The organism is Halalkalibacter sp. HAAS-P013 (genome assembly GCF_056619925.1).
In genome coordinates, this window is record NZ_JBWQTU010000002.1 from 346,030 (window position 1) to 403,700 (window position 57,671).

The following is a 57,671-nucleotide window of genomic DNA, read 5'->3' on the forward strand; positions in this document are numbered from 1 at the left end:
CAACTTTATGTGATTGACTCACCTTTAAGTCCATTACATGCTTTTAGAACTCCACAAACCGAAGAAGAAAAAGAAAGCAAACGAATATTAGATTATATCTTGAAGCAACAACAAGACTATGACTGGGATGCATTATTTGAATATTACAATCTTCCAAAAGATCGATATTTACGGATTCCTCTTACTGACTTAGTTCTGTACGAAGATGAGCCTATCCCAGGATTAACCAAAGAAAAAACCGCACAATTTCTCGGCGGCCTTTGGGAAGGGTTATACAAAAACTATGTGCTAGGCATTACGAAGCAAGATGGGTCAACGGTTAGCCCCATCGGAAGTACAGTTCCTGTAATTCTTGTTCCTGATACAGCTGATCATTTCTTCGTCCTTTTTCGAACGGCAGATGGTGAACCCGTTCAACTTTTACAAACAATCACTAACTAAGCAACCCTTTTTTCAAGTTCTTAATTAAAGAATACTGACTTCTCCCGTTGCTCTTGATACTGAAAAAGGTTCTACCAACCTTTCTCAGTACTCAGCTTAACCTTTCTAGCAAATCGAGGTAAGTATCGTCTGGATAAATCTCCACTGCTCGATTAAGTGCAGCACGTGCTTCCTCGATCTCGCCTAGTTCTAAATAAATAAGAGACAAATTGTAATGGGCTTCATGAAACTCTTCTCTTTTTTCTATCGTAACTAGAAGAAGCTCTTTTGCCACTTCGTAATTTTCAAACATCGCTTCTGCATAAGCTAGCAAAAAGTACGCTTCTGGCATCTCTGCCCCTTCTTCTACAGCTCTTTTTAAAAATGGGTACGCAGACTCTATATCCTCTTTTTGCAAATATTCTTGACCAATTTGCAACTCCAAAATAGGAGAGCGAGCTTTTTCTTCATTATTCATCCCAAACCAAAACAGTCCAACTAAAAAAAAGGACGTGACAACGAAAAAGCGAATCTGTCTAAATGACTTTTTATGCTTTGGTAAATGTACAATTGCAGAAGCAAGAAACCCTCCAATCAACCCTCCAATATGAGCACCGTTATCTACCATGGGAACAGCAAAACCAAAAACTAAATTAATCGCTAAAATTGTTAATAGACTTTTCCCCATCGTTCTAAAAAATAATTTTCTATAAATAGTTCCAAAATAAAGCAACGCACCAAAACATCCAAATATAGCACCTGAAGCTCCAGCTGCTACTTGTTCGTTAAAAGCAAAACTTGCAATAGAGCCCGTTAAACCTGCTATAAAGTAAATAAAAAGAAAACGCCCCGTTCCATACATTCTCTCAACTGCACTACCAAGATAAAATAAAGCTAACGAGTTCATAAATAGGTGAACAAAACCTATATGTAAAAACATAGCAGACAATAGGCGCCACCATTCACCTTCCAATATGAGCGGATTGTACTTTGCTCCGTATTCAATTAACGTCAAAATAGAAGTACTACTTCCCTCTTGTTCTAACAAATAAAACATAAACGCAATGCTCCCTAAAAGGGCAATCGTTGCAAGAGGTCTCCCTTGAAAAAACAACGACTTTTCTTTATGTTCCCGCTCCTTTGTTGCTTGCCGGATTTGTTGTTGAAGATGCAAGATTGTTATCTCAACATCTTCAACCGTTTCTAAATGAGGAACATCTGGCAGTTGTGTCCAATCAATGTTTATTTTATCAATAATTGAAGAATAAACAGTCGTTCGCTTCTTTTCACTCTCAAAATAAGGTTTTTTTACATCTTCCCAATCATCAACAGGTGGATATAAACTTATATAGATGTTTTCCCCTATCATTTTACGCAGTCGTAAATGACGTCTAACTCGCTCAAACTGCTTTACGGAGTTAGTCACATCCCTTTTTAGCCAACTTGCAAAATCTAGATCCACTCTCACGATCCGAAGAATACGCTTTGGTTTTGAATCTTCATCTTCTAACCAAAATTCCTTCGAATTTTTATCAAGAACTCTAAAACCTTTTTCAAAAATATAAAAATGAACTAACCTCCAGAAAAAATAATCTTGTTGTAAACGATCCATACGTTCCTCCTTTCACCATTATTCTTATTAAATAGTATAGCAACAATTTCCTTTAATAGAAGGGAACAAGCGAAAAAACAAATAAACAGATAAAGGGTCTGTCCTTAGATATGAAATCTCTAAAAGACAGACCCTTTATCACTTAAAAATTTTCTTGTGGTCGGTTTGATTGAAAAACCGAACCGAGTACTTTATCGCGGATAAATGGAATTTGCATAGCAAACATAACGGCTACCTTTCTAAGCATTCGACGACTCAAAAAGGCATTGATCACACGATAACGATACTTATAAGCAAAATACATTGAAAAAACTAAAGATAGAATTGAAATGAGACGTTGAAACATAATCATCCCTCCTCTACCTTAATGTGGCTGTGAAACGAATCTTTTATCCACGATTAAATAAAAAGTATCCATTAAAGCTCTATACAATATCATGGACTGGCTTCATCGCTTCTTTTAAAACAGAAGCAGAATGATGTAATTTCTTTTGTTCCTCTTCACTTAAATTTAGTTCTAACACTTCGCGAATTCCTTGACGATTAACGATAGCTGGAACACCAATGTAAACGTCATCAAGACCATACTGTCCTCGGAGAAGAGTCGAGATTGTTAAGACGGAATTTTCATTTCTTAAGATTGCCTTAGTAAGGCGAACAAGCCCCATCGCTATCCCATAGTACGTTGCTCCTTTTCTGTCGATAATATGATAGGCAGCATCACGAACATTAGTAAAAATCGTATCAAGTTCATTCATGTTGACATGATTATCCTCGTCCACATACGTTAAAATAGGCTTCCCCCCAATATCAGCATGACTCCATACTGGTAGCTCGGTATCTCCATGCTCTCCCATGATATAGGCATGTACATTTCTAGAGTCTACATCAAAATATTGGCCTAGCAAAAAGCGAAAACGAGCTGTATCCAAAATTGTCCCAGAACCAATGACCTTTTCCATTGGCAATCCAGAAAATTTCCACGTAGCATAAGAGAGGATATCTACAGGATTAGTGGCAACAAGAAAAATACCATTAAACCCGCTATCCATGACAGATCCAACAATGGTTTTAAAGATCTTTGCATTCTTTTCTATAAGATCAAGTCTTGTTTCTCCAGGACCTTGATTAGCTCCTGCAGTAATAACAACAAGGTCAGCTTCAGAACAATCTTGATATGTTCCCGCCCAAATTCTCATTGGTGAACCAAACGGCATACCATGATTTAAATCCATCGCATCCCCTTCAGCCTTCTCTTTATTTAAGTCCACCAAGACCATTTCATCTATGACACCCTGATTAAGTAATGCATAAGCATAACTAGAACCAACAAAACCCGTCCCTATAATAACTACTCTCGTTCCTTTGCCTTTTGCCTCCATCAAAACAGCACCTTTCCAAGAGAATACACTTCCTTACGTAAACCACAAAACTTCTTTTAAAAGCCTTACCCTCCAATATATTTACTATACAGAGTTTTTGCTCTTGAAATGTCTTCCGTTCCTTGTACTAACACTCGTCCATCTGGAAACAAAACAAGCCTTTCGCCCTCTTGAAGCTGAACCCGAAGTAAAAAAGGAGTTTTTTTAATTTCGGCAACCGATTCAAGTTTTTTTACCCATACTTCTAAATTGATTGGCTCATTACGCTGAATTTGCACCGTTTCTCGCCCGCAAAGTGTTGTAACATGGTCCTCTTCTTCAAATAATGAAGGATACTCTTTTTTTTGACAGGTAGGGCATTCCTTTTTTGAGTTCTCCATTTTTAAGTCAAATTGGTGATTTTTCCATAAATCAAAGCTTCGCAGTGTTCCTCTGAGTGACTGTTCATCATTTACTAAGTACTTTAATACTTCTACTACTTGATAGGAAGCTACGATATCCACAACTGGACTAATAACTCCTATTGTGTCACAAGTTTGTCCTGTTCCTTCTCCAGGATTGATAAAACAACGCAGACAAGGCGTTTTTCCTGGAATAAATAAAGCTGACATTCCTCTAGCACTTACTGCTCCGCCATAAGCAAATGGCAATCCTAATTTAAAACACATATCATTTAAAAGAAACCTAGTTCGAAAGTTGTCAGTTCCATCTAAAACGAGGTCAATACCTTCTAACAATTGTGGTAAATTTTCAGATGTCACATCAGTAACAATTCCCTCAATCTTCACACTAGAATTAATTGCTTTTAGTTTATTCTCGGCAGCAACTGCCTTTGGCAAACTCTCATTTACATCTGTTTCATCAAATAGCATTTGCCTTTGTAAATTACTCATTTCAACATAATCTCGATCGACTAGTCTTACTAGACCTACACCTGCGCGAACAAGGTGATTGGCTAAAACAGTACCTAAAGCACCAACACCCACAATTAATACAGACTTGTTCGTAAGTTCTTTCTGACCAACCTCACCAATAGGTGAAAAGCGAATTTGCCTTGAATAGCGTTCCAACGAATTACGTTCCATCTTTTTCCTCCTTATAACAACAACCAACCTGATAGCAAACCTATGGCTGCTCCAAAACCGGTACAACCTAAATTAACAAAATCATTGTTCAGCCATTTTTTACCCTTTATACGTACAGTCTTCATACTACAATGATTTTCCCGTTCCGTTTCAATTGAACAAACAGAACAACGGTAAACAACTTGCCAAACCCCACCTATCACTGTATCTAATAAATTACCGAGGAAACCAGCTAAAGTCAAAACAAATAATAAGATAAGACTATCATAAGATGGCCCCCACCAAAAAATAATAGAGAAGATAACAATTAAGAAACTCCCTGCAAAGGCGGCGGCTGAGCCGAGTAACGTGATTGCTCCAGATGTTCCAGGTCTAACACGTTTTCTCTCAAAAAGATGGAACGGCTTTTTTTTGCTGTGAGAACCTAGTTCCGATGCCCATGTATCGGAAGTGGCAGCGGCAAGACTTGCAACGAATCCAAAAATGAGAATTTGTGAAGGATAAACAAAATAAATAAGCGCAAGTATGGCAGAGACTCCTCCATTTGCCAATACTTGAATTGCATCTCTTTGCTGCCCTTTTTGAACAATGTCAAGCTCTTTTTCATTAGGATGAAAAGAACCAATCAATACAGAACTACAAAAGAAAATACCTAATAAAAGTAATCCATACATCCCCAGCCCTAGAGAAATTGAGCCACCAACAATGGCAGCAGCAATTGCTCCACCATAGGTTAATTTATTTTTTTGATAAGCAAAGAACGCAATTAAAAGAACCGCTGTAAAGAGAAGAATGATCATGATATAAATCCAGCAGGACTAATAATATGATCGATAAGACAATCATGGGGCTCGGTTGGGACAAATGGAATCACTTGACATGGAAAAGCTAACGCAATCGTCTGCGCTTTGATTCGAGGCAGGAACCGATCATAGAATCCTCCTCCGAATCCTAGTCTAGAACCGTTTTTATCAAAAGCAATTCCGGGAACAATAACTAAGTCAATCTTCTGTGGATCAATAGAAGAACATCTCTCGGCATTGGGTTCTTTCAATTTATATGGACCTTCTTCTAATTGATTAAAACTAGTAATTTCAAAAAATGACATCCCTTTTTGTTTGAAATCCGCACGAGGAACGACGGCTTTTTTTCCTTGTTTCCATGCAGTTTCTATTAAACAATATGTATCTACTTCTTTGCCACGAGAAATGGTAAGTGCAATAACTTCTGCTTCTTTCCAAAGACTAGAAGAAACAAGGTGTTCTGCAATTTCTTTGGACCAACTCTTCCATTTTTTATCGGAAATTGAATCTAGTTTTCTGCTCACTTCATTTCTAATGACCATTTTTGTAGCCATAGCTTTCACTCACTCTCACTCAATTTATGAATGCGTCATCAAAAACCCCTTTTAAATAGAAAAAAGCAGCGGATAATCCAGCTGCTTACTTTGTTTCACGGTGTAACGTATGACGCTTTAATCTTGGGCTGTATTTTTTGAATTCAATACGCTCAGGATTTGTACGTTTATTTTTTGTTGTAATGTAGTTACGATCTCCTGTTTCAGTGCAAGCAAGAGTTACTTGTACACGCATTTGCTATCCCTCCAAACTGTGCTTACTTCATACTTGAATATGATAGCAAATCTTTTCACTTCAATCAAGTGGTTTTTCTTTACAGGATTTGTTTTGTTACTTGTTTAAGGTGATCAGAACGAATTTGTTTATCATGTTTCATAAATACTTCCTCTTCTGATATACCGTTGATTTCCCAAATCCGACCGTAAGTCTCTTGCCATGGAGCTAATTGGAGGCTAGTCACCATCATGCTTTCATGACCACTTTGACATAATGGTGAGACAGCCAAATTTCCACTTTTTTCTGACCAAATTTTCTCTCTTTTCCCAACAGCTAATTGGATTTCTTTCCCTTGGAAGAAATTTAAAGCTAATAGAGTTATAATTGGACTTCCGTAATGCATAATCGTTTGTCTCGAAGGAGAAATAAACGCTACCTTTGAAGAAACCGTCCCAAATCTTTGTTGATGAACGACAAACTTAATATTAAGATTTTCTTCTGATTGATTTTTAAAGATAAATGTATAAACGAAACTATTTTCCTCTTTTTTATACTCTTGTAAAATAGTTAGTTGAATATCCCATTGCTTATGGAAAGCGACAACTATGGATAGGTCTGACCAACGTTCTTGTTTAGAAGACATTTCCCATTCACTACTATTTAACCAAGAACATTTTCCATCTAACCAGACAGCAAATTTCTTCAAGAAGTGGTAATTTTTTTTTTGAAAAGTGAACATACTAGGATGTTTGCTGTTTAATATAATTAATTTGTTCAATGTATTCACCTGCCAGTTGTTTTGCATGTGCTCCATCTGTCGATTGAGCATATACAGTAAATGTTCCTCGTTCTTGGTCTGGAACAATAAATGTCCAACTTTCCTCTGTATGCTTGACTTTCATCCCATCAATTAGTTCTACATTCTTTCCTTTTAACGATTCCAATAACTTTCGCATAACAATACCTTTTTGTTGTGTTTTACACTTTACTTCTTGTTTATAGATAGATTGTACAGGGAGATCACTTAAAACTTCTGAAAGAGTTTGCTTATTTCCGACAACATGGTCTAATAGTTGAACGATCGCATATGGACCATCATAAGACATCATTTGGACTGTTCCCTCTGATTCCATCATTGCACGAGCAGATGTCTTTGTCCTAATAAGTGTTTTATCGTAACTTGCTGCTACCTCTTCAAGAGCGCTTCCACCATATAACGGAACGGCTAGCTCTTGTCGTAAACCTTTTTCAAGTTGCATATAGATAAACAGCATTAATTGTTCTTCTTCTAAGACCAAATGTCCTTGTTCTGTCATTAAACTGATGAACTCTCCACTTTCACCAACCATTATTCCAAAATCAGCATTAAACTCAAGTAAAGTTTCTCTCATCGTCTCTACATCTACTTGATCAGACATACTATGAATCGAGCATCCCAGTTGTTCAAGTATAGTTTGGAATAATGGAAGGTTACTTGATGATTCTTCATGAAGAACCACTTTAATACTTCTTGCTTTTATCGCTTCAACATTAATATGTTCCATCAAATTAGCTATGTAAATTTCTTCTAATTGATGGTTTGTTTCAAATTGACCAACATATTCAAATGCTACCCTACGGTAAGATTGAAACGTTATCACTTGTTCCAACTCACGTTGTTCAGAAGAACTTATCGGCAATCCATCTTCGTTAAAGAACTCAATGATTAACTGCTTTTCATGATTTTTATCTAACAATCTAATATAAATACCGCCTTTAGCATCACTCTGTTCAACACTAAATCTTAAAACTGGCAACATTGTTTGTCCGAGTTCAACAACATCTACACCCGATGCTTGTAAACTCTGAATGAGCGATAATTTCATAATCTGTGAAAAAGAATTACTATCGCTAGCCACTAATATTCGTGCACCTTGATTGAGCAAGCTTCCATAAGCAGCACCAAATTTAGAGGCTTCCTCTGTAGTCATTTCACTATTTGCAACACCGGTAGCGCGATGTCCTCTTAATAATGATTTTGCTCCAACTTCATTCCATACAAAGGACTGTGGAACAGTTGTGGCTTCCTCCACTCTTTTATATGGCCAAACTTTAACCTCTGGTTGGATTCTAGCCTCTTCTCCAATGACCGTATTATGACCAATGACAGCACCTTCGAATATTGATGCTTTGGTGCCAACGGTCACACCTTGGCATAAAGTAGCCCCTCTTAGTTCACTATCATCACCGATATATGAGCCATCCCAAAGAACAGAACGCTTAATTGAAGCCTTATTCGATACAGTTGACCCTGAGCCAATAACTGCGTGTTCTCCTAAGTGAGCCCCAGACCGAATAACTGAATTTGAACCTATTGAAACAGGCCCTTCAATTTTGACTCCTTCTTCAATAATGACATTTTCCCCAACCCATACACTCGGTTGAATCTCAGTTCCTTGAATAAGAGCATCAAGATCACCGCTTAAAATATCACTTTGAGCTTGGCGATATTGCTTTAGGTTACCTATATCTGACCAATAACCTTCAGCAGAATATCCATACAAAGGTGATTGATCAGCTAATAGCTTTGGAAAAACGTCCTTACTAAAATCTACTACTGCATCTTCTTTAATATATGAAAAGATTTCTGGATTCATAATATAAATACCAGTATTGACGGTATCACTAAATACCTCACTCCAGCTTGGCTTTTCTAGAAAACGAACAATTTTATCTTGTTCATCCGTCATAATCACACCAAATTCTAATGGGCATTCAACTTGTTTCATAAAAATAGTAACTAGACTTTCATTTTTTTCATGAAAATCAATTCCTGATTGAAGGTTAAAATCTGTTAAAGCATCACCACTTACAACGACAAAAGGTTCATCTAGAAATTCTTCCGCTTGCTTCACACTCCCAGCTGTCCCTAAAGGAGTCGTTTCCTCAAAATAATGCAATTTCACTCCAAATTCAGACCCATCTCCAAAATAATCTTGAATAACATCTGATAAATATTGAACCGTCACAGCAATTTCAGTAATTCCGTATTTCTTTAATAGTTCAATGCTATATTGCATAACTGGCTTTTGAATTAATGGAACCATTGGTTTTGGTACATTACAAGTTAATGGACGTAATCTCGTACCCTTTCCTCCTGCCATGATGACACCCTTCATATTTGATAGCCTCCCTTAAATTTAAATAGTTAGTTCTAACTCTCCAACTAGACATTTTTCTATTTCTTCTTCTGTTTGCTTCGCAATGGTCTCCCAGTTAAACTGCGATTTAACATCGCGTAGTCCTTGAGTAGCTAATGCTTCTCTTGAAATTGGATGATTATAAAGATAGAGAACTTGCGTAGCCAAACTTTGTACATCACCTGGAATCATTTTCAATCCATTCTCTTCATGTCTAATAATCCCAGCTAATCCCCCTGTATCGGATACAATGGTTGCTTTCCCAGCAGCGAGGCCTTCTAAAGCAACGATTCCAAAAGGTTCGTAATAACTTGGGAAGATCGTTGCATCACAACGAGAAAACCACTCGTTTCTCTCTTCATCACTGACAAAACCGAGGAATGTGACATGTGAATCTAATTGCCTTTCTGCAACTTGTTGCTGATAAGCTTGGAGCATTGGACCCTTTCCTGCTATAACAAAACGAATCTTCTCATTTCTTTCTTTTAACATCGCTGCTGCATCAATAACCGTTTGATACCCTTTTTCCTTAACCATTCTACCGACTGAAAATACAGTGAACTCATTATTGTGTTCGATTGTATTTGATCCTGTATACGGGCGAAGCAGATCGATATCTACACCATTTGGTATGACAGCAAGCTTTTCTTCTGGCATTGAAAAGATTGTTAATAATTCTTCTTTCATATAGTCACTGCAAACGATAACCCGATCAGCTTCATAAGTAAGTTCCCACTCTTTTTGATTTATTTCATATTGCAATTCACTATGGATCCCATTATTTCGGCCATGTTCCGTTGCGTGAATAGTAGCAAGTAGCGGAAGTTGAAGAGCTCTTTTAATTGCAGTAGCCGTTACGCCAACTAGCCAATCATGAGCGTGAATAATATCAAATTGTTTTTTTCTTGCTAGCTTTTCGATATAGCGAGTCATTTCAATATTTAAACTCCCAACCCAATCAAAGAAGTTAGCAGCTTCAGGCTGCAATCCTTTAATACGGTGAACATGTACACCTTGGTTGATTTCATAATCTGGATAACCAGCTACATGTGATGTAACAACATGAACCTCATGCCCCTCATTTACCATTGCCCTTGAAAGGTCAAATACATGTCGAGATAACCCGCCGACCATCATCGGTGGAAATTCCCAACTAAGCATTAAGATGGAGCGTTTCTGCTCTTGATCAACCTCTTCTTTCGTTTGAATGTACGCATCATGGGGGGAGAAAAAGACCTGTTCATCAATTTCCGGTAAAAATGGATAACTCTGTTCCATTCTCAGTATCCATTCATCCTGTACCGATCCATTTAGTAATTTCTCCTTTGTTACATCAAATCGACTAAGGTGTGTTGCAAATCGTTCATGAGCATATTGAACAGCACTTTGTCCATCCATAATAAATGCCCAATCACTGCTTACTGCCAACATCCATTCGCGAACCATTTGTTTTAAATAACGTTTTTCTAAGTCCGTTGAATTTGAGAAGAGTGCAACAACTGTTGCTAGATCTGTCTCCATTCGGTGGTGATGACGGTAGAGGTATTGGTTTTTTTCATTTATCCAGACATCACCGTAGCCTTCACGCCCCCAGGTCGAGAAAGAAATATGAGATGTATCGAAATCTTGATAGTGTCTGTCAATATATGATTCAGGAGTCACAAAATGGATTCGATTCTGCCCTTTCTTGATTACTTGTCCAATCCACTCAGGCCCTTCAAACCACCAATGCCCAAAAAGTTCTGCATCAAAAGGAGTAACCATTAAATATGGAGGATAACACTGGTCTCCGTGCTCGTTTATCTCATTTTCAATGGAATATAGGAAGTGATCAGCGTGGGCTTGTATTTTCCCTTCAGCCCATTTACGAACGTATATTGCTTTTTCTTCACCTTCACCTGTTATTCTCTTGTGTTTAATTCCAGTATCTATTCTTATTCCGTCTTCATGAACATATGGTTTTATATAATCCCATTCTCGTTCATAGGCTATATCTCGATAAAACTCGCGGTAATCAACATCACCAGGGTAACCTTGAGTTGAACTCCACACTTTGCTTGACAAGGTTGTGTGCCTTGGAAACAAGATTAATCCATGTGGTGAATAAACTGGTGCTCCACTACCTTTAGATGGTATTGGTTCTGCGTTTAATACTGCATGTTCATCAACAAAAGTATAGGTAATGCCTTCTTCGACTAAAATGCGATCAATACCTGGTGCAATAGCACACTCTGGCAACCAAAAACCTCGAGGCTTCTTCCCAAAATGTTGTTCAAAACAACGAATGGCCTCGACAACTTGAGAACGAATGGCTGATTTGGTTTTTACAAAAGGTAAAAATGCATGAGTTGCTGCACTTGTTATACATGTAATAACTCTTTTTTCGAATAATTCGCGGTAAGCATATAGTATGTTTTTATTATAATTAATAAATGTATTTTTAATTTTCTGATAACGATTGATGTAAAATAATACGAGATCTTTCTCCTCTTTTGTTTCTGCTAATTTCTCTTCTTTGCCTAATAGTTCCTCGGTCTTAATGATGTAATCTAAATATCGTTCCTGAATCGTTGGATCGGCCAACATTTCTAATACCGGTGGAGAAAAAGAAATTGTCAGTACATCTTTTGATTCTACTTCATTTAACTCCCATAGTAATGGTATGTATGATTCTGTAATCGCTTCAAATAACCAACGTTCTTCAAGCCGTCCCTCTTCCTTGTGACGAACATAGGGAAGGTGAGCATGTAGAATTAAAGAATAATACCCTTCCTTCAAAAAAAACCCCTCCTATTTTACTGTTTCATAATACGAATAAGTACTGAAGTGTTCGAGCCATTTAGGTTCATGTTGGTTGCCAGTTTTCCATTGATTCACAGCCTCAACATGTAAACCTTGTGTTGCTTTTTCGGTCCGAGGTGTATCAATTGCATTCGACCTTAATAAAGATAAAAATGAACCTTGTCTTGTTTGAATGCCTAAATCTATGATAAATGTACGGTTAGGCTCTAAATCCCTTATCATCCAATTATTCGTCATCTCAGGAATATGAATATCAAAGTAACGATGAGCATTATGCCCATTAAATTCAATCATTGTACAATCATAGACTCTTAATTTCTTAGTTAACTCATTCCATTGAAGGCGTGTTTGGTGTTCAACTGCTTTTCTTAAAGATGAGCTAATTTCCCAAAAGGAATATATAGAAGTTGGACTTTGCGGAAGCAAAGTGATTTCATCTCGTTCATAATTCGAGGGTACAATTGGAGTAAAATTCATATCGTCATTCTCCTTATTCTCTTCTTGTTGTTGGCGGTGCTTTTGATACCGGTATTGAACTTTTCCAACTGTAGTATCTAATTCAATTGCAATTTTTCGAAAGGAATATCCTTTTTCTCTCAAAGCAAGTATTTCCTCAATCAATACTTTCACCTCCAAATAAAACTTAATTTTTTTAAGAACAAATAGTTACTTTATGTAAGTAAGTTACAAAGTATGACTATTTTTTTGTTATATTAATCATACAATTCAATTTTTCAGCAAACAAGAAGCCCATTTTGTCTTATTTTGTCAGGTCAAGGCTAGTTAGGCATTTGATTCACAAAAAAAATTATTCGCCTTTTTTCGCCATCTATTTTTGTCAAATCTTCGGGTCGTTTTTTGGCGAAAGTACTAAAAAGTCCGAAAATGTAAGCGCGTTCTTTGCTGAATGTCGAATTAAGTAAAAAACTCTTTGGAATTTAACTTCAGTTTATTTCTTGCTATACTGATACTATTCATATTTTTAAAAATGAAAGTAGGTTGTTTTTAGTGGAACTATCTATTATTGTCTTGTTATCTTTTGCTGTTCTCCTTTTTATTTTATCGTTCTTTCGTAAAGACCGAATAAAACAAGTGGAAAAACAACTTGACCACATGTCCATTACATATATGCAAGAAATTTACCAATTAAAAAGGAAAATTCAAGTACTAGAAGAAGAATTGTTAGTAAGCAGTGATAAGCAAAATCATCATGTACAACATAAAAACTACATAAATGATATTAATCAAAAGCGATAAATTTTTTCGGTACATTGTTAATCAAAAAGATATTGAAAAGAAAAGATTTAGAGGAAGATATTATTATTAAATAAACATAGACTTCTACATGACGCTGTTGCTACGAGATATTATCTTACATAATAAATATGAATAAAATAAAAAGATGTGTTTCATAAAGGTTAATTCCACCTTTGAAACACATCTTTTTTATTCATCGGGCTGTTCAAGAATTGGACGTTCTGCTCTTTCAGGTCCATTTCTCAGATCTTTCATATCAAAATAGGCATCTAAAGCTTGACTGGCAATTTCTTGAGCCATTCCTTGTCTTCCACCATTTCTTTCTAACTTCACATTCGGTACGACAACCGCAAATGCAATTTCGGGGTTATTAAAAGGCGCGTAGCCAACAAGGGTCTGAGTATTCCCATCAACGAACCGACGGTCATTTCCTGTCCCCACAGCTACTCGGACCTGAGCCGTACCCGTTTTTCCAGCTGGCTGATAAGGTTTATTCGCAAAACGACTACTAGCAGTACCTCGCGTCATTACACCGCGCAAACCTTGTTGAACACGAGAAAGATATTGTTCATTCATATCAATTCGATTTAGAACTTTTGGTTCAAATTTTTGAACAACCGCACCTTGCTCATCTGTATTTGAGACAGGTTCACGAATTTCCGTGACTAACCTAGGTTGCATTCTAAGTCCATCATTAGCTATGGTAGAAATATATTGCGCAAGCTGTAGCGTTGTATACGTATCATACTGACCAATCATTAAATCTAGTAGGTTTCCATAGATAGTTGATCCACCCGTTAAACCTGTTGAGCTTGACGGTAAATCTATACCTGTCTCAGACCCTAAACCAAATTGGCTAAAATTATACCTAATTTCATTGTAAGCCTCTGCTACTGAATTATTTGTCCAATTACAATTATTAGGGTACTTACAATTAGCCATTAGCATCGCCATTTCAAACATATAAACATTGGATGAGACTTCGAGAGCTCGCACATCATTCACCCAACCAAAATTCCGTACCGATTTCTTCTCAGGAGTTGATGGTAACCTAATTGGTCGATCATTAAAACTTTTACCAGGGTGAGCAACTCCAACTTCAAACCCAGTTAATACAGAAGCTGCTTTAATTGATGAACCCATTTCAAATGCTTTCGTCACATTTCCTATATGATCAGCTTTTGTTTCTCTCGTTTTATTAGCCGGGTCGTTAAACCCTGCCATTGCCAAAATATCCCCAGTACGAGGATCCATCAAAACAGCATAAGCCGATCGATCTAGAATAAAGGAATTGCCGGCCTTTTTCATTTCTTCAGATATAATTCTTTCTAAGCTTTGCTGCAATTCCATATCAACACTTAGTACTAAATCATTTCCCCGTTGGCCAAGTCGTTCATTGACTGTATGATCTACTGAGCCGCCACTTGAATGTGTAATGCTTTCTACAACAGCTTTTTGACCTCGTAACACATCTTCATATTGTAATTCGAGAAAACTTGTCCCTACGATATCAGAGCGTTCATAACCCCTCGCCAAATAGTAGTCGATTTTTTCTCTTGGTATCGTTCCAGTTGATCCAAAGACACTACGTAATGATTCTCCATACACATAATTTCTACGTGAATCTCTTAATATATCAACTCCTGGCAATCGATATAAATTTTCGCTTAATTTATGAGCTTCCTCTTCTGTAATTCCACGTTTTATTCGCTGTGGAGAATTGGCATAACCACGGGACATTTCACGATAAATAGCAAGGACACGCAAATCTGTTTCCGATAAAATTTCGGTTTTATCGCTTGAAATACGTTCAACCTCTAATTGGTATTCTTCAGATACACTTTCCAATTCATTTCGTTCTTCTCGACTAACAAGGTCAAATCGTTCCTCTTGAGTCATTTGCATTAAAATATAATCTTGTTTGTCGCGCTCTGTAATTCGATCTGTTTCAATATCAATTAATTGTTCTAATTCTCGGGCAATACCAAGCATAGTATCTGCACTTGTTGATCTAGACGGATTCGTATACGTTACTGATAACTCTAGTTCATTATCAACAACTACATTGCCAAACCGATCATACATCAACCCTCTAGGTGCATCAATTCTTGCTGTCGTATTACTTGTTCCCTCAAGTTCTTTTACAAACTCTTGTCCTTCTACAATCTGAACAACCCCCAAACGCAGGATTAAAATAGAAAATAATACGAACACAGCAAAGAAAAGGACATTTAATCGAGTTGGAACATGATGTTTCTTCTTACGCTTTGATGCTCTTTCCACCTTGGATGGTCCTCCTAAAAATTTCTATTTACATTAGAATAGGCACCTTTAGTAAGGTGCCTACTTTGATTGCGAAAGTCGTAACCCGCGTATGCCGTTGCTTCAGTTGTTTCATGAACCTACTCTCGTAGGTGGGTGTTCGCAGAATCACATTCAACGTCCAGAACAAGCTGGCTTGTTGGCAGTGTTTCAATATAGAACTCCCTTTAATAAATCAAGGTTCGAAACAAGGAGAAGCTGACTAACACGGCAGGCAACGTTTTTATTGATTTTATTATAGCATACCCAATCCTTTTGTCAAAAGGGAAAGGAAACCAACTACATACTCGTTCCACTTCCACCTGAAGGATCGCCATCTCCTCCTTTTTGTCTAGCAAAGCTATAGCTTTCTCCCCCTTTGTTTTCTTTGAAATGAACATGTCTAACAAAAAAGTAAATGACCGTATGGCCAGCACCAAGTACAAGTAAAAGAATTGGAATACCTCTTTCCTCAGAGAAAAATGTCACAGTAGCTAAAAAAGCTAGTACTGACACAATACGACCTGAGTTTACAAATAGCTCTCGTACAACAATATACTCTACTCTCATCTCCGCTGCCTTCCAACCTTTCCCAATCACATCAAACGTGAGAGAGACATAAGGGACAAGTAACATTGGATATGCTATTGAAACAACAACACCATATGTTATAAGCTTCGCAAATGTTAATTCGCCTAGTACAATGATGAAAATCGCCCCATATAAGATTAAACCACCGATCAATATTAATCTTTTTCTAAACGTTGGTTTAATTACTCGAGTAATTACATAATACGCAACAAATTGTGTGGCAGAAGCCACTAACCCATACGTACCGATTGCTAACTCGCTACCTGTTGCAATGTACACCCAAACAACAATTACAAAAACGAAAGTCCCTTCTCGTAAGCCTTGGAAAAAATGAGCCCTCGTAATTTGCCGCCAATTTGGATTGTGTTTTCGTTCTTTTAATATTCTCCTAAAACAAAACTGTCCCTCAGCGGCACGACGTTTTAACATGAAGCTTGTTAAGACCGCTGCCAAAAAGAGAGCTAAGGAAATTGTAAAAATAATTGTATAACCTGTAAATTGCTCCATCCTTGTAATAATAAATCCTGATAAGATTGGCCCGATCATCCCTGCAAAGGAGGTTAATAAACCTAAAAAACCATTAAAAAAATCTCTTGTTTCAGGTTCTGTTATTTCAAACGTTAATACATTAAATCCAAGCCAATAGAAACCAAAACCCGTCCCGATTAATACACCTAAAAGAACTAAATATTCATTTGCATTCTTTCCTAAAAAAAGTACGGTTGAGAAAAAAATAGCCAGCGCGATGACACCTGCCCTTAGAACAATGACCCGGTCAATCTTCTTAGCTACTTTCCCTGCAAAAATAAATGCAATTGGCTGCATAACAACGGATCCCAAGTTATATAGAGCAATATCTACAAATTCACCTGATTGTTTCCACAAATAAACATTGACGAAAGTATTAGACAAGGCAATACTTAGCGCATACAACCCACCAATTATGAGCAATAGCTTTAAGTCCCTTGTCACTTCTATATCACCAATTACTTTCTTTACCAATACCTTATTCACCGACTCCACCACCCTCACAAGTAGTGTGTCACTTGAAAAACCGGTTATACAAAAAGGCCCTAAGGTTTTTCCTTAGGGCCTTTTGTATTCTTTATTTAGCTTCGTTATAACGTTTTGCAACTTCATCCCAGTTAACAACATTCCAGAATGCATTAATGTAATCAGGACGACGGTTTTGGTAGTTTAAGTAATATGCATGCTCCCAAACATCAAGACCTAAAATTGGAGTCTTGCCTTCCATTAATGGAGTGTCTTGATTTGGAGTGCTTGTTACAGCAAGCTTACCACCATCAACAACTAGCCAAGCCCAACCAGAACCAAAACGGTTAGCACCAGCGTTTGCAAATTCTTCTTTGAATGCATCAAAGCTGCCAAATGTTGAAGTAATCGCATCAGCAAGTTCACCTGTAGGGTTGCCACCTCCATTTGGACTAAGGATTTCCCAGAACAAAGTGTGGTTAGCATGTCCACCACCGTTGTTACGAACAGCACCACGGATATTTTCTGGTACTGCATCTAGATTAGAAACTAACTCTTCGATGCTTTTACTAGCAAGATCATCATGACCTTCAAGTGCTGCATTTAACTTTGTAATGTAAGTATTGTGGTGCTTACCATGATGAATATTCATTGTTGCCTCATCAATATGAGGTTCTAGTGCGTTTGCTGCGTAAGGTAATTGCGGTAACTCATATGCCATGTTAAATTCCTCCTCAAATGTGAATCTGATTATTGGCGGAGTATGTACTCCAAAAATGTGGACTTTTGCAACATTTTTGTTTCATAAGTCTTCCAATTCATACATTACCAAAATTTGAACATTCTTGCAATGATTATGCTCAGGTAATTTTAAATAATGTAACCACATTTACTCTACCCTTACTCTAGATGAATTAAACTCAATTTCGTCATAACAAAAATCCCCAGACATAAACATGTACAAACCCTTTTTCAATTACTAATGGAGGAACAGTATGAATTGGTGGCAAGCATTAATTATAGGTTTTATTCAAGGAATATCCGAATTTTTGCCAATCTCAAGTACAGCGCTTATGCTAATAGTCCAAAGGCTACTTGATATACCTATTGGAGAAAATTTCAAACTGGCATTTGAAACCTTTTTACATTTCGCTTCTGTTTTAGCTGTTATTGTTTATTTTCGTCGCGATTTATGTAAGATCCTGCAAGATTTTATAACCTATATTCAAACGAAAAATATTAAAGCACAAGCAAACTACAGATTCGTACTTTTATTGATTATATCAACAATTGTAACTATTTCAGCTGGGAAAATGATCGAGTCGGTTCTCGGAAAACAATTAACTAATTCTGCAACTATTGGAGTTTCTCTCATTATTACTGGATTATCGCTAATATTAATAGAACATGGATTAAATGGAGGGATAAGACGACTATCAATGTTAAACTGGAAGGATGGAATAATTATCGGAATAGGGCAAGCTCTCTCATTAATCCCAGGTATATCAAGAACAGGGAGTACATTATTCACCGCTCTTTGCTTAGGCTTGTGTAAAGATACTGCACTTCGCTACTCATTTCTTCTGTCTATTCCCGTCTTCCTCGGTATGACCATATTAAAATTACCAGATTTAATAAAAAGCCATACACAGATCAGTCTCTTTTCCTTATTCGTTGCCTTTATATCTTCATTTATTTTTGCATTAATAGGGATTAAATGGTTTATTTCGATGTTAAAAAACACTAAGTTAACATATTTCGCTTTTTTCTGTATTGGACTTGGGATTTTCACATGGAGGTTTATTTAATACAAAAAAGGACCTCTAAGCACGAGATCCTTGAATATGTAATATATATGGCGGAGGAAGAGGGATTCGAACCCCCGCGCGGTTTAACCCGCCTGTCGGTTTTCAAGACCGATCCCTTCAGCCGGACTTGGGTATTCCTCCGAATTAACTTTGTAAAAATCATGGTGGACCCTGTAGGACTCGAACCTACGACCGATCGGTTATGAGCCGACTGCTCTGACCAACTGAGCTAAGGGTCCTCTATGGGGCGACTGATGGGAATCGAACCCACGAATGTCGGAACCACAATCCGATGCGTTAACCACTTCGCCACAATCGCCTTAAAACATTTAATTAAAGTAGCGGCGGAGGGAATCGAACCCACGACCTCACGGGTATGAACCGTACGCTCTAGCCAGCTGAGCTACGCCGCCATAATGGCTCCACAGGTAGGACTCGAACCTACGACCGATCGGTTAACAGCCGATAGCTCTACCACTGAGCTACTGTGGAATATCAATTAAGAGACAAGAATTATCTTAACATGCTCTTCAAATTACGTCAACACTTTTCCGGAAATTAAATAGAAAATATTTCATAACATTAATCCTGCTATAACTTACCATACTTCAAATAATTAAACAAGCCTACTTTTAGAGAAAAATCAAGGTACCCCTATACTTAAGGGCACCTTGATTACTTAAATTAGTGGTCTTCACCAATTACGGCTTCAGCAATATTAACAGAATGATCGCCGATCCGTTCTAAATTACTAACAATATCGACAAAAACAATTCCAGCTGAACCAGAACATTTCCCATCATTCACTCGTTGAATATGCTGCTTTCTAAGCTTTCTTTCCATTTTGTCTATTTTTTCTTCTTTCTCCAAAACATAATAACCCCAATCGCTTGCTTGAGAGTCATAAAACCTGCATTAACAAGACCGATGGTTAAGACGGTGGTCCCCGTACTTGTTTGAAGAAGTACCGTTACAAATAGTCCTGCAAATACCCCCATAACAGGATTTGTCGTAAACTTATCTAGAACATCTCGCAATCCATCACCAGCAACCTTTTGTAACCCATCCCCCTTGTATTTAATACCAAAAAGGAAAATACCAAGTTCACCAAAAAACATGAACACCCTGTCTGTTATTAAGCATTCATCAAGGGTTTGTAAACTATAAATTATTAAAAATCATCTTTATTTCAATAATTCATGATTTTCTTCAAAAAGCCCTCTGTAATTGAAATTCAATGATAGCATTTTTAACCGCAATTCGTTAAAATAACGGAGTATGAAAGAGGTGAACAAATGAGTTACTGGGAATGGTTTATTAAAAGCTTCTACAATAGAAAAGTGATTGCATATTCTCGCTTTCGACCAATAACGACAACAATTGGATTTGTCTTAATGATTATATTTATTGCGAGTATCCCTTATTTTATCTCTTTAAATATTACTATTGTTTCAAGCGTACAACAGCTTGATCGTATTTTAGAAAATGATTTACCTGACTTTCATCTAGTTGAAGGTACATTATTTTTGGAAGAGGAAGAGGTCTACATTACCGATGAAGTGAGTGATGGCTTTTTCCTAATTGACCCTGCTAATTCGTTATCAGAAAGAGAATTATTGGAGCTAGACGAGGGTATTGCATTACAGCAAAGGGAATTTCTTTTTATCTCGCATGGACAAATTCAATCGATCTCTTATTCACTCCTCGGCTTACAGGAGCTTTCTAAAGAAGATCTCTCACTTCGTATTAGTCAACTTTTAAATTTCTTGCCGATCTTATTAACGATCATAACAAGTTTATTATTTGTAGGACTTGCTGGTCTAGGCTTTTTAAGTATTACCATTCTAGCTTTTCTAGCTCTTTTTATTAAAGGAAAAAGAAAGTTAGAATATCGCCATACGTGGATTATCACCGCACACGCACTCACACTGCCGGTCATCTTACTATATTGGATAGATATTCTTATCTTCCCTATACCGTTTACTGCGTTTGCATTATCAACCTTTATAATTGTTCTTGTAGCGATTAGGTCTATCCCTATTCCTAAGCGCAGCACATCCTAGCTAAAAAGACGAGGACCTTACAACAACTTAAATAAAGGGTTATCCCCAAAGTGGGATAACCCCTCCTAACATACCTTTCACTACATTGATACTCCTAGATACTCCTACTCTTGCTTTTCTTCTTCCTCTAATGGTTTAATTAAAATTCTTGTACCATCTACCGACATGACAATGATATCCTGATTTGCTTCAATCCAACTTCCACCACTTGTTGCACTATATTGCTCTCCTTCAATCTCGACCGTACCAGTTGGCCTGAATGAACTGATTGTTCTTCCTCTTTTTCCGACAAGTTGATGGTATTTTTCATTAATGGAATTGTAGCCCAACTCATTAGTTAGTTTATCTTTCAACGTCATTTTTGCCCATAAATTCCGTGATGGAAAGACCTTTAAAAACAATGCTGAACTAAACCCTCCAATGATAAACCCCATTGAAACTAATACACCATATATGAAAGATGGGGCTGGGACTGCTAAGCCAATGATCATTAATACGACCCCTAATAATGCTACAGTTCCATCAGTAATCACTTTTCCATCTATTACGATTAATGCTAGACCTACGATATATAAAATCACAACCCATAAGCCTACATCACCTGTAATGTGGTAAGAGAAATACATTGCCATTATTGCAATTCCTAGAATAGCAAATAGTCCTTTAACTCTTACTAATAACTCTCCAATTAAAAATAATGTTCCTAAAAATACGACGATAAACCCTATACTAGGTGAATCTAGCCATTCCATTCCCCTGCCTCCTTTCAATGTTATGTACGGTCATGTCAGTACATTCGTTTCATTAAATTTTCAATCAAAAAAAGAGAGGTTCTCCCTCTCTCATTATGAACTAAATAAACCACGAAGGGAATCAATTAGCCGATTAATTAAATCAAGAAAATTCTTAATAAACCCTTGCGTATCTTCCCGATTTAAAAATTCTCCCAAATTATCTCGCACCCTTGAAATTTGATCTTGAACTTGATTCCAGTCAATGTTAAGGTCTTTCATTCTCATAAAGAGGGAAACCAATCCGTTCAATTCTTCATCAGTTAACGTAATACCGAGTTCAGCAGCAACGCGACGAATTAGCTCTCTAAGGTCCTCTTCTGTTTCAACAGGGTTATTGGCAATTTCTTCTTTAATTCGATTCATCAGTTCTGTCGCTTCTTCCATTCCGATCGAATCACTTAATTCACCAGTACGTATCAATTCTTCATTTGCAATTTGCTTTTGCTCTTCTGGAATTTCAATCTCCGTAGCAATTTCATATGCTTTAATTAACCCTGTTAAAGCTGCTGTTCCAGAAACAGGTATTGGAGCTGTAATGTATATATCAGCGTCCTCTACACCAGCTGTAATTAAAGCATTAGCATACATCTCATCCGAAACCCAGTTAATATTATTGGATTCAACTGCCAATCCTGCCCCTTCTTCACCAAGGGTGATTTTTGAAGAGGATAAAGCGTTTGTTCCAATTCTAGATGCACTAATGTAATTACCTAAATATTGATGTTCTTCCTCATTTGTCACATAAATAATCGTATCTTCTTGCGTTGCCCCCATCTCATCCAGTAGAGCTTGTTTTTGTGTTTCAGATAAATCCTCACCAAGAGTAATGATTACATCTCCTGGTATAGCATCAGCTAAAACAAACATTGGAAACACAAGTGCAAAAACTAGTGTAAGAGCTAAATATTTTTTCCAAATCAATTTCATTTTCATCTTCTCCTTTTGTGGCCACCACGATTTTTATCGCTAAGTCAGTTCTCGTGAATTAGACGAGATCCCTACTAAATAAGAAACACTTTTTCCACTATAATAAAAAGGTACCTTAGTACCAATTTTCTTCTAGATACGTGAAAGATCCGTGACAAGACATTCTTTTCCCACAGGGAAGCATTTCCAACTAAATAACAAGATAAGAACATTAAAAGTGACAAAAAACAAGGCCGTAAACATCATTTGTTCAACATTACTTATCCAGAAACCAAAGCAGAGCGGTCCTAGAGCAACTCCCAAAAATCGTAGCATTGAGTAAAAAGAAAATACAGTCCCTCTTTCCTTTTCTGACACAATGGAGGCCAGAGCTGCATTTGCTGCTGGAAGGACAATACCGAAACCAATTGCATAAATAGCCATTGAAATAACAAACCAATGTAATAATTGTTGTATAATCATCATAACAGAACCGAATGTCATAATTAATCCCCCGTAAATAAAGGCACGTTTGTAGTTATTCGCATTCCCTCTTAATATTCGCGCTGTTACATAGGAGAGAATAGTTAACATCAATAGTGGAAAAGCAAGCAAAAACCCATTTAAAAAAGATGAAAAGTCAGCACTAATTTCGAGTAAATACGAAAAGTAAAATAAATAACCAAATAAAAGGAACATCCCAATCAATCCAAATGTGAAGATCGGGGTCAGCCATCTCCAATGATTAAGAAATAGCCCTTTTAATCTCTGCCATTTTTTGATGTTCTTTTCCTTCGCTTTAAAAGGCGCTTTCTTTACACGGATGAAAGTAATAATCCCTACAAAAGCAAAAAGAGAGATTGCTAAATAAAATACAAAACTAAAGTACCAAGAAAAAGCTAAAATAACTCCCCCCACGATCGGGCTAATAACCTTACCTGCCCCATTAAATACTTCAATCGTCCCCAAGGCACGAACTCTTTGTTCTCCTTCAAAAAGATCTGTGATAAATGCCATTGCTAAAGGAGTTAAACTACCTGCTCCAATCCCTTGCAGAACCCGTCCAAACATCATGATCTCAAAAGCTCCAGCTGAGTTACCCATCATTCCAGCGAAAGCACTAATCATACAACCAATTATAATAAGTGGTAGGGCAATAAGAGCAATTCTTTTTCTGCCATAACGATCAGATAATATACCACCAAGTGGAACAAGAAGGGCAGCAGGAATGGAAAAGCTCGTTAAAAGCCAGCCACCTTCCACTGTTGTTAACCCCATATCCACTTGCATCTGTGGCAGTAAAGGAATAAACATAGAATTACCAATAGCCATTATAAAAGGGAGAAGTCCTATGAAAAAAAGTATGTAAGACGGCCGAGCATCCTCCATTGTATTCACTCCTTTCAAATTTATTCGTTTAGAAACTTCTTCCTCTAATTTGTCATAATCATCCTTAAACTACATATACTTTTATATGAAATGGCAATTTAAGGAGGACAAGCTCAATGAAACGGATTGGAACTTTTTTCATAATCCTCGTTATTTTATACAGCACTTATTATGATCTAACTATTGGAACTTTACCCAACGGACTTTCACATACCGCTACTCCTTCACAAATAGAAGAATTGGATGAAACGGAAATTCAAGAAACCTTTGTCGAAGAGTTTGAACCATTTAAAGAAATAATCGTTGAACCTGGTCATACTGTCTTATCAATTGTAGAGCACCTTCATGAAGGTCCTCTTTCAGCCACCATCCAAGAAATTGTTCATGATTTTGAAACTTTAAATGGCGGGACCAAACCAGAGGAAATTCAAATAGGAAAAAAATACTTGTTCCCTATATATTACTAAATGAACAACAATATAGTTATTTAGATAAGATCGTCTTCACTTTATCCTTGCCAAACAATTACGGACATTGATAAAATGAAGGCGATTGTCTTATTTAAGACTAGGTGAAGAGTAACTCTTCGAAATAAAGGAGCGATTGGTCAATGACCGAAATAATACATCGTACAAAAACACGCCCCGTCAAGGTAGGGAATTTGACTATCGGTGGCAATAATGAAGTTATCGTCCAAAGTATGACAACGACAAAAACACATGACGTCGAAGCAACAGTTGCTGAAATCAAGCGACTTGAAGAAGCTGGATGTCAGATTGTTCGTGTAGCTTGTCCTGATATGAGGGCAGCAGAAGCTATTGCGGATATTAAAGCACAAATTAACATACCTCTTGTTGTTGATATTCACTTTGATTATAAACTTGCACTAAAAGCAATCGAAGGTGGAGCCGATAAAATTCGTATTAATCCAGGAAATATCGGAAAACGCCACAAAGTGGAAGCCGTTGTTAAAGCAGCAAAAGAAAAAGGCATTCCTATTCGTATTGGGGTAAACGCTGGTTCCCTAGAAAAGCGCATCCTTGATAAATATGGATATCCAACAGCAGATGGCATGGTAGAGAGTGCCCTTCATCACATCCAAATACTTGAAGATCTTGATTTTCATGACATCATTGTGTCCATGAAAGCATCGGATGTTAATTTAGCGATTGAAGCATATGAAAAAGCAGCAAAAGCTTTTGATTATCCACTTCACTTGGGAATTACAGAATCAGGAACGTTATTTGCTGGGACAATTAAAAGTGCTGCTGGTTTAGGGGCTATACTGAATATGGGAATTGGTAATACTGTACGTATTTCTTTAAGTGCTGATCCTGTTGAAGAAGTAAAAGTAGCTCGTGAATTGTTAAAATCTTTTGGCCTTGCAGCCAATGCAGCAACACTTATTTCATGTCCAACTTGCGGTCGAATTGAAATTGATTTAATAAGCATTGCTAATGAGGTTGAAGAGTATATCGCAAGCATTAAAGCACCAATAAAGGTTGCCGTTCTTGGTTGTGCTGTTAACGGGCCTGGCGAAGCACGTGAAGCCGATATCGGGATAGCTGGTGCACGTGGCGAAGGGCTTCTCTTCATGAAAGGTGAAATCGTTAGAAAAGTGCCTGAAGAAACAATGGTTGAAGAGTTAAAAATTGAAATTGATAAAATTGCTGAGGAACACTTTAAAAAGCAGCGTGAATTAGAAAAAGCATAAGCTTATCGCTTATGCTTTTTCTCTGTTTGTTCCCCGTTCTCCCATTATCTAGTTAGAAAAATGGGGAGAAAAAGACTGTCATGAGAATCGAAACGGCACCAATTCCAATCGCCCAGTTACCAAGCGTTGTGGAGCCATAACGACGCGAAACAAAACCTATTACAATACCAGCTGCCCCAAGCAATACTGGCAAGAAGAATAAAGACAAAATGGAAAGTACAATCGCAAATGTTCCGACGCCACGTCCTGCAGTAGCATCATCTACGTTTGCTTCGGCTGTATCATCCCTTTCTGCCATCCCATTCACTGTTGCATATTCTGCAGCTGTTTCCTCTTGGAAATTTGTAACGAATGGTTCATCTTTTTCTTCTTCTCTTAATGAAAGGTCACGGGAATCTTCTCTCCCGTTTTCATATTGTCCTCCTTCAACATGGTTATTAACCAATGTTAAAGAACGATCGTCTTCATCAACCAACCTTATTGGTTCATCTTTCGGATGTTCTCGGTCTGCCATACGAATCCCTCACTTTCTTTTTTTCGGGGAACAGTTATAGTATGACGCAGACAAAAAGAATTATCGGTGTAAATCTTTTCATGCAGAGGAAACTCACTAGACCAACAGCTTAGTTTCGTGTAAGGTAAAGAATACAAGGATTTTTGATGAGGTGACGAAAAATGATAAAGAAAAGAATGGGATTGGATATAGACGGTACTGTCACTGATCCAAATACATTTATCCCGTATTTAAACAGACATTTCAAGAAATCGTTAACGTTAGATGATTTAACCGAATATGACCTAACATCCGTTCTTGATATATCAGAGAAACAATTTTGGGATTGGATGGGTAAACATGAAGGTCTCATATATAAAGAGGCAGAATTAGCTGCACATGCAGAATTAACACTACATGAATGGACAAAACATCATGATCTTATTTATATAACTGCAAGAAGATCTCACTTAGCTGAAATCACACAAAATTGGTTCCTGACAAAGTCTGTTCCTTATGATCACATTGAACTAGTAGGAAAGCATGATAAGCTTGATGCTGTTAGAGAACATCAATTAGATATCTTTTTTGAAGACAAACACGATAATGCGGTCGCAATTGCAGAAGAATTTAAAATACCTGTTATTTTAATGGATACACCGTATAACCGACTACCTTCTCCTAAAAATGTTATTAGAGCAAACAACTGGGTAGAAGCAAAAGAGTGGGTCGACAATTGGCTAAAGGAAACAACGTAAAAAGGACTGGCAAGATAGCCAGTCCCTACTCTTTACTCTTTTGGACGGAAGGTATGACAACATGTTTCTTTTATGGTGTGAGCAGAATCCTTGTGTTCAGCTTTTTCATAAGGCTCTTCTCCTGCTTCCATTGAATAGTCACGATTTGAATGTGAGTCTATTTCAACAAGAATCGATTCAGCTTGACACTTATTGCCTTCTCCCCAAAAAGAACAGTTTGCTACATTACATTTCACCATTGGCTTTGCCATAGTATCATCCCCTCCTACAATTTAGGATTGAACAAGACCTACAATTCATGTATTTCAAAATTTGGCACTTAATAATGCCTTCCTAATAGAAAAGGTGCAAAATTCACCCTAAAACAAACAACTACTTTGCTTGAACAAGGACTGCTTTTGCACCATAAGTTATTGTATACAATTTTCACATTTACCATAAATTTCGAACTTATGTCCCGTAACTTGAAAATCTGGAAATTTTTGATTAATTGAGTCCATAGGACAGTTCTCAATATGTTTTGTTTTTCCACATTCTAAACAGATTAAATGATGATGATGATTTGAAGTTGAACAGCTAAATCGAAAACGCTTCTCCCCTTCAAGTTCCGTCTCTTCTAATATATTGAGTTCTGCGAATAAAGATAAATTTCGGTAAATCGTATCAAAGCTCATCCCAGGATAATTACTTTGTAGACGTTCTAGTACATCCTTGGCAGATAAATACCTTTTTTGATCTGCGAAAAAATGTAACATTTCTTCTCTTTTCCCAGTATGCTTATATCCTTTATCTTTTAAGAGCGCCATTGCCTCTTCTACGTTCAAGATAAGCCCTCCATTCATTTATCGTTTAATGCTTTTTAGTAATAAAACAACTAGTAATACAATTATGCTAGTTAATACAATCATTCCACCTGTTGCAATATTAAATTGGTAAGAAAAATATAACCCCAATAAAATTGAAATTTGTGCAAAAATAATACTGAATAAAATCAGTTGCTTGAAACTTTTGGAAATTTGTACACTTGCCGCAACAGGAATAACCACAAGAGCTCCAACGAGTAAAATCCCTACTACTTTCATTGACATTGAAATAACCAAAGCAATTAATAGCGCAAAGACAAAATTGATGAATTTCATTGAGATACCTGAAACCTGCGCATACTCTTGATCAAATGAGCTCAATATAAATTCCTTATAAAATAAGAAAATGATGAATAAAACAAAAATAGCAGTAAATATAATAAATTGTACATCACTAATCGTTACACTTACAATACTTCCAAATAAATAAGTATACCACTCATTATATCCTGTCCGAGCAAGACTTATAAAGATCGCACTCATCCCAATCCCTGTCGACAAAATAATGGGGACAGCCAATTCTTGAAAATGACGATACATATCTCTTAATCGTTCAGTAATTAATGCACCAATAAGTGCAAAGACCACTCCCATATACATTGGATTAATGTTCTGAAAGAGAGGTCCCATTGTTCCTAAAAACACCCCTGCAGAAATACCCGTTAGAGTAATATGAGAAATTGACTCTGTTACGATTGATATTCTGCGAACAAGTAAAAATGATCCGACAATTGGAGCGATTATGCCAATAACTAGCCCAGCCATAACTCCTCTTTCAATAAACGTAAGGTTTGATAAAAATTCCATCGATATAGAGCCCCTATTCTTATTTTTTTAGCTCGTTTTTTTCACGACAATTCCTCGAACTATCCTTAGACCAGACTCTACCGCAATGACAATAAGTAATATCAAAACTGAAATCATAACAATCATTCCACCAGGTGCCAAATCTAAATAAAAAGAAGAAATTAAACCTGTAACTACTGCTATTTCCCCAAAGAAAATTGAATATAAAAACATCTGCTTAAACCCTTTTGCCAACCTCATAGCTGCTGCTACAGGTAAAGTCATTAGTGCAGAAACAAGAAGAATACCAACTATTCTCATAGAAGCTGCAATGACAAGTGCAACCATAACGATGAATATAAAATTAACCAATTTACGATTAACCCCAGAGACTTTCGCTTGCTCTTCATCAAACGACAAGAAGAATAGTTCTTTATAAAAAAGAATTAAAACAATTAATACGACAACTGTAATGATACAAATAGTCCACAAATCAGAACGACTAACGGCAATTACACTACCAAATAAATAATTAAATAAATCATTATTAAATCCATCAGCCATTGAAATGAATACAACCCCAAGCCCAATTCCACCAGATAAAATAATAGGAATAGCAATTTCTTTATAGAATTTATAAGCGCTTCTAAGTTGTTCAATTAGTAATGAACCCCCAACAGAAAAAATCAATCCCATATATAAAGGATTGAGTCCTTGAAAGAAGACAACATGTTTAGCAAGAAACAGGCTGGCCGCAATTCCTGATAATGTAATATGCGACAAAGCATCTGCAATTAAAGCTAGTCGGCGTACAACTAAGAAAACTCCTAATAATGGGGCAAGCAGTCCAATAAGCAATCCAGAGTAAAAAGCATTTTGCAAAAACTCATAACGAAAAAAAGCTTCTAACATCTTTTAATGCCCCCCATGATTATGGGTAACTAAATGAACATCATGACCATAAAATGACGATAAATCTTGGTTCCCCTCGAAATCTGCTGTATTTCCGTGGAAATGAAGTGTCTTATTTAGACAAGCTACATCAGTAACATGATCTGTCATTACACCTATATCATGAGTTACAAGGATAAGGGTAATCTTTTTTTCCTTATTCAGTTGATCAAGCATATCGTAGAACTGCCTAACGCTAGCTGAATCCACTCCAACTGTTGGTTCATCAAGGATGAGTAATTCTGGCTCACTTACAAGTGCACGAGCGATAAAAACTCGTTGTTGCTGTCCACCAGATAACTCGCCAATATTTTTATGCATAAATTTAGTCATTCCAACTTGTTCAATTACATCCCGAACGAGTTGCTTATGTTTACGATTTAAAAAACGCAACAAGCCAACTTTTCCGTATAACCCCATAGAAACGACTTCAAACACTGTAGCAGGAAAGCCTGAATTAAAACTATTCGCTTTTTGCGAAACAAATCCAATTCGTTCCCACTTCTTGAATTTCGAAACACGTTCGCCAAACAATCTAATTTCTCCAGTTCGAAGGGGGATTAACCCTAAAATCAATTTAATTAACGTCGATTTCCCTGATCCATTTGGTCCAACTAACCCAAGAAACGAACCTTTTTTTATTTGTAGAGATACATTTTCCAGTACATTTTGATTACCATACTGAAAGGAGATATTCTTTATTTGTATAGCATCATTTGTTTCAGGTATATTCACAAGTACTCTCCCCTTTTATAAGAACAATTACGATTTATTATCTGTCCTTACTTATTATAAAGGTTATTTTCAATCTGTCTACCTTTAGGTGCTAGTAACAAATTTTGTTATAATCAACGTACTTACCAACGAAAAAGAGGTGGAAAGCATGATAGAGAAACAAGTAGCCATTATTGACATGGGGTCTAACTCTATTCGCTTAGTGATTAATAATATTGACAGCAATGGATACTATAGTGAATTACATAACTTTAAGACCGTTGCTAGACTAAGTGCTCATATTAAAGAGGATGGAAATTTATCTGAAGTCGGAATAAAAACAATATTAGACACACTTAAACGGTTTAAAGATGTCATTCTTTTTCATCATGTTCGTCAAATCACCGTTATCGCAACAGCAGCTATGCGTAAAGCAAAAAATCGCGACAAAATCGTAAAGCTAGTGAAAGATACGATAGGATTTCAAATTCGTATTCTCTCGGAATACGAAGAAGCATTTTACGGCTATTTAGCTGTTGTTAATTCAACAAATATAGAAAATGGTTTTACTGTGGATATTGGTGGAGGTAGTACGGAAATAACTTTATTTGAAAATCGTGAATTAAAACATTATCATAGCTTTCCTTTTGGAGCAATCACGTTATACCAACAATTTTTTAATGATGACCAAGGTGAACCTGAAACAATCGCTCTACTTACTGAGTATATTAAAAAGCAGTTACAAACTCTTCCTTGGTTTAAGGAAAAGAAAGATTACCCTGTTATCGGCATTGGAGGTAGTGCTAGAAATCTTGCTCTCATTCACCAACGTAAAGAGAGTTATCCATTAGCAGGTCTTCATCAATATGAAATTCCAAAGCAGGAGTTACTTGATATTAATAAAACGTTGCAGCATTCAACTATTGAAGAACGTCTTGATTTGGAAGGATTATCGAAAGATCGAGTTGATATTATCGTTCCAGCTTCTACGGTGATTACTCAGATTGTAAACCATGTGAACGCGAACACATTCGTTATGAGTCGAAAGGGCCTTCGCGACGGTGTGTTTTATGAGGAACTGTTAAAATCAATGGAGACAACCAGATTTCCAAATGTAGTCGAAGAAAGTTTATATCAACTTACAAATAGTTATGAATTGAACGTTGAACATGTAAATCATATATCGCTACTTGCTCACCAGCTATACTCAAAGACCCGTGAATATTGTCCTGTGGAACACAACCCAAGTGATGCGGTCACTTTATTGAACCATAGTGCCAGGTTACTTTATATTGGAGAATATATAAATAATGAAGCTAGCAGCCAAAACACCTTCTATCTTTTAACAAATATGACCATTGAAGGATTGTCGCATAGAGATCGTTTGGCCATTGCATTGATCTCTTCTTACAAATCAAAATCACAAATGCAACAATATGCAAAGAACTTTAACAAACTTATTAATAAACAAGAACTTAAATACTTTGAGTTTTTAGGTTCTATTTTAAAATTAGCTTACTCATTAGATCGAACACGAAGAAAAGTGATTACAGCTATTGGACAAGTAGTCCAAAATGAAGACGAACTTTCAATTATTCTTTACCACCAAGCTGATGCTTTTTTTGAAGACGCACAAGCAACGAAACATAAAAAACATTTAGAACGTGTTATTAAATACCCAATTGAATTTAGATACATGCCTGCAGAAGTTCTGAAATTAAAATCTTAACATAAAATTTACAATCAACTGTTAAAATGAAATGTAGAATTTAACAGAGAGGTTGAGTCCCATGCAAAAGGATAAGTTAATTCAAAAACACATTGACCTTATTAATAACCCAACCTTTTACAACAACCGTGAGTTAAGCTGGCTCGCTTTTAATGAGCGAGTTTTAGAAGAGGCCATTGATGAACGTAATCCTCTTCTAGAAAGGCTAAAATTCTTAGCGATTTTCAGCTCTAATTTAGATGAATTTTTTATGGTTCGTGTTGCTGGATTAAAAGACCAAGTAAAGGCTGGTTTTAACCGTCCCGAGAATAAAGCTGGACTAACTCCAAAACAACAATTAAAGCATATTTCTGACAAAAATCATTTACTTGTTCATTTACAAGATACGGTTTATACGGAAACTATCATTCCTTTGCTCTTTCATGAAGGGTTTCAGTTTGTTTCAATTCAAGATTGCGAAGAGGAACAACTCACTTATTTAGAGGAACGTTTTCAAAATTATATTTTTCCTGTTTTAACTCCGATGGCGATAGATGCCTACCGACCATTCCCTATGCTATTAAATAAAAGCTTAAATTTAGCTGTTATTTTACGGCGACTAGGAAGCGACGAGAATGAAAAAGACCAGCTAGCTATCGTCCAAGTTCCTTCCGTATTAACAAGAATTATTAAATTGCCTAAGTTGAAAGAACAAAAAGATCAATTTATTTTGCTTGAAGAAGTTATCAGTCACTTTATAAGTGCGTTATTTAATGGGTTTACCGTTAAGTCTGTCTCTCCTTTTCGTATTACAAGGAATGCTGACATGACGATTCATGAAGAAGCATCTCGCGATCTGTTAAGTGAAATTGAGAAGGAACTTAAAAAGCGTAAATGGGGGGCTGCTGTTCGATTAGAAATGCAAGAAGGGCAAATGAATCAGAACGTTCTCAATTTGTTATTAGATGTCCTTGAACTACATCAAGACGATGTCTACTCATATAAAGGACCTCTTGATTTAAGCTTTTTATTTAAATTGTACGGACAACTTGCAAAAGAAAACGAACATTTAGCCAATGAAACTTTAATCCCTCAACCACCAGAAGATTTAATTGGAGAAGATGATATTTTTCAAGCGATTTTAAAACGTGACATCATCCTACATCACCCATACGAATCCTTCCAGCCTGTGATAGACTTTGTTACACGTGCAGCTAAGGACCCTACAGTACTTGCAATTAAGCAAACATTATACCGTGTGAGCGGTGATTCTCCGATCATTCACGCATTAGCGCTTGCGGCAGAGAATGGGAAGCAAGTCACCGTACTTGTCGAATTAAAAGCTCGTTTTGATGAAGAAAACAATATTCAATGGGCTAAAAAGTTGGAAAAGTCAGGCGTGCATGTCATTTACGGGATAACTTCATTAAAAACTCATAGTAAAATTACTTTGGTTGTTCGACACCAAGACGATCACATCCAACGTTTCGTTCATTTAGGTACAGGTAATTATAATGATTCTACAGCTATGCTCTATACGGATCTTGGTTTTTTTACTTCACGTGAAAAATACGGAGAAGATGCAACGAATTTCTTTAATTATTTAAGTGGTTATAGCGAAAAACCAAAATGGCATTACCTGTCAACGGCCCCATTTGAAATTAGAGAAGAATTTCTTCATTTGATAGATGAAGAAATGAAAAACCATAGAAAATATGGAAACGGTAAGATTATTGCAAAAATGAACTCCCTATCAGATAAACCAATTATTCTAAAACTGTATGAAGCCTCTCGAGCAGGGGTACAAATTGACTTGATTGTTAGAGGTATATGTTGTTTACGACCAGGAATTAAAGACGTTAGTGAGAATATCCGAGTATTCAGTATTGTTGACCGTTTTTTAGAGCATAGTCGGATTTTTTATTTTAACAGTAATGGATTTGAGAAAATATTTTTATCTTCAGCCGATTGGATGACTAGAAATATGGAAAAAAGAATAGAACTTTTATTTCCGATTGTTAGTCCGCGTAATAAAGAGCGTGTCAAAGAGATACTAACTATTACACTTCAAGATAATACAAAAGCACGTCAACAAAACGCAGACGGGAGCTACAAATATATTAAGCGACCAACAAATGAGCAACCAATCCAAAGTCAGCTTACATTCCACGAACTGGCTTCTCGTTTTACAGCTATCGAGGAATAAGAATATAAAAGACAAAAGAACCGGCATAATACACCGATTCTTTTGTCTTTTGTTAAGGGGTCACTTCAAAGTCCGCGGAACAGAGGTTGCAATAGCTCCGTTCGCTAGTCGACTTGAGAGCAGTAACCCACTCCTCTCAAGTCTTTTAATAGATATAGCGACTCCGCTCATTGCTGCGGGGATGTACCAAAAGGTCAAAAACAGACCTTTTGGTACATCCCCTTTTATGCTCTTTGCACTTTTCTGGCACGCCATTTTCTTGTAATAATCCCTTGTTTTGGCGAGAAGAAAAAGGCTAAACCAAATAATACGGAAGCAACTAAAACAATAGAAGCACCAGATGCTACATCATATACTACTGAATAATACATCCCTCCTATTGCAGCTATCACTCCAATCAAAGCCGATAAACCAAGCATAACCGGCAAGCGGTCAGTTAATAAATAGGCTGTAGCTCCTGGTGTGATAAGCATAGCAACAACTAAAACTATTCCAACAGTCTTTAGTGACGCTACTGTAACAAGTGATAATAGGAGCATCAACAAGTAATGAACGAGTTGAACAGGTACTCCCGTTGCTTTAGCCATTACGGGATCAAATGTACTTAACAACAGTGTTCGATAAAAAATAATAATCATTAATAACACAAAAGCGCCAATCCCTACAGTGACCATAAGATCTGATCTAGAAACCGCAAGTACATTCCCAAAGAGTATATGCCATAGGTCAACACCAGTTCCACGTAGTCCAGTAATTAACACAATCCCTAATGCAAAAGCGGCGGTAAACATAATCCCAATAGCCGAATCATCTTTTATTCGACTGTTTTGAGATACATAGCCAATTGCAAGAGCAGTAAGTACACCTGTAATCGTAGCTCCAATAAAGAAACTCGCTCCAATCATATAGGCAATGACAACTCCAGGTAAAACAGCATGCGATATTGCATCGCCCATAAGAGCCATCCCACGTAAAATTATAAAACACCCGATCACACCACAAATAATACCAACTAAAATTGCAGCGATTAACGCCTGTTGTAAGTAAGAATACCGCATAACTTGGTCAATGAACATTGTAATGTTACTCATTACTCACTCACCACCATTATATTTTCATCGTTTCCAAACATGGTAATGCTCCCCTTATAGGTTTTGGATAGAATATCTGGTTTATAGACGTTTTTCACTTCACCATATTCAACCAGCTCTTTATTAATTAATAATAGTTCATCAAAATATTGTTCAACTTTACTTAAATCATGATGTACAACAAAAACCGTTTTCCCTTCATTTCTAATTTCTCTAAGTAGATTAATAATAATTTCTTCCGATGTTACATCAATTCCAACGAAAGGTTCATCTAAAAAGAATAAATCAGCATGTTGAGCTAGTGCACGCGCAATGAAAACTCTCTGTTGCTGTCCTCCAGATAGTTCGCCAATTTGACGCTTTTGGTATTCTAGCATTCCCACTTTTTCAAGTGACTCAATCACAATTTCTTGATCTTTTTTTCCTGCTTTTTTATACCACGGGATATGCGTAAACCGCCCCATCATGACTACATCTTCCACTAAAACAGGGAAATCCCAATCAATTTGATTGCGCTGAGGAACATATGATATCTGCTTTCTAACATCATTTACTTTCTCTCCTAAGACCGTTACTTTCCCCTGTGCTTTTTCTAAACCTAAAATTGCTTTTATTAATGTCGATTTACCTGCACCATTTGGACCGACAATCCCAATTAGTCTTCCTTTTTCTGCTTGAAAGCTAATATCTTTAACTGCTTGATTATTTTCATAAAAAACAGATAGTGATTCAACTTCTAAAACTTTTTTCACCAGCTTTTCCTCCAATCAAGATAGTTTCCATTGTTGCCATAGCGCAACTTTTTCGAGAAAAAACTCCCTTGTTCGTTTATGGACAATCGGACTTATACAACGAAGATGATCCTTAAGCCCATTTAAAATTATTATCACAACATCTTATGGGTAATTTATAAAAAGGTGCAAAATTAGGACAGGGCAGAAAAGTTTCCCTAAGTAAACTTTTACTTATAATAATTATAATCGTTATTTACAATGTTGTAAATGTATAACCTCATTTCTTCTCTTCTAGAAAACGCTTCATGCGCCTATAGAGGTCGCAATTTCACATATCAAAAAAAACCTGACCTATTAAATATAGGTGTCAGGCTTTTTCTTGGTTACCTAATGGTAAGGAAATAATTACATTTGTACCAATACTATACGTACTATCTACTTTAAAACTGCCACCATGATCTTCAATGATCTTCTTGCATAACGGGATTCCTATCCCTGTCCCTCTTTCTTTTGTTGTAAAGAAGGGCTTCCCTAATTGATTTAGAACAGATTCAGGCATCCCTTTGCCATTATCCTTCACTTGAATGATATAATTTTCCTCTTGTACACTCGTTTCAATAGTGAGGACTCGATTTGAATTTGACTCCCCAAAAGCTTCTACAGAGTTCCGTAATAGATTAAGCATAACTTGTTTCACCATTGATTCATTCACATATATTTGCTTTTTGGTTTCTGCTAAGTCAAGTTTAAATTCTACATCATGGAGAAGGCATTCCGCTTTCATAATCTCGATCAAGGAATTCATGATCTGAACAGGAGATTGCCACCTACGCTCCATCTTTTTGCGAGAGACCGACAGAAAATCTTCAAGAATACCATTCATTCGGTTAATCTCTGACATAATTGTATCATAGTACTTTTGATGATCATTGGTTAATTGCGCCAATTGCAAAAAACCTTTAATAACTGATAAAGGATTACGTAATTCATGCGCAACTCCTGCAGCAATATGCGAGACTGCTTCCATCTGGTGGTGAAAAGTAAGTAAATTTTCAAACTGCCTTTGAAGAGAACGATCTTCATAAACAAGATAGACCATTCCATCATCCTCAAATGGAATCACTCTAAGACGGTATAACATTTCATCTTCTTCAAAATCATCTACTTGTTTACTCTTAGTGACCAATGCTTTTTGAACAAGTTCTAAGCTGAATAAAATAAAAGGATTATCTATACTTAAATGCTCCATAGTACAAACACGTAATTGTGCTTCATTAATGTTTGTTACTTCTAAAAAAGCTTGGTTCCACTTTAATATATGTAAATTTCGATCTACTTTTAGGTAAGGAATACCTAATTCTTCAATGAGAAAATGTTGTTCGATCATTTTTTCCTCCGTAAGTGTCGATGGATGAGCTGATGAGAGTTGACTTGTTACCGAAGAATTCATTGACATTGAGTTATTCCTATTTGGGGCTATTTGTTCGTCTAGGTGCTTATTTTCCATAAGGCCCCACCCCCCTCTTCTTGTAGCAATTTATGACATAATTATACATAAGTTAGAAATCTATTGGTACCTTTCAATCCTTTATTCGATAAGTCTGTCAAAATTTCCTTTTTTTCTGCACATTTTCTTCAAGTAACTCATACACTGTCATTATGTTACTTGATCAAAGGGGTGCTTTTATGAATGCAATCATGCAACAACTTGTTAACAATAAGGTTAATTCATTAACAGCTAATGAATTATTAAGCATAGCTAGTCAGTACAATATTAACCTTACTAGGCAGCAAGCAGAAAAAGTCATTTCCATTTTAAGATCAGAGCAAATTGATGTTGCCAATCAAGCTCAAGTCCAAAGAATGATTCATCGTCTTCAAACAGAAGTAGACCCTTATGTTTCTTCAGTTGTGCAACAATTGCTTCAGCAATTTAGTCAATACCTTTAATTTAAACATTAAACATAGCAAAACATCATTAATATTAACAAGTTGTACTTTGACACATAAACTAAAAGAACATGCCAATGGCAAGAAGCAGAAGGTATTCCTTCTGCTTTTAATCATTATCCTAATATTTTAGACCTAACATCCTCATCAAATTCCCCTGAACGGATCATTTCAATCTCGTGCTTATAAGGTGCTTTTTTGTTCTTTTTATCTTCGCCAACGAATGGCGTTTCAAGAATCTTTGGTACCTCACTTAATTGAGGGTGATGGACAATGTAATGTAATGCTTTAAAACCAATATGACCAAATCCTATATTTTCGTGACGGTCTTTTGCTGCACCTCGCTCATTTTTACTATCATTAATATGAAGGACTTTTAAACGATCGAGCCCTATAATACGGTCGAAAGAATCAAGTACGCCATCAAAATCAGACACAATGTCATAGCCTGCATCATGTGTATGGCATGTATCAAAGCAAACAGACAAACGTTCATTATGCGTAACACCATCAATGATGGATGCAAGTTCTTCAAACGTTCGACCGCATTCCGATCCTTTTCCAGCCATTGTCTCTAGTGCAATTTGTACATTACGTTTTTCTTCAAACACTTCGTTTAGCCCTTCAATAATCTTTTGAATACCAGCTTCAGTTCCAGCCCCAACATGCGCCCCAGGATGCAAAACGATTTGCTTCGAACCAAGAGCTTCTGTGCGTTCAATTTCAGAACGCAAAAAGCGTACTCCTAATTCAAATGTTTCTGGCTTTGTAGTGTTAGCAATATTTATAATATACGGGGCATGAACAACGATATCAGTCATCCCATTTTCTTTCATATGAGATAATCCTGCCTCAATATTTAATTCTTCAATAGCTTTGCGCCTTGTATTTTGTGGTGCCCCTGTATAAATCATAAATGTATTTGATCCGTATGAGGCTGCTTCTTCACTTGCCCCAAGTAACATCTTTTTTCCACTCATTGAAACATGAGAACCGAGTTTAACCATCATAATTTCTTCTCTCCTACACTTACTTTTTCTTTTTAATTCTTCTTTGTCTTTGTTCTTCTTTTGCTTGCTTAAAGCGTGCTTTTTTCTTATAACCAGGCTTTACGTTTTTAGGTCTTGCTACTGCTTTCCCGCCTGTACGTTTTTGCTCTTTCGGTTTTGTTACAGTTGTTTCGGTTGTACGAACTGTCTTTTTCTTTCCAGGTACGCCAAGTGGCGGACGGTCAAGTTGTGTCCAATTGCCTTGTTTAAAATCATAATAGGTAAATGAAATGCCACGTTTTAGAAGCTTCTCAATTGCCTGCTGATCATGATCTTCATAGATCGTAAATGCAATTCCATCTAATCCAGCTCGAGCTGTCCGTCCAACACGATGAACATAAAAATCTAGATCCTTCGGGATATTATAATTAATAATATGTGTTACACCTTTCACATCAATTCCACGTGCTGCCAAATCTGTAGCTACAAGATACTGTACTTTTACATCCTTAACTTGCTTCATTACTTGCTTACGTTGTCTAGGTTGCAAACCGCCATGAAGACGTTCGACATTTAAACCGGCTGCTAACATTGCATCTGCAACTTCATCAGCTTGCTCTTTTGTATTTGTAAAAACAATTGCTAAATATGGGGTAATTGATTTTGCAATATCTACAACAAATGTAATCTTCTCACGATGTCTAAGCGGAATAATTCGGTGTTCGATTTTCGATGCAGTTACATGCTTAGGCTCCACTTGAACATGACGCGGTTCTGTCATATATTTTTTTAAGAATGGTTGAAGCTTTTCTGGAATCGTTGCGGAAAACACCATCATTTGCAACTTTTCTGCCATTCTTGAAGCAACTTTATCTACATCTGCAATAAAACCCATGTCAAGCATTTGATCCGCTTCATCTACTACAAGCATGGTTGCTGTATATACTTGAAGGGCCTGATCATCGATTAAATCTCCTATCCGTCCAGCCGTTCCTACAACAACATGCGGTTGTACTTTCAAACTCTCTATTGCGCGTGAACGATCCGTTCCACCAACTAACAACTTTGCCTGAATTTGCTCATCTTCTGGACAAAAGTCCAGAAGTTTCTTCAATTCATCAAATAACTGACCAGCAAGTTCTCGAGTTGGTGCCGTAATAACAGCTTGTACTTCATTAATCGCAGGATTAATCTTATCTAGAATTGGTAACAGAAATGAAAGAGTTTTCCCTGTTCCAGTTTGAGATTGACCGATAACATCCCTCCCGTTTCTAATTGCAGGTATTAGACGTTCTTGTATTTCTGTCGGCAATGTTAATCCTTGGTCACTTAACGCCTCAATTAAAAAGGGCTTAAGTTCAAATCGCTTAAAATTTTCTGATTTCATTTACATTTCAACTTCCTTCCGATGCCATTTGTGCAATACTTCATTTTATCATACATTGTTAGAACTTACTATTTTAGTTAAGCTTTAAACTCGTTCTTTCACTTGTTAATACCTGCATCATTCTCACCGCACAACAAACTGTTGCATATAGTTGTTATAAGAGTTTATGTATCCTTATTTCTACTTTCCCCAAAATTAGAAGTCGGTACACTTATAAAATCTGTTGATACTAGGAAAGGAGACTTAATCATGCAACCATTTTTCGGTCCCCCATTTGGATCAATGCCTATGCAAGCCCCAATGCAAGGAATGTCACATACAGCAAATATGTTCTCGCATGGCGTACCTTCTCAAGCTGCAAATGTTTTAGGCGGAGCAGGTAATCACGCATTTAGAGGAGGAGGGGGCTTTCTTTCTAGAATATTCGGAGGATTAGGTGGAGCTCAAGGAGTAGCAGGAAACCCTATGATGGGTGGTTTTTCATCAGCTGGTGGAGGGGGAATGAATTTCTCTACGGTGCTAACTAATGCTCAGAAAGTTTTAGGGTTAACTCATCAGGTTGTTCCGATGATTCAACAGTACGGACCACTCATTCGAAACGCACCAACTATCTGGAAAATTATGATGAGTAATAATTCAGAAGAAGACAGTCCTATTGATGACAGTTCCATAAAGGCAACAGTAGATGAAGAGAGTACGAAGGTTAACATTGAAGAGCCGGATGATTCATCTGTTTTGACTAGCACCTCTTTTGACCATTTTCAAACAAACGACATCGACTCATCATCACATCATACTTCTTTTAGACCAAAAAGTATTAAGGGAATTCCTGGTCCAAAATTGTATATTTAACCAAAGTAAAAAGATACTAACGATATAACTAAAGATTCATGTCATTTTTTTATTGACAAGAATCGCACAATGATAGTAAAATTTACTTTTGTATTTTTTTGTGTTACACTAAGGTTACTACTCGATTGGAGGAATGCCCATGTTTAAAGTTGGTGACCACGTTGTCTATCCTTATCACGGAGCAGGAACAATTCAAGATATTGAAGAAAAGGATGTATTAGGAGAAACTCACTCTTATTTTATTCTTAACTTTCCGCTCGTTGATGTGAAGCTTATGCTTCCAGAAAGCAAGATAAACGATTCTGGTTTGCGTAAAGTGATAGACCAATCAGAGTTAGATTCACTTGTAGATGCCCTGCAGAACGGGCCTGATATCCCGCCTTCTACAAGTCATTTTTCTCGTGAAACCGAAAATCTCTTAAAGAGCGGAAGTATTATTGACGCTGCTCATCTTATTTCATCTCTTTCAAGAAAGCAAACAGAAAGGGCAAACGGCCTCCACATTCAAGACCGTAATCATTTACAAAAAGCTAGGCAAATGATTGCTAGTGAACTTGTACTCGTCAATGATATGACTGAAGAGCAAGCTTATGAATTCATTGACGATGCACTTATTGAGTTAAAAGAAGCGTAAGCATTGTCACTTGAGGGAAACTACATTATACTATATAGCAGGAAAACTAAGGCTGTCTCCTATGTTTTGTCTCACTTCTTGTGGGGCAAAATACCACTGAGACAGCCTGATCTTGTTTTCTTTCATATTTTACTTACTACTCGTCACAGATGAGTCTTATTATAGGAGGCCTTTCATGAAAGTAAAGAAAATTTCTCCAAGAGGATATTGTTATGGCGTAGTTGATGCGATGGTGCTTGCAAGACAAGCTGCCGCAAACTTAGACTTGCCGAGACCTATTTATATTTTAGGTATGATCGTTCATAACAAACATGTTACAGATGCATTTGAAGAAGATGGGATTATTTCATTAGACGGACCAAACCGTGTGGAAATATTAAAGCAAGTAGATAAAGGAACAGTTATCTTTACCGCACATGGCGTATCGCCGGAAGTTCGTAAGCTTGCAAAAGAAAAAGGACTAACAGTTGTTGATGCAACATGCCCTGATGTAACTCGTACTCACGATTTAATACGTGAACAAGTAGCACAAGGTTATGAAATCATTTATGTTGGTAAAAAAGGACACCCTGAACCTGAAGGCGCGATTGGTGTCGCACCTAATTCCGTACATCTTGTAGAATCCATCGAAGACGTCCAGAATTTAGAGATTGCAACGGACAAAATTATTATCACAAATCAAACTACTATGAGTCAGTGGGATGTTAGTGACATTATGAAAAAGGCAATGGAAGCTTATCCAAGCGCTGAAGTCCATAATGAAATTTGTTTAGCTACACAAGTACGACAGGAAGCTGTTGCAGAGCAAGCAAAAGAATGTGATCTTGTGATTGTTGTTGGAGATCCTAAAAGCAATAATTCAAATCGATTAGCTCAAGTATCAGAACAAATTGCTGGAACAAAGGCTTATCGTATTGGCGATATAACTGAGCTTCAACTAGAATGGTTTCAAGGAGTTCAAACCGTCGGTGTTACCTCGGGTGCTTCGACACCAACACCAATAACAAAAGAAGTGATTGTCTTTTTAGAGCAATATGATCCAAAAGAAGGTGCTGTTTGGAATCCTGAACGGAAGGTGTCTCTACAAAAAATATTACCGAAAGTCAAGGCAAAAAGCTAAACAAAAGAAAGGGGGTGTATCAAAAGGTCAAAAACAGACCTTTGAGACACCCCCTGTTTAATTCATCCTCTTTTGAGGAGTAGTTCATAGAAATTGAAATGGGTCAGTATTTGGTTCAGAAGTAATAACTTTAGTCTGATACTTTGATTGTTCAAGGAAATCATCAAAAAATTTCTTCACACCGCTTTTCATGATCTTCTCAACGTTATGCCCTGGATCAACAATATGTAAGCCATCCATCATCGCATCATGAGCAACATGATAGTATACATCACCAGTTACAAATACGTCAGCACCTTTAAAAATAGCTTCTTTCATATATTTGTTTCCATCGCCACCAAGAACAGCAACTTTTTGTACACTTGCTGTTAATTCACCGACCACTCTGACCCCTTTCACCCCGAAAGCTTCTTTCACAAGTTCCGCAAATTCAGCTAAGGTCATTTTTGACTCAAGCAAACCTATACGACCTAGGCCTAGTACCTCTCCTTTATTCTCTAACGGATAAATGTCATATGCCGGTTCTTCATATGGATGGGCTTTTATAATTGCTCTAACAACTTTATTTTGAAGGTGTGCAGGTATAATGGATTCCACTTTTACTTCCTCAACAACTTCAACCCTTCCTTTTTCACCAATAAAAGGATTAGTTCCTTCTTCGGGTTGAAACATTCCTTGTCCAATGCTGTTGAATGTGCAATGACTGTAATTCCCTATATACCCAGCACCAGCGTGCCCCATTGCTTCTCGTACTTGCAGAGCATGAGTCTCTGGAACAAATACAACAACTTTTTTTAATGCTGTAGTAATAGTAGGCGAAAGTACTTCTGTATTTGTCAAACCAATCGCTTCAGCCATCATATCATTTACTCCGCCCTTAGCAACATCTAAATTTGTATGCGCTGCATAAATAGCTATGTCATATTTAATAGCTTTTGCTACGATTCTTCCGTGTGGGGTATCTAAGTCTACTTTTTTTAATGGTCTAAATAACAAAGGATGATGAGCAATAATGAGATCGACCTCTTTTTCAATCGCTTCATCTATAATATCTTCTAAAACATCTAAGGCAATCATCACTTTTTTTATCTCTTTGTTTAATGTACCGACCATTAACCCATTTTTATCACCTTCAACAGCTAACGACTTAGGAGACCATGATTCAAAGTGCTGGATGAGAGCTTGACCATTAATATATTTTTTCATTTACGTAATACCTCCTCAACCATGTTAATTTGATTCAGTAAATTCTTTCTTTTTTCTTCAACTTGTTCATTTGCATTGGCTTTTTCAAACTGAGCTAATATTCTCTTCCAATTATCAACTTCATACTGCCATTTTTTCTTGAAGGCAGGATTTACTTCTTGCATTAAAAATGGACCGAGCAAAAGTTTCTGTTCTTTTTGATCTTCATACAATGATTCATCATTTCCTCGCTTCGCAACTAGAACTTCATAGATCTTTTCGTCTTCTTCAAGAATTTCTTCTGAAACTAGTACCCATTCATTATGCAAAAGCCATGTTCTGATGATATTAGCTGATACATTAGGCTGCAAGATCAAGGTTTCTACCCCTTCTAGTTTTTCCTTTCCCTCATTTAGAATGGTAGTAATAAGTCCCCCACCCATTCCAGCTATCGTAATCGTATTAACTTCGCCACAATTAATAACCTCAAGACCATTCCCTTTTCTCACATCTATTTTTTCTGTTAAACCTAATTTTTTTACTTGTTTTCTAGCTGATTGATATGGCCCTTCATTTACTTCACCAGCAACAGCTGTAAGTTCTGGGTCCTTAATACATAAATAACATGGCAAGTACGCATGATCTGAGCCAATATCTGCTACCTTTGCTCCCTTTGGTACATACATTGCCACTCGTACTAGCCTTTTTGACAATTGCTTTTCATTCATTTGTATCACCTATTATGCTTCATTTTTAGTTTTACTTTATCTATGTACTTTACCCAATTTCATCCATTTCTAAATATAGAGAAAAGACGAGAGTCACCAACCACTCTCGTCTTCATATTATTCGGATTCTGCTAACAAATATTGAGCAATTGCATCAGCTTCCACATCATTTAAGTTTGTGATAGCTGGCATGCTTCCATAACCACCTGTAATGATATCAGCAATTTCTTCCACTGAATATTTTCCGTCAAGCGCATTAATTGCTGGACCTGATGCTCCGCCCAAGTCTCCACCATGACAGCCAATACATGATTGTTGAGTAAGTTCTTGACCAGCTGTAATAGGATCTTCAAATTCTGTTACTTCTTCAGCCTCTTCTGTATCATCAGCGTTCATTTGCGCACGCTGATCAAGTCCAACAAATGAAAGTGCTACCATAAGCAAAATACCAACAATAGCAGTGATAGCAAATGGTAATAGTGGTCTACCTTTCATTATCATATCCTCCTTTAAATAGTATCGGATCACACATATCGTCAAACAACTATGTAGACGCTTTTAAAGATTCCATTCTCATTCTACTTGATATTGTCCATAAAGAAAAGGGATCTTTTCAGTTTTACTTTTTTTGTCACTCTTTTAGCTAAACAAGAAAAGTAATGATAACAAAAAGCCTACAGCTCCCGCAATTGTAAAGATTCGTAACGAATATCGCCAACCGACTAAGAGCCAAACAAGACAATGAAAAATTGAAAGATGTATAATATAATTTGTATTTCCAACTGCCCCCATTACTATTTCTACAGTTAACAAATAAAAAATAAGTGCTGTAACCATGTAGTAATAAGAAGAAACAATTGAATTTGTTGATTTACTAGCAACCAATAGGATGGCAGTTATAAATAGAACAACAATTGCTATTTGCATTGCTACCGAAAAATCGGTAAAATAAATGACAAGAATTGTTAATAAAAACAAAAGGTGTACCATGAAAAGAGTTAATCGTGTATACCTTCTAATTAGAGTTGATTGCTTCTCGCTATTTTCTATTAACTCATGCTCACCTTCTGTATAGAGAGTAAGCAAAAAATCGCAATACTTCTCAGGAAGTAGGTTTGTGGATTTCCAATTCTTAATTTCGTTAATAATGATTCTTTTTCTATTCTCGTCCATCTTATTCATATATCCCCCTGCTAGCCAATGATCGAATCAGAGGCAAGCCAAAAGGCCTGATTCCAATTATCAATATAGTCACAAGCAATCGACTATATGTTCTTAAAACAGAATCAGACCCATTATGAAGACTCTTATTTCCTATTTCATACGATTTCTCAACCTTACTCTAGAAAATCCTTTAGTCGCTTACTACGACTAGGATGGCGTAGCTTTCTTAATGCCTTCGCTTCAATTTGACGAATGCGCTCGCGAGTAACACCAAATACTTTACCCACTTCTTCTAAAGTACGAGTACGACCATCATCTAACCCAAAGCGTAAACGAAGAACATTTTCTTCTCGATCGGTTAACGTGTCTAGGACGTCTTCTAATTGCTCTTTCAATAGTTCATATGCAGCCGCATCAGAAGGAGCCAACGCTTCTTGGTCTTCGATAAAATCACCAAGATGTGAGTCATCTTCTTCTCCGATAGGGGTTTCCAAAGACACAGGCTCTTGAGCAATTTTTAAGATTTCACGAACTTTATCCGGAGTTAACTCCATCTCTTGTGCTACTTCTTCAGGTGTTGGCTCACGCCCAAAATCTTGAAGGAGCTGGCGCTGTACTCGAATTAGTTTGTTAATCGTTTCTACCATATGAACAGGAATACGGATCGTTCGTGCTTGGTCCGCTATCGCACGAGTAATAGCTTGCCTAATCCACCATGTCGCATACGTACTAAATTTATATCCCTTTTCATAATCAAACTTTTCAACAGCTTTAATTAACCCCATATTACCTTCTTGGATTAAATCAAGAAACAGCATACCACGACCAACATAACGTTTAGCAATAGAGACAACTAGACGTAAGTTAGCTTCCGCTAATCTCCTTTTTGCTTCTTCATCACCTTGTTCAATTCGTTTGGCAAGCTCAATTTCTTCTTCAGCCGAAAGAAGGGGAACACGACCAATTTCCTTTAAATACATTCTTACAGGATCATTTATTTTAATACCAGGTGGTACACTTAAATCATTAAGGTCAAACTCTTCTTCATCTTTTACAGCTTGCTGGAGATTTGGAACAACATCGTCCGTCTCATTTAGGATTTCGACTCCTTGCTCACCAAGATATTCAAAAAATTCATCCATTTGATCGGAATCTTGATCAAATGCCGCTAATTTCTCTGTAATCTCAGCATAAGTAAGTACTCCGCGCTTTTTACCTATCTCCACTAATTGTTCTTTCACTTGATCGATAGACAATTCACCTTCCGCTAATGGGCGTAGTGGTTTATCTGCCATTCGATCCCCTCCTTCCATTGTTCACAACCAAAGCTTCTTGCCAATACATGCTAGAGAAGCTCCTGTTTCATACGATTAATCTCCATAAGAAGTCTCGCTGCTTCTAATGGGTCTTTCTCTCGCTTCATTTCTAATTCTTTTTGTTGTATTTTTACCCGTTTTGGATAGGTTTCAATCAATTTCATATAATCGAGCAGTTCTTTCTCTTGAAAGTCATCATTTAACGACATCATTGCAAGCTCTGTTGCAATCCTAATTAATTTTTCATCTTGCAGTCCTTGAATAAATTGACTAGGACTAGCCTCATATCCTTCTCCAAAGTATGCAAAAAGATGAGCCGCTATTGCTTGATGTTCATCAATATTAAAACTCCCACCGATGCGTTCTTGAACAAGTTCTGCCACTTCAACATCTCTCATCATATGAGCAAGTAAAAATCTCTCAGCATTTTGATGGGCTGGTAATAATTTTCTTGCTTCTAAGGATTTCCTAGATTGTATTGGACGATCCTTTGATTGATACTCACTTTTATCTTGTTTCCGTTTTTCTCGATAAATTTGAAACTGTTCGTGCTTTAAAGCTTCTAAAGAAAGCGAAAATTCTTCGGCGATCTGTCTGAGATAGTGGTCCCGCTCAACTGCTCGCGGTAAAGTACTAATCTCAGTTAAAACGTCCTCAATATAGCTCATTCTTTCAGCTTCATTTTGCATATTCTTACCTTTACGCAAATAACGCATTTTAAATGACATTAAAGTCAAACTTTCCCCTATTACATTCGATTTGAAGCTTTTAGCACCGTATGTACGAATATAGTCATCGGGGTCAAGCCCTTCTGGCATTTGAGCAACTTTCACAGTACAACCAACTTGTTCTAGTATCCCTGCTGACCGAAAGGCTGCGCTCGTTCCTGCTTTATCTGAGTCATAACAGATAGTAACAGTCTCGGCATTCCGCCTAATCACTTTAGCTTGCTCCTCTGTTAAAGCAGTACCAAGTGTAGCTATTGTATTAGAAAGTCCTGCCCCCCAAGCTGCAATCACGTCCACATATCCTTCAAATAAGACAACTGAACCTAGCTTTCTAATTGAAGGTCTTGCTAAGTGAAGACCATAGAGTGTTTTTCCTTTATGAAAGATTGGCGAATCAGAACTATTCAAATACTTTGGCTTTTCATCTGAGATGGATCTACCACCAAAAGCGATAACATTGCCTTGCCCATCCCAGATCGGAAACATTAATCTGTTTCTGAAACGGTCATAATAACCGTCTTTTGACTCCCTTTCACCCAATAAACTTGCTTGAACCATTGTTTCTAATGAAAAATTGCGCTTCGTTAAGATTGTAACAAGTGCATCCCAGCGATCTGGAGCGAAACCAATTTGGAAATGCTCAATTTGTTCTTTTGTAAAACCGCGTTTTTTCACATAAGAGCGACCTTCAGATCCTTGTTCGGTTAACGTAAGAACATGATAGTAAAGTTTAGCAGCTAACTCATGAGCTGAGCGCATTAATACTTGTGGCCCTGATGCAGGTGACTGAGCGGTTGCATCAGGTAAATCAATGTTTGCACGCTCTCCAAGCTTTCTGACGGATTCAATAAACGTAAGTCCTTCTAGTTCCATCAGAAACGAAAAAACATTCCCACCAGCACCACAGCCAAAACAATGGTAAAGTTGTTTATCCGGTGATACAGAAAAAGAAGGAGATTTTTCACCGTGAAAGGGACATAATCCAATATACTGCCGACCTTGCTTTTTTAGTTGCACATAATCACTAATTACTTCGACAATATCCGATGAGCGTCTAATCAGCTCAACCTTTTCATCCGGTATCCTGTTGCTCATTGTTATCACCATTAATCATACCAATTTCTCTTACAATTCGAGTTTTTTTGCTATGTTCCTTCTTTTTCTGTAACAATTTTTGTGAGTTGTTCAATAAACATTTGACGATCTTCTTGTCGAAAAGGTTTTGGACCTTTTGTTTTCCCACCCATTCTCCTATGTTTTTGCGAAATATAGCGTGCATCCAACATTTGCAAAATGGTATCTTCTTGATAAACAAATCCACGGGGGGATAATGTTATTACCCCTTTAGCTAACATGATAGAGGCAAGAGCATGGTCTTGTGTGACACAAATATCGCCTTTTTTAGCATTGTTCATTAAAAACAAATCTGCCGCTTCTTTATCATTATCAACTGTCACCACTTTAGCTATAGGTGGTAGAGTTAACGTATGCGCATAAGATGAGACAAACACCATCGGCATGTTAACGAACTCACAAATTTCTACTATTTCTGCTTTTACTGGACAAGCGTCCGCGTCGACATAAATGGTTTGTAATGAAGGATTCATAATAGTTGAATTCAACATTCCCTTCAAAAATCCTGCTATCTTTTTAAAGAATTTCGTAGATATTTGTCGAATTAAAGATCTGTAACGTGTTTCGTTTTTTTTATCCTTACTATCATTACCAAAAAACAAAGAAAAAGTCTTGACTTTTAAAATTTATTTGTTCTTTTTTAAAATATAACCAAAATTTTCTTCACTATTAGAATCACAATTCTTTATTATACGCAACTTTTACTCCTTTGACTAGCCCCAAAAATAAAAAGCATCTTGCTTCTATACGCAAGATACTTCCTATTATTATTTTTTTAAGAACATACTTGAGATTAAATTGGCTGTTTCTTCAACTGCTTTATTTGAAACATCAATAACAGGACAGCCAATCCGTTGCATAATTTTTTCTGAATACGCCAATTCTTCTTTGATTCGATCAAGGTTAGCGTAGTTAGCCTGGGCTTTTAATCCAAGTGCTTTTAATCGTTCCGCCCTAATATCATTTAATTTTTCTGGGCTAATTTTTAACCCGACACATTTTTTCGGTGTAATATGAAATAACTCTTTAGGCGGTTCTACTTCGGGAACAAGTGGCACGTTCGCTACTTTCAATCGTTTATGTGCTAAATATTGAGAAAGTGGTGTTTTTGATGTACGCGAAACTCCAATTAACACGATATCAGCACGAATAATTCCCCTTGGGTCACGACCATCATCGTATTTAACAGCAAATTCAATTGCCTCGACTTTACGAAAATAATCCTCATCTAATCGATAAATTAAACCTGGCTCATAACGCGGAGCCTTTTTCGTCAATGTTCCTATTTTCTCTAACATTGGGCCAATAATATCTACCGTATCAACACCCGTTTCCTGTGCAAGTGTCAATAGGTGTTCTTTTATTTCTGGAACAACAAGTGTAAACGCGATTAGTGCATTAGCTTTACGAGCTAAGATAATTACTTCTTCAATTGTTTCTTTATCTTCAACATATGGGATTCGTCTCACTTCAAGTCCAGCACTGCTAAATTGACTAGCAGCAGCCTTTACAACCAATTCCGCCGTTTCCCCTACCGAATCTGAAACGACATAGACAACTGGTCGCTCTCTAATTTCTTCCATGAATGCCCCTCCTTACCGCTTATATTACCTTATCATTAGCTAAATCAACTAGTAATGCTGTTATGTTCGTTTTCGTTATCCGACCTACTACTTCAAAGCGGGAGCCATAGTCTACTTCCACAACAATAGGAAGTCCATCAATTTGCTTTTCAATCAACTTATTAGCCACTTCAATAATTAAATCATCCTGTTTGCATACTGTAATATTAGGCATTCTCGTCATAATAATACTTACAGGAATAGACTCAAGCGCTTGCTTTCCAAGACTTGCCCGAAGTAAGTCTTTCCTTGAGAGAACACCTACTAAGGTTATATGCTTATCCACGACAAATAATGTTCCAACATCCTCTAAAAACATCGTGCATATCGCATCATACACCGATGCTGACTCTTGAACAACAACGGGCCTAGATCGGTATTCATTTACCGTAATGTTCTTGACTTTCTCTGCTAACATTTGATTTCCAGATTTCCCTGTGTAAAAATACCCAACACGTGGTCTAGCGTCTAAATAGCCTGCCATTGTTAAAATAGCCAAATCAGGACGAAGTGTAGCTCTTGTTAGAGAGAGACGTTCTGCAATTTGTTCCCCGGTAATTGGGCCACTTTCCTTAACAATCTCAACAATTATTTCTTGCCTACTTGTTAGTTCGATTGGTTTTCACCGTCCTTAGCACAAAAGTGCCATACTAATTTATAATTATTATATACGAGTGATAGCCAATATGGAAATAGCAAGCTTATATGACTTCCTATTTATCAAAATAAGAAGTCATAAATTACATTTTAAGCGAATACGATTGACTGGAATTGGGCATAAGAACGAATAACTTTAGACAGTTCACTCATTTGCTGCAGTCGATTTTGTCGAATATTTTGATCCTCTGCCATAACCATGATGTGATCAAAATATTGATTAATTACTGGCTCAGAGCTTGCAAGCTCATCATAAGCAAGCTTGGCCTCACCTTTTTCCAACGCCTTTTCCACATTTACTTTCAACTCTTGATAATGTCTGAATAACACTTTTTCTTCTTCTTTTTCAAACAATGTTGGGTCAATTTCGATAGAAGCTTCAGCCTTCTTCGCGATATTTGTTACTCGACTTAGTGCCTCAACTACCTTTTTAAATGCCAAGTCTTGACGCTTTTCAGTAATAACCTTTGCTTTTTTCATTACAGTCGGAATATGACCTATCTCATCATTTAATACAGCATCAATAATATCATATTGAATTTCATTTTCTTGAAGAAGTGCCCTAACCCTTAATTTAAAGAATTCAACAAGTTCCGTTTGGATCTCTTCATAGTCACGCTTAAGCAGTTTCCTGTCTTTCGCAACATCTAAACTTACTTTTAGCAATTGTTCAAGAGTCACTTTTAAATTATGATCATGAAGCATTTGAACGATCCCCGCCGCTTGACGTCTAAGCGCATACGGATCTTGTGAACCTGTTGGAATTAATCCTATGGCAAAACAAGTTACAATCGTATCTAACTTTTCTGCTATGCTGACAACCGTCGCTTCAAGAGATGAAGGACTTGAATCACCAGCAGATCTCGGCTTGTAATGCTCATTAATACCTTTAGCTACCTCTTTTGATTCTCCAGCTAATTCAGCATAAACTTCACCCATTCTACCTTGTAGTTCAGGGAATTCGTTTACCATTTGCGTAACAAGGTCAAACTTACTAATCTCTGCAATTCGATTCGCAGTTTGCGCTTTTGCTGAATCAACATTAAGTAATACACTTAAATCGGTTACTAGCTTTTTAACACGTCGAACCTTATCTCCAACTGAACCTAGTTCCTCATGATAAACAATTTGCTCCAGACGTTGCAGCGCATCATTAATATTTAATTTTTGATCTTCATTATAGAAAAACGCCGCATCAGAAAGCCTTGCACGAAGGACTTTTTCGTTGCCTTTTGCTACGTTCTCAAGGTGTTGATGATCCCCGTTTCTCACTGTAATGAAATAAGGCAATAAGTCGCCATATTCATTTTCTACAGGAAAGTACCGTTGATGTTCTTTCATCGAGGTAATCAACACTTCTTTTGGCAACTTTAGAAAACCTTCATCAAAGTTTCCAGAAAGTGCAGTTGGATATTCTACTAAATGAGTTACTTCCTCTAAAAGGTCCTCATCAATCGGTACAATCCAACCGTTTCCTTCAGTCATTGATTCAATTTGATTTCGTATAGCTCTTTTTCGTTCAATTGGATCAGCAATGACATATTCACCAAGCAACGCTACCCCATATTCACTTGGATCACGTAACTCGATTTCCTTCCCAAGAAACCTGTGTCCATAAGTTTTCACACCCGTTTCAATTCCAGTAATTGAAAATGGAATGACCTCTTCGCCGTACAAGGTAACAAGCCATCTAATTGGACGAGCAAAACGGAGATCATTACTACCCCATCGCATATTTTTTGGAAAGTGTAATGAAACAATAAGATCTTTCAGAGCCGGAAGAAGGTCTACTGTCTTTTTCCCTGCGATGTATTTATTAGCATAGATATACTCTACTCCTTTAACTTCTTTAAAAAAGAGGTCATCAGTCGTAACACCTTGTCCACGAGCAAAACCCTGAGCTGCCTTTGACCAGTTTCCCTCATCATCATAAGCTATTTTCTTAGCTGGTCCCTTTGCCTCCTCGCTAATATCAGGCTGACTCTCACCAAGCCCCTCAAGGAAGATCGCAAGGCGCCTAGGCGTAGCAAACGTCCGGATGGAATCAAATGCTAACCGTTCTTCTTTTAGCCATGATTCAACTTTTTCTTTTAACTGTTCAATTGAACTCGTGACAAATCTTGCAGGTAATTCTTCTAAACCAATTTCTAGTAAGAAGTCTCGTTTACTCATTATCTTTTCCCTCCTCTTTTTTTAACATTGGGAATCCTAAGCGCTCACGTTCGTCATAGTATAATTTTGCTGCTGCACGCGCTAAGTTTCTTACGCGCCCAATGTAGCCGGTTCTCTCTGTAACAGAAATGGCCCCTCTTGCATCGAGCAAGTTAAACGTATGTGAGCACTTTAAAATGTAATCATATGCCGGGAAAACAAGTGACTCATCTAATGCTCTTTTAGCTTCCTGCTCATATGTTCCAAAAAGCGAGAAAAGCATTTGAGTATCTGAAATTTCAAATGTGTACTTTGAATGCTCATATTCTGGTTGTTTAAAAATATCTCCATACGTAAACCCTTCAACCCACTCAAGGTCGAATACATTTTCCTTATCCTGGATATAGGATGCTAGCCTCTCAAGTCCATACGTTATTTCTGCTGAAACAGGACTTGCCTCAAGCCCTCCAACTTGTTGAAAGTATGTAAATTGTGTAATTTCCATTCCATCAAGCCATACTTCCCATCCTAACCCTGCACAACCAAGGGTCGGATTTTCCCAGTTATCTTCCACGAAACGTATATCATGTTCTAACGGGTTGATTCCAAGCGCCTCTAAACTTTTCAAATAAAGTTCTTGAATATTATTAGGAGACGGCTTCATAATAACTTGAAATTGATGATGTTGATAAAGTCGGTTCGGATTCTCCCCATATCTTCCATCTGCAGGCCGGCGAGATGGCTCAACGTATGCTACATTCCAAGGTTCAGGACCAATTGTTCTAAGAAGTGTAAAGGGACTCATTGTTCCTGCCCCTTTCTCTGTATCATACGCTTGCATGATCATACAATTTTGCTTTGACCAATATTCCTGTAGCGTCAAAATCATATTTTGTACATTCACTATAATTTCCTCCTTAAATTTTCATGGTGACATTCGAGTGATTAGGCATAAGAAAAAGCTCCCATCCCTATGTCGTAATGACATAGGGACGAGAGCTCTTCCCGCGGTTCCACCCTAATTATTAAAGTCAAAGTAGACTTTAATCACTTTCATCGAATGTGCTCCGGAATGCCTTCCTTATCGTCTAGATCCCTAGCTCGCACTGTCCTAGGTTCGCTTTCTCAAGAGAGGATAAGTACTACTTTCCATCAATGCACCATATGTTATTAATAGCATCATATAAAACTTCAGCAAAAGTGTCAACATTCGAGCTAAAAATCACCCATCCGTTCCATTTGTTCAAGGAAACGTTTGGATTTTAACCTTAATCCTGAGTACTCATCATAATAAGCTGCTAACACTTCTTTTAGTTCTTGCTTTGTTTCTTTCTTTAACGATATTTGTCCAAGACGATGCAAATCGATATAAAAGAATAATCTTAGTAATCTTGCTGCATGAGCAGATAATTTAAACGCTTTTTCATCTCGATGCAAACATCGATGACACAAAAAACCAGCATGTCGAATGGAAAAGGCAACTGGTAATTCAGTAGAAGAACAGCTTACACATTGGTCTAGTTCTGGTTTTATCCCCGCAACAACAAGCATTTTCACCTCGTAAATTCTAAGCAACACATCAGAGTCAATACCTTCATTTAAATAATAGAGCGTTTGATATAACAATTCAAAGAGAAAAGGATTTTTACTTCTCTCCTCTGTCAGTTTATCTGTCATTTCAACTATGTAAGTGGCATAAGAGGCCCGAAATAAATCACTTCGAACCTCTCTAAAAGAATCTACTATATCTGCTTGATTGAGGGTACCAAGACCTTGACTTTTCTGGTAAACAAATGTGCCATAAATAAACAATTGTGAAGCAGCCGATAATCGATTTTTAGGCTTTTTTGCCCCACGAGACATAACACCAACTTTACCTAATTCTCTTGAAAATATTGTTAAAATTTTATTTGATTCGCCATAATCTGTTGTCCGAATCACAATGCCTTCAACTTTGTGAATCATACTTGTCACCACACGTCCTTTGTGAGGTGTCAACATACATTAATGTGTTGGAGCGTCGGATGTTTCGATATCCTCCATGTCTTCTTGTCTGAATTGATCGTCTGAATCCCGCTCTAATTCTTTCAACAATAAATACGTGTCCACATTACCTGTCATTGAAAAGACTTTCCATGAAAAATCGAGCATTTCAGAATCCACCTTTCTATAAAAGACTTAGACTTACGCTCTATACTTGTATGATGACCTACTTTCCTAGAATCATGATAAGGAAATATTGTTAATTAAATCTGCTTGACATTTGGTACTTCCATTTTTTGTTCGTCTACTATTATGATAATGAATTACGAATCAAAAAACAATGGATAGACGCCTAAGGGATTCAGTTTTGGATTAGAATTTTATAAATAACATACCAAAGAGCAATACTAATTGAGCTTTGATTAGTACTCAGCGATCTCAATTGAATGAATTGAAGCACCCTCCACTTTAGTTTTTACCGGTTTTTGGATAATGAACGACCAAATTAATTAAATTCCGTTGCTACAAGTCTTTCATCATGCTGATGAAGAACACTTCTTGGTCTATTTCGTTTCAATAGGTCCTTGATCCCGTTGATGAACGACCTTTCTAAGCCTTATTGGTTTTAATTTGTTCTTCATAGGGATACTTCTTAAATATCGTAGCAACAAAAAAAGAGCTCAAATCGTATGTGAATTTGAACTCCATTTATTATGTTTGCAATCGCTCCACTCGCTGCGCTCCTGTTAGGAGAAACCCAATCCTAACAGACTTAAAAGATTACGACGGGTTTGCTCTTTGCTCCTCGATTTACTTTCAAAGGAGTTGCTCTTGATTCTTGTTACGTGCGAACATGGTTGCGATGGCTACGCTCGCCGTGCGCCTTTTGAGAAGAGCGCTCAAAAGACTTAAAAGATTACGACGGGTTTGCTCTTTGCTCCTCGATTCACTTTCAAAGGAGTTGCTCTTGATTCTTGTTACGTGCGAACATGGTTGCGATGGCTACGCTCGCCGTGCGCCTTTTGAGAAGATCGCTCAAAAGGCTTAAAACATGACGGCGGCTTCGCTCATCGCTTCGAGTTCATAAAAAAAGGGAAGTTCGCCCTTTTTTTATGAACTCTAGTACTCATCTTCTCTAAATCCGAAATCTCTAAGGTGGGCGGGTTTGTTGCGCCAGTCTTTTTGGACTTTTACCCAGATTTCTAGAAAGACTTTTGAGCCGAGTAATGATTCTATGTCGCCTCTTGCTCGTTTCCCAACTTCTTTAAGCATTGATCCTTGTTTTCCAATAATAATTCCTTTTTGGGAAGAGCGTTCAACAATAATGGTTGCTCCAATATAAACAGTATCACTGTTTTCGCGTGTTTTCATTTGTTCGATATTCACAGCAATTGAATGTGGAATTTCTTCTCGAGTCAAATGAAGAACTTTCTCACGAATCAATTCTCCCACAACAAAACGCTCTGGATGGTCTGTTACTTGATCACTCGGATAATATTGAGGACCTTCATCTAGATATTCAGTAATTTGTTCCATTAATGTTGGCACGTTATTTCCTTGCAATGCAGAAATAGGAATTACTTCTTTAAAGTCATATTTTGTTCGATACGTATCAATAATCCCAAACAAATTATCAGGCGCAATCTTGTCAATTTTATTTATAACAAGAAAGACAGGAGTAGCCGTATCCTTTAGACGCTCAATAATAAACTCCTCACCTGATCCAAATGTTTCTGTAGCATCAACTACATATAAAACCAAATCTACTTCCCTTAATGTATTTTGCGCAACTTTCATCATAAAATCGCCAAGCTTATGTTTAGGCTTATGTATACCTGGTGTATCAATAAAAACAATTTGAGACTGATTACTCGTATAAACGCCTTGTATTTTATTT

Annotated in this window: 56 protein-coding genes, 5 tRNA genes, 1 other RNA gene and 1 pseudogene (2 of these 63 only partly in view); 13 read left to right on the forward strand and 50 right to left on the reverse strand. The window is 37.0% G+C overall.

Annotation, left to right across the window (positions count from 1 at the left end):
• Positions 1–441, forward strand: partial view of a hypothetical protein gene (locus tag AC1FXP_RS05645; protein ID WP_480059259.1) — the 3' portion only. It extends 438 nt beyond the left edge of the window; the window shows 441 of its 879 coding nt (coding positions 439–879); the start codon falls outside the window, past its left edge; it ends in the stop codon at positions 439–441.
• A 91-nt stretch (positions 442–532) separates the two neighbouring features.
• Here the strand turns inward: AC1FXP_RS05645 and AC1FXP_RS05650 are convergent, their stop codons facing one another.
• The 11 genes from AC1FXP_RS05650 to AC1FXP_RS05700 all read right to left on the reverse strand — a co-directional run bounded on the left by AC1FXP_RS05650 (position 533) and on the right by AC1FXP_RS05700 (position 12,684).
• Positions 533–2,032: a rhomboid family intramembrane serine protease gene (locus AC1FXP_RS05650; protein WP_480059261.1), complete on the reverse strand. Its 1,500-nt coding sequence runs from the start codon at positions 2,030–2,032 to the stop codon at positions 533–535.
• Positions 2,033–2,174: 142 nt separating this feature from the next.
• Positions 2,175–2,378: a sodium:proton antiporter gene (locus tag AC1FXP_RS05655; protein WP_250096091.1), complete on the reverse strand. Its 204-nt coding sequence runs from the start codon at positions 2,376–2,378 to the stop codon at positions 2,175–2,177.
• A 79-nt stretch (positions 2,379–2,457) separates the two neighbouring features.
• Entirely contained in the window at positions 2,458–3,414 is a 957-nt protein-coding gene (locus AC1FXP_RS05660; RefSeq protein ID WP_480059263.1) for an L-lactate dehydrogenase, read from the reverse strand.
• A gap of 65 nt (positions 3,415–3,479) precedes the next feature.
• Positions 3,480–4,499 carry a ThiF family adenylyltransferase gene (locus AC1FXP_RS05665; RefSeq protein ID WP_480059265.1) on the reverse strand — a complete coding sequence of 340 codons (1,020 nt, stop codon included), beginning with the start codon at positions 4,497–4,499 and terminating at the stop codon, positions 3,480–3,482.
• An 11-nt stretch (positions 4,500–4,510) separates the two neighbouring features.
• Positions 4,511–5,299 carry a DUF92 domain-containing protein gene (locus AC1FXP_RS05670; protein ID WP_480059267.1) on the reverse strand — a complete coding sequence of 263 codons (789 nt, stop codon included), beginning with the start codon at positions 5,297–5,299 and terminating at the stop codon, positions 4,511–4,513.
• A complete protein-coding gene (locus AC1FXP_RS05675) occupies positions 5,296–5,856 on the reverse strand; it encodes a 5-formyltetrahydrofolate cyclo-ligase (protein WP_480059269.1) in 561 nt (186 codons plus the stop codon). The genes AC1FXP_RS05670 and AC1FXP_RS05675 overlap by 4 nt, the downstream gene beginning before the upstream one ends.
• Positions 5,857–5,941: 85 nt before the next feature.
• Positions 5,942–6,091 (reverse strand): 50S ribosomal protein L33, encoded by a 150-nt coding sequence (gene rpmG, locus AC1FXP_RS05680; protein ID WP_034624960.1) that lies wholly within the window; start codon positions 6,089–6,091, stop codon positions 5,942–5,944.
• Between the two features lie 79 nt (positions 6,092–6,170).
• Positions 6,171–6,851 carry a hypothetical protein gene (locus tag AC1FXP_RS05685; protein ID WP_480059271.1) on the reverse strand — a complete coding sequence of 227 codons (681 nt, stop codon included), beginning with the start codon at positions 6,849–6,851 and terminating at the stop codon, positions 6,171–6,173.
• Positions 6,814–9,231, reverse strand: a complete 2,418-nt coding sequence (locus tag AC1FXP_RS05690) for a sugar phosphate nucleotidyltransferase (protein WP_480059273.1) — start codon at positions 9,229–9,231, stop codon at positions 6,814–6,816. The genes AC1FXP_RS05685 and AC1FXP_RS05690 overlap by 38 nt, the downstream gene beginning before the upstream one ends.
• A gap of 21 nt (positions 9,232–9,252) precedes the next feature.
• Positions 9,253–12,030 carry a 1,4-alpha-glucan branching protein domain-containing protein gene (locus tag AC1FXP_RS05695; RefSeq protein ID WP_480059275.1) on the reverse strand — a complete coding sequence of 926 codons (2,778 nt, stop codon included), beginning with the start codon at positions 12,028–12,030 and terminating at the stop codon, positions 9,253–9,255.
• A gap of 12 nt (positions 12,031–12,042) precedes the next feature.
• Complete coding sequence (locus AC1FXP_RS05700) at positions 12,043–12,684, reverse strand: DUF4912 domain-containing protein (RefSeq protein ID WP_480059277.1); 642 nt, start codon at positions 12,682–12,684, stop codon at positions 12,043–12,045.
• A 378-nt stretch (positions 12,685–13,062) separates the two neighbouring features.
• Here AC1FXP_RS05700 and AC1FXP_RS05705 point away from each other — a divergent pair, with 378 nt between their 5' ends.
• On the forward strand, positions 13,063–13,311 hold the full coding sequence (locus AC1FXP_RS05705; RefSeq protein WP_480059279.1) for a hypothetical protein: 249 nt from the start codon (positions 13,063–13,065) through the stop codon (positions 13,309–13,311).
• Positions 13,312–13,500: 189 nt separating this feature from the next.
• Here the strand turns inward: AC1FXP_RS05705 and AC1FXP_RS05710 are convergent, their stop codons facing one another.
• From AC1FXP_RS05710 to AC1FXP_RS05725, 4 genes are all read right to left on the reverse strand, one after another.
• Positions 13,501–15,594 carry a peptidoglycan D,D-transpeptidase FtsI family protein gene (locus tag AC1FXP_RS05710; RefSeq protein ID WP_480059281.1) on the reverse strand — a complete coding sequence of 698 codons (2,094 nt, stop codon included), beginning with the start codon at positions 15,592–15,594 and terminating at the stop codon, positions 13,501–13,503.
• 78 nt (positions 15,595–15,672) lie between these two features.
• A non-coding RNA gene (gene ssrS / locus AC1FXP_RS05715) (6S RNA) lies at positions 15,673–15,853 on the reverse strand.
• Between the two features lie 59 nt (positions 15,854–15,912).
• The gene (locus AC1FXP_RS05720) at positions 15,913–17,217 is read right to left on the reverse strand and encodes an MFS transporter (RefSeq protein ID WP_480059283.1); all 1,305 of its coding nucleotides are present in this window, start codon (positions 17,215–17,217) and stop codon (positions 15,913–15,915) included.
• Positions 17,218–17,308: 91 nt separating this feature from the next.
• Positions 17,309–17,917 (reverse strand): superoxide dismutase, encoded by a 609-nt coding sequence (locus tag AC1FXP_RS05725; RefSeq protein ID WP_480059285.1) that lies wholly within the window; start codon positions 17,915–17,917, stop codon positions 17,309–17,311.
• 274 nt (positions 17,918–18,191) lie between these two features.
• Between AC1FXP_RS05725 and AC1FXP_RS05730 the strand changes: the two genes are divergently transcribed.
• Entirely contained in the window at positions 18,192–19,004 is an 813-nt protein-coding gene (locus AC1FXP_RS05730) for an undecaprenyl-diphosphate phosphatase (RefSeq protein WP_480059287.1), read from the forward strand.
• 48 nt (positions 19,005–19,052) lie between these two features.
• Here AC1FXP_RS05730 and AC1FXP_RS05735 read toward each other — a convergent pair.
• From AC1FXP_RS05735 to AC1FXP_RS05765, 7 genes and pseudogenes are all read right to left on the reverse strand, one after another.
• Positions 19,053–19,145 (reverse strand) — tRNA-Ser (locus tag AC1FXP_RS05735).
• Between the two features lie 21 nt (positions 19,146–19,166).
• Positions 19,167–19,243, reverse strand: a tRNA-Ile gene (locus AC1FXP_RS05740).
• A gap of 4 nt (positions 19,244–19,247) precedes the next feature.
• A tRNA-His gene (locus AC1FXP_RS05745) sits at positions 19,248–19,323 on the reverse strand.
• A gap of 20 nt (positions 19,324–19,343) precedes the next feature.
• Positions 19,344–19,417: transfer RNA gene (locus AC1FXP_RS05750), tRNA-Met, on the reverse strand.
• Between the two features lie 4 nt (positions 19,418–19,421).
• A tRNA-Asn gene (locus AC1FXP_RS05755) sits at positions 19,422–19,496 on the reverse strand.
• Between the two features lie 192 nt (positions 19,497–19,688).
• Positions 19,689–19,874 carry a PhoU domain-containing protein gene (locus tag AC1FXP_RS05760; RefSeq protein ID WP_480059289.1) on the reverse strand — a complete coding sequence of 62 codons (186 nt, stop codon included), beginning with the start codon at positions 19,872–19,874 and terminating at the stop codon, positions 19,689–19,691.
• Between the two features lie 2 nt (positions 19,875–19,876).
• Positions 19,877–20,122 (reverse strand): annotated as a pseudogene (locus AC1FXP_RS05765) (Na/Pi symporter); the annotation flags it as partial.
• Between the two features lie 177 nt (positions 20,123–20,299).
• Here AC1FXP_RS05765 and AC1FXP_RS05770 point away from each other — a divergent pair.
• On the forward strand, positions 20,300–21,067 hold the full coding sequence (locus AC1FXP_RS05770; protein WP_480059291.1) for a DUF1189 domain-containing protein: 768 nt from the start codon (positions 20,300–20,302) through the stop codon (positions 21,065–21,067).
• Between the two features lie 104 nt (positions 21,068–21,171).
• Here AC1FXP_RS05770 and AC1FXP_RS05775 read toward each other — a convergent pair whose 3' ends face one another.
• From AC1FXP_RS05775 to AC1FXP_RS05785, 3 genes are all read right to left on the reverse strand, one after another.
• Entirely contained in the window at positions 21,172–21,819 is a 648-nt protein-coding gene (locus tag AC1FXP_RS05775; protein ID WP_480059293.1) for an NfeD family protein, read from the reverse strand.
• A gap of 93 nt (positions 21,820–21,912) precedes the next feature.
• Positions 21,913–22,788 (reverse strand): DUF1002 domain-containing protein, encoded by an 876-nt coding sequence (locus tag AC1FXP_RS05780; RefSeq protein WP_480059295.1) that lies wholly within the window; start codon positions 22,786–22,788, stop codon positions 21,913–21,915.
• A gap of 132 nt (positions 22,789–22,920) precedes the next feature.
• Positions 22,921–24,156, reverse strand: a complete 1,236-nt coding sequence (locus AC1FXP_RS05785) for an MFS transporter (protein ID WP_480059297.1) — start codon at positions 24,154–24,156, stop codon at positions 22,921–22,923.
• A gap of 116 nt (positions 24,157–24,272) precedes the next feature.
• Between AC1FXP_RS05785 and AC1FXP_RS05790 the strand changes: the two genes are divergently transcribed.
• Positions 24,273–24,623: a hypothetical protein gene (locus AC1FXP_RS05790; RefSeq protein WP_480059299.1), complete on the forward strand. Its 351-nt coding sequence runs from the start codon at positions 24,273–24,275 to the stop codon at positions 24,621–24,623.
• Between the two features lie 152 nt (positions 24,624–24,775).
• Complete coding sequence (gene ispG / locus AC1FXP_RS05795) at positions 24,776–25,870, forward strand: flavodoxin-dependent (E)-4-hydroxy-3-methylbut-2-enyl-diphosphate synthase (protein ID WP_480059513.1); 1,095 nt, start codon at positions 24,776–24,778, stop codon at positions 25,868–25,870.
• 52 nt (positions 25,871–25,922) lie between these two features.
• Here the strand turns inward: ispG and AC1FXP_RS05800 are convergent, their stop codons facing one another.
• A complete protein-coding gene (locus tag AC1FXP_RS05800; protein ID WP_480059301.1) occupies positions 25,923–26,384 on the reverse strand; it encodes a DUF4190 domain-containing protein in 462 nt (153 codons plus the stop codon).
• A gap of 161 nt (positions 26,385–26,545) precedes the next feature.
• On the opposite strand from AC1FXP_RS05800, the gene AC1FXP_RS05805 reads away from it, so the two are divergent.
• Positions 26,546–27,121, forward strand: coding sequence for a hypothetical protein (locus AC1FXP_RS05805; protein WP_480059302.1), 576 nt, complete (start codon positions 26,546–26,548; stop codon positions 27,119–27,121).
• Between the two features lie 32 nt (positions 27,122–27,153).
• Here the strand turns inward: AC1FXP_RS05805 and AC1FXP_RS05810 are convergent, their stop codons facing one another.
• From AC1FXP_RS05810 to AC1FXP_RS05830, 5 genes are all read right to left on the reverse strand, one after another.
• Positions 27,154–27,372, reverse strand: a complete 219-nt coding sequence (locus tag AC1FXP_RS05810) for a DUF1540 domain-containing protein (protein WP_480059303.1) — start codon at positions 27,370–27,372, stop codon at positions 27,154–27,156.
• 159 nt (positions 27,373–27,531) lie between these two features.
• Positions 27,532–27,945 (reverse strand): Fur family transcriptional regulator, encoded by a 414-nt coding sequence (locus AC1FXP_RS05815; protein ID WP_480059305.1) that lies wholly within the window; start codon positions 27,943–27,945, stop codon positions 27,532–27,534.
• 18 nt (positions 27,946–27,963) lie between these two features.
• The gene (locus AC1FXP_RS05820; protein WP_480059307.1) at positions 27,964–28,791 is read right to left on the reverse strand and encodes a metal ABC transporter permease; all 828 of its coding nucleotides are present in this window, start codon (positions 28,789–28,791) and stop codon (positions 27,964–27,966) included.
• Positions 28,792–28,818: 27 nt separating this feature from the next.
• A complete protein-coding gene (locus AC1FXP_RS05825; RefSeq protein ID WP_480059309.1) occupies positions 28,819–29,682 on the reverse strand; it encodes a metal ABC transporter permease in 864 nt (287 codons plus the stop codon).
• 3 nt (positions 29,683–29,685) lie between these two features.
• Positions 29,686–30,456 carry a metal ABC transporter ATP-binding protein gene (locus tag AC1FXP_RS05830; protein ID WP_480059311.1) on the reverse strand — a complete coding sequence of 257 codons (771 nt, stop codon included), beginning with the start codon at positions 30,454–30,456 and terminating at the stop codon, positions 29,686–29,688.
• A 148-nt stretch (positions 30,457–30,604) separates the two neighbouring features.
• Here AC1FXP_RS05830 and ppx point away from each other — a divergent pair, with 148 nt between their 5' ends.
• Together ppx and AC1FXP_RS05840 are read left to right on the forward strand one after the other, a co-directional pair.
• On the forward strand, positions 30,605–32,164 hold the full coding sequence (gene ppx / locus AC1FXP_RS05835; protein WP_480059313.1) for an exopolyphosphatase: 1,560 nt from the start codon (positions 30,605–30,607) through the stop codon (positions 32,162–32,164).
• 61 nt (positions 32,165–32,225) lie between these two features.
• Positions 32,226–34,349 carry an RNA degradosome polyphosphate kinase gene (locus AC1FXP_RS05840; RefSeq protein WP_480059315.1) on the forward strand — a complete coding sequence of 708 codons (2,124 nt, stop codon included), beginning with the start codon at positions 32,226–32,228 and terminating at the stop codon, positions 34,347–34,349.
• Positions 34,350–34,573: 224 nt separating this feature from the next.
• Here AC1FXP_RS05840 and AC1FXP_RS05845 read toward each other — a convergent pair whose 3' ends face one another.
• The 3 genes from AC1FXP_RS05845 to AC1FXP_RS05855 form a co-directional block, all read right to left on the reverse strand.
• The gene (locus AC1FXP_RS05845; protein WP_480059317.1) at positions 34,574–35,440 is read right to left on the reverse strand and encodes a metal ABC transporter permease; all 867 of its coding nucleotides are present in this window, start codon (positions 35,438–35,440) and stop codon (positions 34,574–34,576) included.
• Positions 35,440–36,192 carry a metal ABC transporter ATP-binding protein gene (locus tag AC1FXP_RS05850; protein ID WP_480059319.1) on the reverse strand — a complete coding sequence of 251 codons (753 nt, stop codon included), beginning with the start codon at positions 36,190–36,192 and terminating at the stop codon, positions 35,440–35,442. The genes AC1FXP_RS05845 and AC1FXP_RS05850 overlap by 1 nt, the downstream gene beginning before the upstream one ends.
• 349 nt (positions 36,193–36,541) lie before the next feature.
• On the reverse strand, positions 36,542–37,681 hold the full coding sequence (locus AC1FXP_RS05855; protein WP_480059321.1) for a two-component system sensor histidine kinase NtrB: 1,140 nt from the start codon (positions 37,679–37,681) through the stop codon (positions 36,542–36,544).
• Positions 37,682–37,860: 179 nt separating this feature from the next.
• Between AC1FXP_RS05855 and AC1FXP_RS05860 the strand changes: the two genes are divergently transcribed.
• The gene (locus tag AC1FXP_RS05860; protein WP_480059323.1) at positions 37,861–38,124 is read left to right on the forward strand and encodes a DUF2624 domain-containing protein; all 264 of its coding nucleotides are present in this window, start codon (positions 37,861–37,863) and stop codon (positions 38,122–38,124) included.
• Positions 38,125–38,240: 116 nt separating this feature from the next.
• On the opposite strand, the gene AC1FXP_RS05865 is transcribed toward AC1FXP_RS05860, so the two are convergent.
• Positions 38,241–39,131, reverse strand: coding sequence for a deoxyribonuclease IV (locus tag AC1FXP_RS05865; RefSeq protein ID WP_480059515.1), 891 nt, complete (start codon positions 39,129–39,131; stop codon positions 38,241–38,243).
• Positions 39,132–39,153: 22 nt separating this feature from the next.
• Positions 39,154–40,500 (reverse strand): DEAD/DEAH box helicase, encoded by a 1,347-nt coding sequence (locus AC1FXP_RS05870; protein ID WP_480059325.1) that lies wholly within the window; start codon positions 40,498–40,500, stop codon positions 39,154–39,156.
• Positions 40,501–40,749: 249 nt separating this feature from the next.
• Between AC1FXP_RS05870 and vrrA the strand changes: the two genes are divergently transcribed.
• From vrrA to AC1FXP_RS05885, 3 genes are all read left to right on the forward strand, one after another.
• Positions 40,750–41,352 carry a VrrA/YqfQ family protein gene (gene vrrA, locus AC1FXP_RS05875; RefSeq protein ID WP_480059327.1) on the forward strand — a complete coding sequence of 201 codons (603 nt, stop codon included), beginning with the start codon at positions 40,750–40,752 and terminating at the stop codon, positions 41,350–41,352.
• A 139-nt stretch (positions 41,353–41,491) separates the two neighbouring features.
• Positions 41,492–41,986, forward strand: coding sequence for a CarD family transcriptional regulator (locus AC1FXP_RS05880; protein WP_034625011.1), 495 nt, complete (start codon positions 41,492–41,494; stop codon positions 41,984–41,986).
• Between the two features lie 175 nt (positions 41,987–42,161).
• On the forward strand, positions 42,162–43,106 hold the full coding sequence (locus AC1FXP_RS05885) for a 4-hydroxy-3-methylbut-2-enyl diphosphate reductase (protein ID WP_480059329.1): 945 nt from the start codon (positions 42,162–42,164) through the stop codon (positions 43,104–43,106).
• Between the two features lie 84 nt (positions 43,107–43,190).
• On the opposite strand, the gene AC1FXP_RS05890 is transcribed toward AC1FXP_RS05885, so the two are convergent.
• The 14 genes from AC1FXP_RS05890 to era all read right to left on the reverse strand — a co-directional run.
• The gene (locus AC1FXP_RS05890) at positions 43,191–44,312 is read right to left on the reverse strand and encodes a Nif3-like dinuclear metal center hexameric protein (RefSeq protein WP_480059330.1); all 1,122 of its coding nucleotides are present in this window, start codon (positions 44,310–44,312) and stop codon (positions 43,191–43,193) included.
• A complete protein-coding gene (locus AC1FXP_RS05895) occupies positions 44,309–45,019 on the reverse strand; it encodes a tRNA (adenine(22)-N(1))-methyltransferase (RefSeq protein WP_480059332.1) in 711 nt (236 codons plus the stop codon). The genes AC1FXP_RS05890 and AC1FXP_RS05895 overlap by 4 nt, the downstream gene beginning before the upstream one ends.
• 117 nt (positions 45,020–45,136) lie before the next feature.
• Positions 45,137–45,514 carry a c-type cytochrome gene (locus tag AC1FXP_RS05900; protein WP_480059334.1) on the reverse strand — a complete coding sequence of 126 codons (378 nt, stop codon included), beginning with the start codon at positions 45,512–45,514 and terminating at the stop codon, positions 45,137–45,139.
• A gap of 144 nt (positions 45,515–45,658) precedes the next feature.
• Entirely contained in the window at positions 45,659–46,201 is a 543-nt protein-coding gene (locus tag AC1FXP_RS05905; RefSeq protein ID WP_480059336.1) for a hypothetical protein, read from the reverse strand.
• A gap of 155 nt (positions 46,202–46,356) precedes the next feature.
• Entirely contained in the window at positions 46,357–47,478 is a 1,122-nt protein-coding gene (gene rpoD / locus AC1FXP_RS05910; RefSeq protein ID WP_250096133.1) for an RNA polymerase sigma factor RpoD, read from the reverse strand.
• 50 nt (positions 47,479–47,528) lie between these two features.
• Positions 47,529–49,322, reverse strand: coding sequence for a DNA primase (dnaG, locus tag AC1FXP_RS05915; protein ID WP_480059339.1), 1,794 nt, complete (start codon positions 49,320–49,322; stop codon positions 47,529–47,531).
• A 50-nt stretch (positions 49,323–49,372) separates the two neighbouring features.
• Positions 49,373–49,852, reverse strand: coding sequence for a YaiI/YqxD family protein (locus AC1FXP_RS05920; protein WP_480059341.1), 480 nt, complete (start codon positions 49,850–49,852; stop codon positions 49,373–49,375).
• Between the two features lie 276 nt (positions 49,853–50,128).
• Positions 50,129–50,944, reverse strand: coding sequence for a pyruvate, water dikinase regulatory protein (locus AC1FXP_RS05925; RefSeq protein ID WP_480059343.1), 816 nt, complete (start codon positions 50,942–50,944; stop codon positions 50,129–50,131).
• 19 nt (positions 50,945–50,963) lie between these two features.
• Positions 50,964–51,599: a transcriptional regulator CcpN gene (gene ccpN, locus AC1FXP_RS05930; RefSeq protein ID WP_480059517.1), complete on the reverse strand. Its 636-nt coding sequence runs from the start codon at positions 51,597–51,599 to the stop codon at positions 50,964–50,966.
• A gap of 131 nt (positions 51,600–51,730) precedes the next feature.
• Positions 51,731–53,812 (reverse strand): glycine--tRNA ligase subunit beta, encoded by a 2,082-nt coding sequence (glyS, locus tag AC1FXP_RS05935; RefSeq protein ID WP_480059345.1) that lies wholly within the window; start codon positions 53,810–53,812, stop codon positions 51,731–51,733.
• On the reverse strand, positions 53,805–54,695 hold the full coding sequence (glyQ, locus tag AC1FXP_RS05940) for a glycine--tRNA ligase subunit alpha (RefSeq protein WP_480059347.1): 891 nt from the start codon (positions 54,693–54,695) through the stop codon (positions 53,805–53,807). Before glyQ ends, glyS begins: the two co-directional genes overlap by 8 nt.
• A gap of 311 nt (positions 54,696–55,006) precedes the next feature.
• Positions 55,007–55,756 carry a DNA repair protein RecO gene (recO, locus tag AC1FXP_RS05945; protein WP_480059349.1) on the reverse strand — a complete coding sequence of 250 codons (750 nt, stop codon included), beginning with the start codon at positions 55,754–55,756 and terminating at the stop codon, positions 55,007–55,009.
• A gap of 39 nt (positions 55,757–55,795) precedes the next feature.
• The gene (locus AC1FXP_RS05950; RefSeq protein ID WP_480059351.1) at positions 55,796–55,942 is read right to left on the reverse strand and encodes a YqzL family protein; all 147 of its coding nucleotides are present in this window, start codon (positions 55,940–55,942) and stop codon (positions 55,796–55,798) included.
• A 951-nt stretch (positions 55,943–56,893) separates the two neighbouring features.
• Positions 56,894–57,671, reverse strand: the 3' portion of a protein-coding gene (era, locus tag AC1FXP_RS05955; RefSeq protein WP_480059353.1) for a GTPase Era. The gene runs 134 nt beyond the window's last position; only the last 778 of its 912 coding nucleotides appear in the window; its start codon lies beyond the right edge, outside the window; it ends in the stop codon at positions 56,894–56,896.

Excerpts from the sequence above, each read along its gene's own strand:
- AC1FXP_RS05650 (WP_480059261.1), bottom strand. The coding sequence starts at position 2,032 with ATGGATCGTTTACAACAAGATTATTTTTTCTGGAGGTTAGTTCATTTT.
- AC1FXP_RS05655 (WP_250096091.1), bottom strand. The coding sequence starts at position 2,378 with ATGTTTCAACGTCTCATTTCAATTCTATCTTTAGTTTTTTCAATGTAT.
- AC1FXP_RS05660 (WP_480059263.1), bottom strand. The coding sequence starts at position 3,414 with ATGGAGGCAAAAGGCAAAGGAACGAGAGTAGTTATTATAGGGACGGGT.
- AC1FXP_RS05665 (WP_480059265.1), bottom strand. The coding sequence starts at position 4,499 with ATGGAACGTAATTCGTTGGAACGCTATTCAAGGCAAATTCGCTTTTCA.
- AC1FXP_RS05670 (WP_480059267.1), bottom strand. The coding sequence starts at position 5,299 with ATGATCATTCTTCTCTTTACAGCGGTTCTTTTAATTGCGTTCTTTGCT.
- AC1FXP_RS05675 (WP_480059269.1), bottom strand. The coding sequence starts at position 5,856 with ATGGCTACAAAAATGGTCATTAGAAATGAAGTGAGCAGAAAACTAGAT.
- rpmG (WP_034624960.1), bottom strand. The coding sequence starts at position 6,091 with ATGCGTGTACAAGTAACTCTTGCTTGCACTGAAACAGGAGATCGTAAC.
- AC1FXP_RS05690 (WP_480059273.1), bottom strand. The coding sequence starts at position 9,231 with ATGAAGGGTGTCATCATGGCAGGAGGAAAGGGTACGAGATTACGTCCA.
- AC1FXP_RS05725 (WP_480059285.1), bottom strand. The coding sequence starts at position 17,917 with ATGGCATATGAGTTACCGCAATTACCTTACGCAGCAAACGCACTAGAA.
- AC1FXP_RS05730 (WP_480059287.1), top strand. The coding sequence starts at position 18,192 with ATGAATTGGTGGCAAGCATTAATTATAGGTTTTATTCAAGGAATATCC.
- AC1FXP_RS05770 (WP_480059291.1), top strand. The coding sequence starts at position 20,300 with ATGAGTTACTGGGAATGGTTTATTAAAAGCTTCTACAATAGAAAAGTG.
- AC1FXP_RS05775 (WP_480059293.1), bottom strand. The coding sequence starts at position 21,819 with ATGGAATGGCTAGATTCACCTAGTATAGGGTTTATCGTCGTATTTTTA.
- AC1FXP_RS05780 (WP_480059295.1), bottom strand. The coding sequence starts at position 22,788 with ATGAAATTGATTTGGAAAAAATATTTAGCTCTTACACTAGTTTTTGCA.
- AC1FXP_RS05785 (WP_480059297.1), bottom strand. The coding sequence starts at position 24,156 with ATGGAGGATGCTCGGCCGTCTTACATACTTTTTTTCATAGGACTTCTC.
- AC1FXP_RS05790 (WP_480059299.1), top strand. The coding sequence starts at position 24,273 with ATGAAACGGATTGGAACTTTTTTCATAATCCTCGTTATTTTATACAGC.
- AC1FXP_RS05800 (WP_480059301.1), bottom strand. The coding sequence starts at position 26,384 with ATGGCAGACCGAGAACATCCGAAAGATGAACCAATAAGGTTGGTTGAT.
- AC1FXP_RS05805 (WP_480059302.1), top strand. The coding sequence starts at position 26,546 with ATGATAAAGAAAAGAATGGGATTGGATATAGACGGTACTGTCACTGAT.
- AC1FXP_RS05810 (WP_480059303.1), bottom strand. The coding sequence starts at position 27,372 with ATGGCAAAGCCAATGGTGAAATGTAATGTAGCAAACTGTTCTTTTTGG.
- AC1FXP_RS05820 (WP_480059307.1), bottom strand. The coding sequence starts at position 28,791 with ATGGAATTTTTATCAAACCTTACGTTTATTGAAAGAGGAGTTATGGCT.
- AC1FXP_RS05825 (WP_480059309.1), bottom strand. The coding sequence starts at position 29,682 with ATGTTAGAAGCTTTTTTTCGTTATGAGTTTTTGCAAAATGCTTTTTAC.
- ppx (WP_480059313.1), top strand. The coding sequence starts at position 30,605 with ATGATAGAGAAACAAGTAGCCATTATTGACATGGGGTCTAACTCTATT.
- AC1FXP_RS05840 (WP_480059315.1), top strand. The coding sequence starts at position 32,226 with ATGCAAAAGGATAAGTTAATTCAAAAACACATTGACCTTATTAATAAC.
- AC1FXP_RS05845 (WP_480059317.1), bottom strand. The coding sequence starts at position 35,440 with ATGAGTAACATTACAATGTTCATTGACCAAGTTATGCGGTATTCTTAC.
- AC1FXP_RS05855 (WP_480059321.1), bottom strand. The coding sequence starts at position 37,681 with ATGGAAAATAAGCACCTAGACGAACAAATAGCCCCAAATAGGAATAAC.
- AC1FXP_RS05860 (WP_480059323.1), top strand. The coding sequence starts at position 37,861 with ATGAATGCAATCATGCAACAACTTGTTAACAATAAGGTTAATTCATTA.
- AC1FXP_RS05865 (WP_480059515.1), bottom strand. The coding sequence starts at position 39,131 with ATGGTTAAACTCGGTTCTCATGTTTCAATGAGTGGAAAAAAGATGTTA.
- AC1FXP_RS05870 (WP_480059325.1), bottom strand. The coding sequence starts at position 40,500 with ATGAAATCAGAAAATTTTAAGCGATTTGAACTTAAGCCCTTTTTAATT.
- vrrA (WP_480059327.1), top strand. The coding sequence starts at position 40,750 with ATGCAACCATTTTTCGGTCCCCCATTTGGATCAATGCCTATGCAAGCC.
- AC1FXP_RS05880 (WP_034625011.1), top strand. The coding sequence starts at position 41,492 with ATGTTTAAAGTTGGTGACCACGTTGTCTATCCTTATCACGGAGCAGGA.
- AC1FXP_RS05885 (WP_480059329.1), top strand. The coding sequence starts at position 42,162 with ATGAAAGTAAAGAAAATTTCTCCAAGAGGATATTGTTATGGCGTAGTT.
- AC1FXP_RS05890 (WP_480059330.1), bottom strand. The coding sequence starts at position 44,312 with ATGAAAAAATATATTAATGGTCAAGCTCTCATCCAGCACTTTGAATCA.
- AC1FXP_RS05895 (WP_480059332.1), bottom strand. The coding sequence starts at position 45,019 with ATGAATGAAAAGCAATTGTCAAAAAGGCTAGTACGAGTGGCAATGTAT.
- AC1FXP_RS05900 (WP_480059334.1), bottom strand. The coding sequence starts at position 45,514 with ATGAAAGGTAGACCACTATTACCATTTGCTATCACTGCTATTGTTGGT.
- AC1FXP_RS05905 (WP_480059336.1), bottom strand. The coding sequence starts at position 46,201 with ATGAATAAGATGGACGAGAATAGAAAAAGAATCATTATTAACGAAATT.
- rpoD (WP_250096133.1), bottom strand. The coding sequence starts at position 47,478 with ATGGCAGATAAACCACTACGCCCATTAGCGGAAGGTGAATTGTCTATC.
- dnaG (WP_480059339.1), bottom strand. The coding sequence starts at position 49,322 with ATGAGCAACAGGATACCGGATGAAAAGGTTGAGCTGATTAGACGCTCA.
- AC1FXP_RS05920 (WP_480059341.1), bottom strand. The coding sequence starts at position 49,852 with ATGTTGAATTCAACTATTATGAATCCTTCATTACAAACCATTTATGTC.
- AC1FXP_RS05925 (WP_480059343.1), bottom strand. The coding sequence starts at position 50,944 with ATGGAAGAAATTAGAGAGCGACCAGTTGTCTATGTCGTTTCAGATTCG.
- glyS (WP_480059345.1), bottom strand. The coding sequence starts at position 53,812 with ATGAGTAAACGAGACTTCTTACTAGAAATTGGTTTAGAAGAATTACCT.
- recO (WP_480059349.1), bottom strand. The coding sequence starts at position 55,756 with ATGATTCACAAAGTTGAAGGCATTGTGATTCGGACAACAGATTATGGC.
- AC1FXP_RS05950 (WP_480059351.1), bottom strand. The coding sequence starts at position 55,942 with ATGCTCGATTTTTCATGGAAAGTCTTTTCAATGACAGGTAATGTGGAC.